The following is a 48,489-nucleotide window of genomic DNA, read 5'->3' as shown; positions in this document are numbered from 1 at the left end:
ATATTTCTCCAATCTCATAAAAAAAATTTGTCATTTCAGCCATAATTATTTCCGAACAGGGAGCAAGGTGAAGACTACGAAATCTTGCAAATGTAGAATGATCTGGTACCGGCGATCCTTCTAGGAGATACATAAAATTAACATCCCTTTTGCAAGAGTTTTCCATTTCTCTAGAAGAATACCTACGGTTCATATAAGAATAAAATACAATCTTCAGCATCTGACGAGGCGTAGCCTGATTTTCCCTTAATCGGGAATAAGTCGAATATAAATCTGTTAAATCCATCTCCTCTACAAATTGACTTAGCAAACGCACCGAATCATTATTTGGAATCATGTATTCAATATTTAGTGGAAGTTTTAATTGATAATTTCCACGATTTGAAGTATAATTTTTATGTAAATTAATATGTTTTGGCATATATTAATTTTACTATAAATCTTTCACTCTTTCGAGTGGGAGATTTATTTTTTACGCAAAAAGCTGTCGCACTATTTTTTAGTGCGACAGCCCCTTTTTCTTGATTAAAAACTTATAATAGTGTTTACATTCCAGACATTTCCTAGGTCTCTTATTTAATAAATTTTCTATAATATCAACTTCTTCTCGTGTAATTGTTTAAAAATTAAAAATTTTATGAACTTTTTCTAATTAATCCATCGGTATTTTCATTAGTTCCTTATTGCCACTAACTATAAAGATCATCCAAAAACACAGCTAAAGACTTTTCTAAAGCTAAATACCTAGCAAATTATTTTGATTTATCTGTGATAAAAATTTTTAATTCCAAGTTTTTAAATTCTTTAAGGGCTTTAATGCAATAATAATTAAATGTTAATGCTTTTCTATTAGGCATCAATTTATCTTTTACTATTAATATCTCCTAATGGAAAATTAGAATCAATAAGCAAGTTTACTTTATCTATTTAAAGAAACTTAAAATGCATCCGTATACTAGAAAAAATATATTATACGGATGCATTTGTTTTGATGAATATAAACTCTAACATATTATATAATTGTGTATTTTTTTATTAATCTACTATTAACAGAAATCCCGTTACTTTAAATATTCCATCTTGAAATTTTAAATTACAGTAAACACCATATTGTTTACCTGGTAAAACTTTATTAATTCTTCTTGGTATATTTTCTGCTATAAATTTATTAATATTCATATTCGGATGATATGGAACTTGAAATTCTATACCTCGAACTTTTGATGCACCTTCTGGTATATATCTATAATCACTAGACAGATTACCATTGTAAGCCATTCTCGCTCCATTATCTAGTTGTGAATTATGAGTTAAATTATAATGTCCATTAACATAATTTACGAATGCAACATTAGAAAATGTGCCACATTGATCTTGTAAAGTGTTATATTGTGAACGTGTTAATCTATATGGTATACATGGAGAACCTATTAAAATTACATCAAGAACATATTCCTCATCAGTAGTAGTTTTGGGTTTACTACTATTTGAAGGTTTCTTAACAGTATTTGTAGGCTTTTTAGTAGTATTATTTATATGTTTTGTGCTATTAAGTGTATTTTTAGGTACTATATCTGGATTTATGCCTAAAGCAGGAACTGAGAAAGTTTTTGTTGCCCAATACCTACCAGCATTGTAGGATTTATCTTTATCAGCTTTTATATTTTTTAAATACCCAATAACTCTATCTTCACTTTCACAACCATTAAGATTCTCAATATCATTTTTATTTAAGTATTTTGATATTTCATTTCTATATTTAGTATTCAAGATTTGCAATCCATAAACATCTTTAACAATTTCATTATTATAATTTTTAACCCAATTTATAATACCCTTATTATATTTAACTTTAAAAATATCTTCAAAATCTTTGTAAACCTGTTTTAAATCTAATTCTGAATAACTTATAAATTCACAATGCTCTACATCACTAACAAGCATATTAATTTTTTTCTGTTGTGCTTTATCTAATTCACTAGACCATGTTAATCTATATTCATCTTCTATAACATCATTAATCATGACTCTACATTCATTAATATCTTCTTGTCTATAATACTTATTACTTTCTTTTAAAGAGTTTAATATTTTTACAAAAATCACTTGTTGAGTAGTATCTATTTGCTTAGAAAACTCTCCAATTGCCCAATTTAAACTTGATGGAAGTTTACTTACAGCTTTTCTTGCATTTTCTATGGATTTTTGATCTTTATTTTTTAGACAATTCATAGTAGCCTTATAAGCAATTTTATAAAGTTCATCTACATTACTTTGAGTTTTATCACAATATGTATTGTTTTTAGGTACTATAAATTTATCTTCTTTAGTTTTAAAATTCCAATTGTAATTGTTAATATCTTTTTCATCTTTTACTTCAATATTGGAAGCTATATAATTTTCATCCATTACCTTACTTGATATATACTCTCCAGTACTATCTATTTTATGTTTTAACTTATTCTCAAATAAGTTATGTTTATTTTGTGCAAATACACTGGTAGTAGCCAAATTTAAAACTAAACTACAACTAATTATTATACTTAAAATTTTTCTTTTCATAAGTTCTCCCTTGTTTTATCATACTAAATTTTAAATTTACATATAAAACTATTTTAACCTAATATTAAAATAAGTTATTTTATTAGTTGAAATATCTACTTGTACATCAAACATTGCTTCAAGTTTAACCTTTTTATAATTTTCAACTATAATTATACTTTCGAAAGAATAAACTTTATCAGTTATTTTTTCAACTTTTATATTTTTTATTTCTTTTAGTTTTTCTTGAGTTTTATCTTTTGTATAATATTTTTTATAATAATCATAATTCTCGTGTTTTATTTGCGCCTCTCTTTTTATTTGTTCACTACAAATTTCAATTTTTTTATTATAATCTTCTTTAGAATAAGTTTTATAATCTACATTTACATATAAGTTTATATATTCTTTTGCTATTCTCTTTACTTTTTCTTCTGCAGTTTCATTTTTTACCTCCTTTTTAGTTACTTCTGTTTTTATTGCTGGTTTACTTATTTTTGGTTTATGACCACAACCTACTAAACCTCCACACATTAATGTTAAAAATAATAAACTAGAATATAATTTTCTATTTTTAAACATATAAATCCCCCTATTTATATAACAGTAGCCGCTTAGAAAATACCTAAATCTGTTAGGATGGAAAAACTTTTAATTTTTATGAAAAAGATTTTTCACCACAAAACATAGAAGATATACTAATCACAAGATATACACTATTGACGTTATCCTATAATAATAATTAGCTATAAAATTAATAAAAGAAAAAAATACTTTTAATTAAATCATTAATCTCCTAGGCCTTTATCTATTTTAAAAATATTATTTAACTATTTTTTACCTAACTTACCTACATATAACACATGAAATAATTCACTTCTATTTTATCATAATTAAACAATTAACCCAATAAATTTACAAAATATATTTTATATATTGAAATATCATATTTTTGAATAAATTTTATACATTGCAAACATCAGTTTGATTTTTTAAATACACTGTGATATAATTTACCATAATAGTGAGGTGAAATTTCATGACTACTAAACAAGGTGACAAGCAAATGCAAATTTATGAATATATAAAGGCTCAAATACAGGAAAAAGGTTATCCACCTTCTGTTAGGGAAATTTGTGCAGCTGTAGGCTTAAGTTCTACATCTACAGTTCATGGACATCTTTCTAGGTTAGAAAAAAAAGGTTACATAAGAAGAGACCCTACTAAACCTAGAGCTATAGAATTATTAAAGGATTCCTTGATAAAAAAGGAAATGATAGATATTCCTGTAGTAGGAAAAATCACTGCTGGAGAGCCAATTCTTGCAGTAGAAAATCTTGAAGAAACCTTTACTATACCTATTAACTTTGTAAAAAGTAATAACGAGCTGTTTATGCTTAAAGTTTCAGGTGAAAGCATGATTAATGCTGGTATACTTGATGGTGACTTTGCTATTATAGAAAAATCTAGCACTGCCCAAAATGGTGATATTATAGTAGCCTTAATAGATAATGAAGCTACTTTAAAGAGATTTTTTAAAGAAAGTGATCATTATAGATTGCAACCTGAAAATCCTAACATGGAACCAATTATAGTAGATTCATGTTCTATAGTTGGTAAATTAGTCGGCCTTTATAGAAAATATTAAATTTAGAATTTTTAAAAGATCTATCTCAAATAGAAATTTTCTATATTGAGATAGATCTTTTTTGTCTAATAATATTTAGTTTTCTTTAAATTCCTTAATTTGTTTTGATAAAGAATAAGGGATTATATCATCTGCATTTGTCTTAACATATGCTACCTCATCATGCATATATTCTACTATTTCCTTTGTCTTAAAGTCTTTAAAAAATAAAGTTACTTTTTCTAGTACAGACAATTCTTCTAAAGTAAAATCTGAAATAGCAATTTGTTCTTTAGAACAAATTTTATATGCTACATAATCTTCAAAAAATTCTTCTACTACTTTTATTGAAGGTAATGTTAATATTTCATTATACGCAATTGGTACAGCTCCTAATGGTAAATGCTGATAAACAAGTCCTGTCATAGCTCTTCCATGTTTTTTATAAAAAAGTGCATCTGTATACCATAACAATTTCATTAATTTAACCTTATATAATGGCTTTATATAATTTGCAAAATACCCCATTACTGAATTAACTTTTTTAAGATCTAGCATTTTATATCCATTTAAATCTGATTGTTCATCAAAATCAATATAACAATTCTTTATTTCCTTTGTTTTTAAATATAAATTTCCTTTTGATTTTATTACTTGTTTAATTTTATTTTTAATTTGTATAAATCGATCATTAGAAAATTTGTCTTTATGCTTTTCCAACATTGATAAACAATATGCTGGATCAACTAAAGTCAATCTTAACATATCATCATAGGTAGAATCTTGAATTAACTTTTTTTCATATCTTTGGACAGTTACATCTCCCCACCCCAATAAATTAGAAAATTCTTTTTGTGTTAACTCATAAAGTTCTCTGATTTTCTTAATTTCTTCTGATGTTAATAATCCCTCACTTCTCTTATATTGATCCCTAGCCTTTAATAAATTTTCATCCATTAACTTGCTTGAAACAAAGGATTCATCTTCAATTGGACAATAATAAATTGTTTTTTCATATTCAATCTGTTTATCTTTAATTATTACTTTTGATTTTTCTGTTTTTATTTGTATTACATGTTCCTCATCACAAAAAGGACAATCATAATAAATTTCATTTTCTTTTAGAATCATATTAATCACCTTCTTTATATTTTAATCCAGTAATTACTTAAAAGGTCTGTATTATGACTCCCTTCTATTAAATTATACTATATTTTGATTAATAACTCAATTTTAATTATCAATTGATTGTTTATATTTTAATTAAAGTTATACTGATGTTAAGCGAAAATATTTTTCAAACTCATTAACAAGGTTATTATAAAACTTAATAAAAATAAAAAAGGACTTAGTAATTTACTAAATCCTTTTTAGTGTGAAATTAACTATTTTATTTTTAAGATTCTTTGAATAGCTATAAGTATACCTAGTTTAGCATGATCAAAAGTTAAGCCACCTTGTAGGTATCCTATATAAGGAGCTCTTATAGGTGCATCAGCAGAAAGTTCTATAGATGATCCTTGAATAAATGCTCCAGCTGCCATAATTACTTGATCTTCATATCCTGGCATTTCCCATGGTTCACATTCCACAAAAGAATCAATTGGTGAACCTTGTTGAATTCCTTTACAGAATTGAACTAATTTTTCTTTATCATTAAATTTAATAGCTTGAATTATATCACTTCTTCTTTCATTGTATTTAGGTAATACTTCAAAGCCTAATAGTTCCATAATTCTAGCACATAAAATAGCACCTTTAACAGCTTCCATAGCAACATGAGGTGCTAAGAATAATCCTTGGAATAAACTTCTCATAACACCGAAAGTTGATCCACATTCTCCACCTATTCCTGGAATAGTTAATCTATAAGATGCTTGTTCTACACATTCCTTAGTACCAGCTATGTATCCACCAGTTGGTGCTATACCACCACCTATGTTCTTAATTAAAGAACCTGCAACTAAATCTGCTCCAACTTCTGTTGGTTCTATAGTTTGAATGAATTCTCCATAGCAGTTATCTACGAAACAAATTATATCTTTTCTTACAGACTTAACATTCTTTATGATTTCACCTATTTCATCTACTTGAAGAGAATGTCTCCATCCATAACCTGTAGAACGTTGAATATGTACTAATTTGATTGTTTCATCTTCTTTTAAAACTTCAATCATTTTGTCTATATCAACTTTATTGTCTTTAAGTTCTACTAATTTATAATTAACTCCGTATTCCTTTAAAGAACCCATATTAGAACCTGTTATACCGATTATTCCATGAAGTGTATCATATGGAAGACCACATACTGATAACATTGTATTTCCAGGTCTTAAGTTTCCAAATAAAGCTGCTCCTATAGCATGAGTTCCATTAACAAAATGAGGTCTTACTAATGCACTTTCACAGTTAAATATCTTTGCGAATACTACATCTAAAGTATCTCTTCCAATATCCCCATATCCATAACCTGTGGAATTAGTAAAGTGCATTTCGCTTATTCTCTCTTCTTGGAAAGCCTTTAACACTTTTAATTGATTAAATTCTCTAATTTCATCTAAAGACTTAAAAATATCTTTTGTATCTTCTATAGCCTTATCATATACATCAATAACTTCTTTATCAATTCCATAAAATTGATTTAATGTTTTTACTGTATTCTGTAACATAAAAAACTCCTTCTTATCCATAAAATTTTACTTAGTATTTATATTTATTTTTATCAATAATAAAGAATAGGATTTATCCTATTCTTTAGAATTTACTATTTTACATTATTATATAATATAGGTTTTTGTGGAGTAATAGTAGATATTGAATGTTTATAAATTAAAATCTGTTCCCCATTATAATCTAATATAACTGAAAAACTATCAAATCCCGTAACAAGACCTTTTAATTGGTGCCCGTTAAAAAGACGAACATTAACTGGTATCTTACTTTTTCTTGCATTGTTTAAAAAAATATCTTGTAAGTTATTGTTTACTTTATTCATTCTATAACCTCCATCTTTGTACATTTATACCCTAAATTAAATATTCTATAGAATTAACTAAAATCCTCTATTTTTTTAATTATTTTTATTTTTAAGAAAGTCCTCTTGTATGTATTTAATTATTTCTTCTTCACATACAAACTTGTCTTTATCTATCCAATTAACTCTTTTATCTTTTCTAAACCAAGTTAATTGTCTTTTAGCATAATTACGACTTCCTTTTTTAATTAGATATATAGCATCTTCTAAAGTAATTTCTCCATTTAGATACTTTATTAGTTCCTTATATCCTATACCTTTCATGGATTGCATATCATCTGTAAGACCCATTTGAATTAAAGATTCTACTTCTTTTATAAGGCCCTTTTCCATCATTATATCTACTCTTTTATTTATTCTATTATACAATTTTTCTCTATCCATAGTTAAAACATAATAATGAACATTATAAGGTACATCATAAATATCAATTTCTTCATTAACTTCTCTTATGGTTTTTCCTGTAGTTTTAAAAACTTCTAAGGCTCTTATAACCCTTTTTAAATCTTTAATACTAAGACGTTCATAAGACTCTGGATCTCTATCCTTTAAAAGCGAATGTACATATTCTTTTCCTTTTTCTTCTGCAAGACTCTTTAAATACTCTCTATATTCTTCATCTCTATTACTTTCAGCAAAATTATAATTAAAAATTAAAGAATCTATATAAAGTCCAGTACCTCCAACAATCATAGGAGTCTTTCCTCTACTTGTAATATCCTCAATAAGTTCTTTGGCTAAAGTAGAAAATTCTGACACAGAAAATTCATCTGTAGGCTCCACAAAGTCAATTAAATGATGTTTTACGCCTTGCATTTCTTTTTCAGTTATTTTAGCAGAACCTATATCCATATGTTTATATATTTGCATGGAATCTGCTGATATTATCTCTCCATTTAATAGCTTAGCTAGTTTAATTGAAATATCAGTTTTTCCTACTGCTGTTGGTCCTGAAAGAATAAATAAATCTTTTTTCATAATAACCCCTCTACTGTTTCTTATCTTTTCTATTGAATTCTCTTAAATTTTTTCTCTATTTCTTTTAAAGTATATTTTAAAATAGTTGGTCTACCATGAGGACAAGTAAATGGTTCATCTATAAATCTAAGTTCATCTAAAAGATATCTCATTTCCTCTAATGTAAGATTATTTTTAGCTTTAACCGCAGCCTTACATGCCAAAGTTGCTATTTTATTATATCTTACTTTAGTAGTATTGCCTTCCCCCATGTTTTTTAAATCCTCTATCATATCTACAAATAAATTATTCGGATCTAATTCTCCTAATAAAAGAGGTATTTCCCTTATATTTATAGTATTTTCTCCAAAATATTCTATATTGAAACCTGCATCTTTGAAAATTTCTTTATTTTCCTCATAGGCACAAAAATCCTTAGGAGTTAATTCCTTTATTACAGGGATAGCTAGAATTTGACTAACTACGTCCTTTTCACTAATTTCTTTCATATACTTTTCAAATAAAATCTTTTCATGTGCTGCATGCTGATCTATTAAATATAAAGTGGAAAAAGCTTCTGCCAGTATATACGTATTATCAAACTGTCCTATAATTCTTAGTTCTGGAAATTTGGCTTCCTTTAGTTTTATAGGCATCATATTTTCAACTTTATAATTATCCTGTGATTCCATAGCTTTAGGCTCTTTAAATTTATTCTCTATGGAAAAATCTATGTTTTTATTATTTTCTTCAAATTGCTCTTTATAAGCTAAATCATTAGTAACTTTTACTTCATTCCTATTTGGAACATGATCTAAATTTTCATTTTTCTTCTGTTCCAAAATTTTATTTAATAATTCCTCTTCCTTAGCTACATTAGACATAGTTTCTAAATCAAAGCTTTGAACTAAGAATTTTTTATTCTCATTAAGGTCTTCTTTTGGTTTTTCATCATTATTTTTATCTATAAAAGGAGAGTTATTTTTATCTTCCTCATTATCAAAGGTAATTTGGAAACTATCCTTTAAACTTTCTCTTAAGGCATGATGTACTGAATCAAATATAAATTTAAAAATAAATCTATCATCTTTAAACTTAATTTCTGCCTTGGAAGGATGCACATTTACATCAATTAATTCAGGATAAATCTCTAAAAATAGCACAAAGAAAGGATACTTATTAATGGTTAAAAATGATTTAAAAGCATTTTCAACTGCTGTAGTTATAAGCTTACTTTTTATAAGCCTTTTATTTATAAAGATACTTTGCCTATTTCTACTTCCTCTACTTATCTCCTGATTTCCTATATATCCATACACTGTTGCTACATCACTATGTCCTTCAAACATAGTAACATTTTTAAATACTTCTTTTCCATATAAAGTTCTAATACATTCTAATAAATCTCCATTACCAGAAGTATTAAAAACCTGTCTTCCATTATTTATATACTTAAAATTTATATTATCATGGGATAGAGCCATTCTCATCATTAAATCTGATATTATAGCCCCTTCTCTTTGTGTTGATTTTAAAAACTTCTGTCTTGCTGGAACATTATAAAATAAATCTTTAACTTCTATGGTAGTTCCTTTAGAACACCCGGTTTCCTTAAATGAAACTACATTTCCACCTTCTAATATAATTTCTGTTCCTTCAATATTGTCTTCTGTACGACTTTTTAAATTAACTTTAGAAATAGATGCTATACTGGGTAGAGCTTCTCCCCTAAATCCTAAAGTGGTTATGTTATAAATATCATCTATAGCACTTATTTTACTAGTAGCATGAGGCATAAAGGCAAGTTTTATATCTTCTTTATGTATGCCTATTCCATCATCCTTTACTAAAATGGATTTTTGTCCACCATCTTCTATACTAATAGTTATATTTTTTGCTTCAGCATCTATACAATTTTCTACTATTTCTTTAACTACAGAGGAAGGACGTTCTACAACTTCCCCTGCAGCTATTTTATTTGAAGTGTCCTCAGATAGTAAATTTATTCTTTTCATAATTAGCTTTTAAAAGCCTTTGTCACCTATCTTTCACTTATATTTTTAGCCTTTTTTACAAGTTCATAAAGCTTATTAAATCCTTCCATTGGATTTAAATTTAAAATATCAATTGAAGAAATTTCTTTTATAAAGTTCTCGTCTTCTAAAGTATCTAAACTTATTTGTTCAATTACATCATAACTTTGTTTAGTTTCTTTTTTCACTTCCACATATTCTTCTTTGGCTTCAGCTACAATTTCTACTTTTTCTATTTCATGTGCTATTTTTTCTTCTACTTTTATCTCTTCTATTTTTTCAGGCTCTACAGCTGATTGTTCTTTTTCAAAAGAAGTTACCTCTTCTATTACTATAGTAGGTTGTTCTCCTTTTAAACTATCTAATATATCATTAGCTCTATTAATAACCTCTAGTGGTATACCTGCAAGTTTAGCAACTTCTATACCATAAGATTCATCTGTGCCACCTTTAATTATCTTTCTTAAAAATACTACTTCATTATTAACCTTTTTAACTGCTATAGAATAATTCTTAACCCCAGGTATTTTACCTTCTAATTGTATCAATTCATGATAGTGAGTTGCAAATAAAGTTTTACACTTTAATGCTCTATTAGAACTTATATATTCTATTACAGCCCAAGCAATGCTTAAACCATCATGGGTACTAGTTCCTCTTCCTACCTCATCTAAAATAACTAAACTTCTATGAGTAGCATTTTTTAGTATATTAGATACTTCCCACATTTCCACCATGAAGGTACTTTTACCAGAGGCTAAATCATCAGATGCACCAATTCTAGTAAATATTCTATCACAAACTGAAATATTAGCACTTTTAGCTGGAACAAAACTACCTACTTGGGCCATTAAAGTAATTAAAGCAACCTGTCTCATATAAGTAGATTTACCTGCCATATTAGGACCTGTAATTAAAAGTACTCTATTATCATCCTCATTTAAGAAAGTATCGTTCTCCACAAAAGAAGTTTCCTTTATAGTTCTTTCAACTACAGGGTGTCTTCCCTCTTTTATATCAATAGCTCCATCTTCATTAATTTCTGGTTTAATATAAGAGTTTTCCTTTGCTACTATTGCAAGTGAACTTAGGCAATCTAATTCAGATATAATTAAAGCTGTTTCTTTCATTCTGCTTATGTTTTCTTCAATAGCATCTCTTATTTCTATAAATAAATCATACTCAATAGCTGTTAATTTTTCTTCTGCACCTAATACCTGTGCTTCCATTTCCTTAAGTTCTGGAGTTATATATCTTTCTCCGTTACTTAAAGTTTGTTTTCTTATATATCTATCTTCTGGAACTAAGTTTAAATTAGTTCTTGTAACCTCTATATAATACCCAAAGACCTTGTTATATCCTACCTTAAGAGATTTTATTCCGGTTTTAATTTTTTCTTCTGCTTCTAAGTTTGCAATCCATTCTTTACCATGTGATCTTGCATATTTTAATTTATCAACATTCTCATTATATCCATCTTTAATAATATTACCATCTTTTAAAACCATAGGGGCATCTTCATTTATAGACTTATCTATTAATGAATATACATCATCTAAAGTGTCTAAATTATTACCTAAAGTATTTAAAACCTTAGAATTAAAGTTTTTAAGTAATTCTTTTATATTAGGAAGTTTACCTATAGAGTTTTTAAGCGAAATAAGTTCCTTAGGATTTACGCTTTTAGAGCTTATTTTACCTACTAATCTTTCTATATCATATATTCCTGTAAGAGCTTCTTTTAAATCCTCATGAGAGAACATATCATTAATTAATGCTTCAATTCCCTCTTGTCTTTTTAAAATAAGATCTTTACTTATTAATGGCTGTTCAATCCACTTTCTAAGTCTTCTAGCACCCATAGCCGTAGCAGTTTTATCTAAAACCCATAAAAGAGTGCCTTTTTTATGACCTTCCTTCATATTTTCAGTTAATTCTAAGTTTCTTCTTGAATTATTATCTATTAATAGAAAATCTACAATCTCATAAAACTGAATAGAGTTTATATTAGAAAGTAAAGTTTTTTGAGTATAGTTTATATATTTTAATAAACATTTTATAGAAGTCGTTAAAGTATAGTTTAACTCTCCTTGGTAGTTTTCTATATTTTGATTTATATCAGTACTTAAAGCATCTTCCAAATATTCCTTATCAAATAATGTAATAGTTGAAGAATATCTTTCTTTTATATTTTTTACAAGCTCTTCATCTATATAATCTGGTAATAATATTTCTGATGGTTTGAATTTAGATATTTCATCTAAAACTTGAGACACTCCTAGTTCACCAAAGGTACAATAAAATTCACCAGTGGATATGTCCGTTGCACTTATACTAATATTTAATGAGTCTGTATCTTTATACAGACTCATTAAAAAGTTATTTTTTCCTTCCTCTAAAAATGAAGGATCAGTATAAGTACCAGGAGTTATAATCTTTATAATATCTCTTTTGACTATTCCTTTAGCTTTAGCTGGATCTTCTACTTGCTCACAAATAGCTACCTTATGTCCTCTTGATATAAGCCTGCTTATATAGTTATTTGCAGCATGATATGGGATACCACACATAGGGGCTCTCTCTTCAAGACCACAATCTCTACCAGTTAAAACAAGCTCTAGTTCCTTTGAAGCTTTAATAGCATCTTCAAAAAACATTTCATAAAAGTCACCTAATCTAAAGAAAAGGATACAATCTTTACATTTATCTTTAATCTCTTTATATTGTTTCATCATGGGAGTTAAAGCCAAATTAAACCCTCCTTTGTACTTTTTAACTGTTAATTACTAGATTTACTATTAAATCTCTTCTCCTAAAAGTGAGAAAGATCTAGCTTCTGTAATTTTTACATTTACTACTTTACCAATGCTATCTTTGCTTCCAGTAAAGTTTACAAGTTTAGAAGTTGAAGTTCTTCCCATAAGTTTAGAATCATCTGTTTTACTTACACCTTCCACAAGAACTTTTACTTCTCTTCCTAAATACTCTTTATTAAGCTCTTCACATATTTCATTAACTTCTGCAACTAATCTATCAAATCTTTCATGCTTAACTTTTTCAGTAATTTGCTCTTCATACTCATATGCAGGAGTTCCTTTTCTCTTTGAATATAGGAAAGTAAATGCAGAATCATATCTAACTTCTTTAATTAATTCTAATGTGTCATTAAAGTCATCTTCAGTTTCACCAGGGAATCCAACTATAATATCTGTAGTTAATGATGCACTTGGAATTCTTTCTTTTATCTTTTTAACTAATTCTAAATATTGTTCCTTTGTGTAATGTCTATTCATTTTCTTTAGAATGTTACTAGAACCTGATTGAACTGGAAGATGGATATGGTCACATACTTTATCACATTCAGCTATAACATCTATAACATCATCTGATAAATCCTTAGGATGAGAAGTCATAAATCTAATTCTTTCTAAACCTTCTATATTATTTAATCTTCTTAAAAGATCTGCAAAAGTTATATTAGGCTCTAAACCTTTACCATATGAATTAACATTTTGACCTAAAAGAGTTACCTCTTTATATCCACTTTCAACTAAGCACTTAACTTCCTTTTCAATATCTTCTGGAGTTCTGCTTCTTTCTCTTCCTCTAACATGTGGAACAATACAATATGTACAGAAATTATTGCAACCATACATTATAGTTACAAAAGCTTTTATGCTGCTTAATCTATCTACTGGTACATCTTCAACTATGTCTCCCTCTTTATCCCAAACATCTATAATAGGTCTTTCTCCACCTAATACCCTATTTAGGTATTCAGAGAATTTATATGAATTATGAGTACCTATAAGTATATCTACAAAAGGAAATTTCTTTGCAATTTCTTGAGCCATTCCTTTTTGTTGAACCATACATCCACAAACTGCAATTACAAGTGATGGCTTTTTCTCTTTAAGCTTTTTTAGTATTCCTAAATGACCAAATACTTTTTGCTCTGCATTTTCTCTTACACAACAAGTATTAAATACAATTAAATCTGCTTCTTCTCTATCTTTAACTATTTCATATTTTTTTAATTTAAGCATACCAGAAATTTTTTCTGAATCCTCTTCATTCATCTGACAGCCCCAAGTTTCTATATAATATTTAAGAATTTTCTCCATTATTGCTCTCCTTTTAATAAAATATTTATACTAATACTTAATTATATATAAAAAGCCACTTTTTTTAAAGTATTTTATACTATATTCTTTTATTTATGAATAATACACAGTAATTTTTCGAAAAATCTGATTAATAACTTTTAAAATTTTAGTATATAGCTATATATATTACATTTATTACTTTTTATTTTTTATGTAAGTTGAATCAAATAATATAAATAAGTTATAATAACATAATACAAATCATTTAAGAGGAGGACTTTACTTAATGGAGTTAAATTTTGCAACAAGAACAGAATCTATGAAAGCTTCTGAAATAAGAGAGCTTTTGAAACTAGCTGAAAACCCAAATATAATTTCTTTTTCTGGTGGTTTTCCTGCCCCAGAGTTTTTCCCAACAGAAGAATTGAAAAAAATTACTAATTTAGTTTTAGATAAATATTCAAGTGTTTCACTACAATACGGAGCATCAGAAGGTTACACACCTCTTAGACAAGTTATTGCTAAAGAAAGAATGTCTAAAGTAAATGTAGATTGTAGTGGAGATAATATACTAATAACTAGTGGATCTCAACAAGGGCTAGATTTTACTGCAAAAATATTTATAAATAAGGGTGATAAAATCGTAGTAGAAAGACCTACGTATTTAGGTGCTGTTACTGCATTTAAAGCTTATGAACCTGAATTTGTAGAGGTTGATACTGAAGAAGATGGAATGAATGTTGTTCAATTAGAAGAAGTTTTAAAAAATAATAAGGATATCAAATTTATTTACACTATTCCAGATTTCCAAAACCCTAGTGGAATTACAATGTCTCTTGAAAAAAGAAAACAACTTTGCATTTTAAGTGAAAAATATAAGGTTATTATTTTAGAAGATAGTCCTTATGGTGAACTTATATATGAAGGAAAATGTCTACCAAGTATAAAAAGTTTTGATAAGGCAGGATACGTTATTTATTTAGGTACTTTCTCAAAAATCTTCTGCCCAGGACTTAGAATTGGATGGATATGTGCAGATGAAGCTATATTAAATAAATTCCTACTTTGCAAACAAGGTGCGGATTTACAAGTAAGTACATTTAATCAGCTTATTACATATGAATATTTAAATAATTATGATATAGATTCACATATAGAAAAACTAAGGAATGTTTACAAAAGTAGAAAAGAAAATATGATAGAATGTATAAAGAAATATTTTCCAAGTAATATTAAATACACAACTCCTATAGGTGGATTATTTATTTGGCTAGAATTACCTGAGCATTTAAACTCTAGAGAAATTTTTAAAGTTGCCTTAGAAAACGGAATAGCCTTTGTACCTGGTGATCCTTTCTATGCTTTAGGTGGAGATTTTAGACATCTTAGATTAAATTATTCTTGTATGGATGAAGCAAAAGCTGAAGAAGGAATGAAAAAACTAGGAGAAGTGTTAAAAAGATTTTAATAAATACTAGAATTTTATCTTCTTTTATGGAAAAACTATTTCATAAAAGAGGTGATATTTCATGTATGATGCTAAAGATCTAGAATATAAGGATAAAACTAATGAAAACAACTTAAAATATAGTTGTATTTGCGAAAAGTCTTATTTTGTATCTCAAGCTAAAAGAAATGATCTTTTTAATTGCAAATCTTCTCATGTTCCTTATGAACATCTTTTTTAAAAGAAAAACCCTGTGCAATTTTGAACAGGGTTTTTTACTATATTTTATCCATTAAAAGTTTACTCTTTGTTAAAATCCAAGTACTTATTTTTTTATTCTCTATAAAGCCCATAGATTTATATAAATTTATAGCAGCATCATTGTTATCATATACCTTTATTTTAATTATAGTTTCCTTTGGATATGACTTATTACAGAGTTTAATTATCCTATCTATTAGAATTTTTCCATATCCCTTTCTTCTATGCTGCGGTATGATTCCGAAATTCACAATTGTTAAAAATCCACTTTCTCTAATCACTTGAGTATATCCTATATATTCACCCTTATACTTTAAAAAGATTCCTCCACCCTTAATATAATAACTTTGCTTTTCATCTTCTATTATATCTGCATGAGTTAAAGGAACTCTACTATTACTTTGAAAAATATTATTTTGAACTGAACATCTTATTTTCTCATGTAATCCCTCTTGTATTGTTTCAAAAGATAAATATTCATTGACTTGTGCATCATCCATAAACCTATAATCCTTAATATCTAACTTCATTTCAATAATACTATTTTTTCTTTTAAACTTTAACTGTGTTAATACACTTTGATTTAGAGGGTTATCTTCACATATATAAGCAATTCTACATTCAGATGGAAAAATCTCTTCAAAAACATTTAAATCCATTTTATCTAACTCTAAATTAGGCAACATATAAAATTCATTTATAAAACATCTATCACTTTTTAATGAATCACCCCATAAAAAACCTACTAAAGAATTGGACATTCTTAAAATCTTACACTTTTTTCTTAAAAAAAACTTTTTTAAAAAATTACTATAATAATATTCTGTAAGAAAATCCCTATTTAAAACATTAAAATTTTTACTATAGATATTATAATTCTCTAATTCTTTTTCATTATCCTCATTTAAATTTTCCCAAGTTAACATCTCTATATTACCTCATTGTGTCATTAATTTGTTCTAAATAATTTATATACTCTTTAAAAAAACATATTTTACTTTCTTTATATAATAATATTTTATCCAATCTTCTATTATACTTTTCTTCAGTCCAATTTTTATGTTTAATATATCTTTTCTTTCCAATTTTCCAAAACTTATAAGGAAAATAAATAAGAGATAGCATTATTTGAAGTTCCTCTTTACTTAATGGATTATATACACTATATTCCTCTATTAACTTCTGTGCCTTTTTAAAATCCCAAGCGTATTCCGTTTTATACATTAATCTTCGTATAAATTTACCTAGGTCATTTACTCTTAAATCTATAATAACACTATTTAAATCTATTAAATAATAATCATCAAAGGTTTTTAAAATATTTTGGTAATAAAAACTATCATGACATATGGTCTTATTATTTTCTGCATCTTTACTGATTTTATAATATGGGGTAATGTTTAAAAGATTAAGAGAAGTTAAAGCTATACCAACAAATTTATCTATTTCATTATAATATCTATAATCAAACTCTGTCTTTAAAATTTTTTTATTTATTTTATGTTTAAAAACTTCTAAGTCTTTTATGGATTCTTTATATAATCTAGGCCAATTTTTTAAGTTATTGGTAATCTTATAATTCCTATGATCCATTCTAGAAGTGGCTACATGAAACTTAGCTAAAAGTTTTACACTTTCAATAGCCTCATTAAAATTTTTAAAATCACACTCTCTACCATTTACCCACTCTGTAACTGAAAATATGTCATTCTTATGTTTAACATATACATTACCCTTAGTTGTTTTAAGATATCTAGGCGTGTTTAAAAAACCTTCAAAATATAAATCTTCTGTTAACCTATAAGAATTTAATACTTTTCTTCTACCATTTTTACTTCTCTTTACACAATAACTTTTATTAGAATAATCTATAACCTTATAGGCACTTCTAACTTTATAAACTCTTTTTATAGTAATATCAAATTTTTTACATACGCTTTCTAACTGTTCAAGTTCTTTTTTATTTATAATTTCCATTAATAGCCTATTTTCAGTATCCAAATGAATTCCTCCAATAATAGTGCTATTAAATTATATTAGTTATTTTTAAATTTATTCCTTATAAAAAGATAAAACGCGATATACTCGCGTTTTACATATCCATTAAATCTTTAGTACTAAGTGAAATTCTTCTTTTTTCACCTTGAACTTCTATTATTCTAGCTTTTATGCTTTGATTAATTTTTAATACATCATTTAAGTTTTCTACTCTATCATGACTTATTTGAGATATATGAAGTAATGCATCTACTCCTGGTTCTAATTCTACGAAAGCTCCGAACTGTGAGAATCTTACCACTTTACCAAGAACTATACTTCCAACAGGATATTTTTCCTCTATATTATTCCATGGATTTTCTGATAATTTCTTAATACTTAAAGATAATTTCTTATTTTCCTTATCTGCCTCTAATACACATACTTTTATTTTTTCACCGATTTTTAATTCATCTTTTATTGATTCAACTTTACCCCAAGAAATTTCTGAAATATGTAGTAATCCATCTACACCTTGTACATCAACAAAAGCACCAAAATCATTTATTCTTCTTACTATGCCTTCTACAACTTCACCTTTTTTTATGTTATTCCAAGCAATTTCTTCATTTTTTATTTTTTCTTCTGCTAAAATAGCACGTCTTGAAACTACTATTTTAGTATTGTTTTTTTGTTTATTGAATTCAATTACTCTAACTTCAATTTCTGTATTAAGAATATTACTTACATCTTCTGAATTATCAAATTTAACTAAGGAACCTGGTAAAAATACTTTTATACCTTTGAAGTTACAAATAAATCCGCCTTTTACTTCTTGTTTAACTTTAACTGTAAGAATCTTTTTATCTTCAAAAGATTCTTTTAGGATCTTATATGCTTCAGCTCTTTCTACTTCAATCCTAGATAGTACTACATTTCCATCAGAATTTTTAACTTTTATAACTTTTCCTTCTACAATGTCCCCTACCTTAAATAAATCATTCATTGTCACATTGTTTTCAGTTGTTACTTCGTCTAAAGGTAAAACTGCATCACTTTTATAATTTAAATCTATAAACGCTTCTTTTTCATTTAAAGAAACAATTTCCCCTTTAACAATTTTGCCTATATAAATTTCAGTTTCATTTTGTTCCATAAATTCTAATTGTTCATTCATATTTACTTCATTGTTATCTATATTAGACATTTTCTTCATTGCCTCCTCTATTATCCAATTAGGTGTTGATGCTCCTGCTGTAACACCTATTTTTTTCAAGTCTTTATTTTTTATTAATTCATCTGGTATTTCAGAAGAATTTTCAATATGATAGGTATTTTTACAATTTTTCTTACAAATCTCATATAATTTAGCTGTATTAGAGCTATTTTTTCCACCAATTACAATCATAAGATCTACCTCTTTTGATAGTTCTTCAGCTGATTTTTGTCTTGTTTCAGTAGCACTACATATAGTATTCATAGCAACAAATTCCTTGCAATTATCTACTAAAACATTTAAAACCTTCTTCCAGTTAGATTGTTTTTCTGTGGTTTGAGATACTATACATACCTTTCCCTTTATACCTTTTAACTCGGTACCATCTTTTGAAATAATAGCTTCATCATTACACCATCCATTTATACCTATAACCTCTGGATGTTGTTTATCCCCAACGATTACTATTTTATAGCCCTCGGCGTAATATTTAGCTACTTTTCTATGTATTGTCGCTACATATGGACAAGTAGCATCTATAACATTTAAGTTCCTATTTTTTAATGTATTCATTATTGAAGGTTTTATACCATGAGATCTTATAATTATGGTATCTCCTTCTGTTAAATTTTCTATTTCTTCTAATTCAATGGAATATATATTGTTTTCTTTTAAATTTTCAACTACATCATTATTATGAATTAATGGTCCAAAAGTATAGATATTTTTATTAACACTTTGTTCTTTGGATGTAATAGCAGTATCTACAGCCCTTTTTACGCCAAAACAAAATCCTGCCTTATCAGCAAGTTTTATTTCCCTCATTTTAAGCCTCCTTTGCTATATGTTGTTCCATTTCATTAATTACTTCTTCTATAGTTTTTCCAGTAGAATTAATTTCTATAGCATCTTCTGCCATTCTCAATGGATCAACTTCTCTTGTAGTATCATAATTGTCTCTTTCAATTATATCTTTTAGGATTTCATCGAAAGAAACTTCTATATTTTTACTTAGAAACTCTTTATATCTTCTATTAGCTCTTTCTTCTGCAGATGCTGTTAAGAAGAATTTATAAGGAGCATCCTTTAAAACTACAGTACCAATGTCTCTTCCATCCATTATTACATTATAATTTTCAGCAATTTTTTGTTGTAACTTAACCAATCTTTCACGAACACATTTATTAGCAGCATACTTTGATACATTATTACTTATGTATGGTGTTGTTATTTTATCTTGAACATTTTCCCCATTTAATATTAAATGATCGCCTTCAAAACTAATATCGGTCTTATCTATTAATTCTTTTAAGTTTTCATCATCAGTTTCACTAATATTATTTTCTAATGCTCTCATAGCTATAGCTCTATACATAGCTCCTGTGTTTATATACATTAAATCTAATCTTTTACCTAAAAGTTTAGCAATGGTGCTCTTTCCTGCTCCTGCTGGTCCATCTATTGCAACATTATATTTCAATATTTTTCACGCCTTTCCTTATAGTATATATTTATATTCTATATTATTAATAAAATTCCTCCAATATAAATTATATACTGCTACCTGCTACATATCCTGTTGAAAATGCTATTTGAAGATTATATCCCCCAGTAAAACCATGTATATCAATTAGTTCTCCTGCAAAAGATAAGTTTTCTATTACTTTTGACTTCATAGTAGAAGGATCTATTTCTTTTGTTTTTACTCCTCCTGAAGTTATAATAGCTTCTGCAATAGGTCTATACCCTGTAATATTTAATTCAAAATTACTAATTAATTCTCCTAATCTTTTTCTCTCTTCTTTTGTAATTAGGTTTACTTTTTTATGTGAATCTATATTAGATAATTCAATTATAATGTCTATAAGTTTACTTGGCAGTAAATCTCCTAAACAATTTTTAAAATCCTTATTAGTGTATTTTTTAAAGTCTTTTTGAAGACGTTTATCTAATTCTTCCTCACTTAAAGCAGGTTTTAAATTTATAAAGGCTTTCATGTCCTTAATCTTTCCTTCTGGTATCTTAGCACTGGCACTTAAAACTACAGGACCTGAAATTCCAAAGTGAGTAAAGAGCATTTCTCCAAATTCTTTATAAACCACTTTCTTATTTTGCATAAATTTAATCTCTATGTTTTTAAGAGATAAGCCTTGTAATTCTTTTATCCATTCTTCTTTAGCAACCATAGGTACTAAGGAAGGTTTAATATTAGTTACAGTATGCCCAAGTTCCTTTGAAAAATCATAACCATCACCTGTAGAACCTGTTTGAGGATATGAAGCTCCTCCTGTACAAATAATATAATGATCTCCTTTAATTATGGAACCATCCTCTAATTTTAATCCTGTAATTACATCGCCTTCTCTTATAATGTCACTTACTTTAGTGTTTAACATGACCTTTACTTTGTTTTCGTATAATTTATTTTGTAGAGCTTTTATGATGTCGGAAGATTTATCACTTTCTGGGAAAATTCTATCTCCTCTTTCAACCTTTAGTTTAACTCCACACCCCTCAAAGAATTCCTTAACATTCTCATTAGTAAAAGTATAAAATGAGCTATATAAGAAATTAGGGTTACAAGGTATATAATCAAAAAACTCTGATATATCTTTATTATTTGTTACATTACATCTACCTTTTCCTGTAATAAATAATTTTTTACCTAGTTTTTCATTCTTTTCAATTAAAATTACAGAATTGCTTTTACTAGCAGCAATAGCAGCCATCATTCCAGCTGGTCCACCACCAATAATTATTACTTTTTTGTCCAAATCTAAGCACCTACCTTTTTTTAAGCAAAATTTCCAAAAAAAATTTCACATAAACCTAGTATATTTGTATTTAACTTTTTTGTCTACATTATTATTCGTATTATATGTTAACTTTTCTTTATATTTTGTAAATCCATGTAAAAGTATGTTTAAAACCTAGTTTTAATTAAATTCATGTCGCAATTGACTATTTTGTTCTTAATAATTAGACCTTAAAAATACTGCTTATTAATTTCTAAATAATACAGTTCTTTATAAATTATTCTATTTTAATTCTAAATTACTTAAATATAGAAATTAGTCTATATATTAGTTTGTATAACTTTATTTTTAATTGAAATAATAATAGTAAATATAATTTTAGGAGGTTTAATATGACAAACTTAAGTCAATTAGAATTACAAAATCTTCGTCATCTTATTGGCTCACATGAAACAATAGCTAATAAATTAGACGATTATGCAAAACAATGTACTGATACAGAATTATGTAATGTTTTTAAATGTGATGCTCAAGAAGCAAGAAATAGTAAAGAAAAATTAATGAATTTCTTAAAATAGGAGGTATTATAATGCAAGAAAAAAGTATGTTAAACGACTATTTAAGTACTATTAATAGTAGTTTATCAGGTTATGCTAGTGTTATAGCACAAACTGATAATCAAGAACTTCGTCAACAATTTCAATTAATGAGAGATCAAGATGAAAATAGACAATATAAAATTTATCAAATGGCTAAACAAAAAGGATTCTATAAACCTGCAGAAGCAGCAACTCAAACTCAAATAAGTACAGTTAAATCTGAATTAACTACAAATAAATAGCTTAATAAATAAAAAAATAAAAGGTAGCTATATATAAATGTAACTACCTTTTATTTCTGTCATAATTCTTATTATCTCTTTTCTAACCATTTCATAGCTGATCTCCAGTCACTTTCACTTAATTCTTCGAACTTATTACATTTTCTAAATTTACATATAATTATTTACAACATTTTTGTAACCTTTGCATCAATAGCAAAACTTTTATAATTTATTTTTTTAAAATTAAGAGGCTTAAATCCACATGTTATTAAAAGATCTTTAATTTCTTGTTCCGAATACACTCTATAATCCCCGCCATTGCTTATTTTGCAAAATAAATTTAATATTTGTCTTAAAACTAATGGTACAGTAGGGTCACCAAGAATTAATATTCCATTTTGTTTTAATACCCTTTTTATTTCTAATAACACTTTCTCTGGATTAGGATAATGATGGAATGATGCATTACATACAACAACCTCAAAACTATTACTTTCCCATGGTATAAATTCTGAATCACCAACTTTTAATTCTGCTTTACCATTAAGATTATCATTAGCCACCTTAATCATTTTTTCTGAAATATCTAATCCATATAACTTCATATTTTTATTTTGAGATAATTTTAATAGTATATTACCTGTGCCACAACCAAGATCTAATAAAGATTTTGGATTAATATTATTTATCCTATTAAGAATTTCATCGTACATAACTTTTACAAACTTTCCATCATGACTGTTATCATAATATGAGGCTTCTTTATCAAAATATTTTTTTGAGTTTTCTTTAAAAATATCTTTATTTTCTTTCATATATTCCCCCTCTTAATACTACTTTCATTGTTATAACACAAACATTAAAAATATCAATACATAAGCACTATAAATATTCTTCTTCATAGTAATATATGCAATACCATATAATACACTCATTATGCATAACATTAAACCGATCATTAAATTACCTTTTGTTAACATATGCACTAAACCCCATGTTAAGCCTAAAAGAAAACCACCCCAAGGAAGTTTGCTATTTTTAAATTGTAATTCTCCTGCTCTTTGTCCAAATACTATAATCAACAAAACAAGCATAGCTTCAAAAAAATAATAAATATATTGAAATATAAATTTCAACCAACTATTATTTCTAAATTCAATTAAAATCTTAAATCCATTCCACTCCCAATTACTAACTATTATAGAAATGCCCAAAATAATTAAAGCAATAACCCAATTTATTTTTTCTATTTTATCTTTATTTGTAAAAATATCAAATTCATATTTCGTCTTTGATATACAAACTAGGACTTTTGCCATGATGCCCCATATAGCACAGGTAATTATCCAATGTAATATATTTTGTAAAGTTGTAAATTGAGTTATGTTTTTTCCATATAATACTGGTTCAATAAAATTATATAATACCAATTCTAAGCCTAATCCCGCAAAGGCATATAGTCCTAGATATAGAAAATCTAAACCCTTAGTATGTTTCCCTTCCACCTCTATATTCTCCCCTTTAATATTGATAATGACCTTTTTTGTAAATTTGTTACTATTATAAACTGATTATATCATATTTTCTAAATATAACCATACATATATATACTTATCTATCATTGAATGGTTTATTATAGCTTTTTTAAGATCTTATCAAATATAAATAAATCATTATATAGCACATTCGTTAATCTTAAAAAATCCATATTAACTTTAATTACCTAACGACTCTCTAATTATCGTAAAAAAACACCGTATATTCTTTTGAATAATACGATGTTTTTAATATTAAGAATAGTTTGAAATAAATTAATACTATTTTCACAACAAAAAAACGCTACAACCTAAGTGATTGCAACGTTTTAAAAGTTTTGGTGACTCCTAGGGGATTCGAACCCCTGATACTACCGTGAGAGGGTAATGTCTTAACCGCTTGACCAAGGAGCCATATTTTTTATTATTTGGAACATTTATTATTATATTACTATTTCCTCAAAAAGTCTAATTGAAAAAATAAATACATTTTTGGTTAATTATTGGTTTATGCTATATTCACTTTAACTTAATGGTTTTAATTTCCGATAAATTTTTGTGATATTTTATTTATACTAACAAGTAAAACTTCCGATATAATATATAACTTAGTTATGTTATTAAAAATGTAGAAAAAATAAATAAGCGGAAAGGAACATACTTATGAAACTATATTGCAAATTAAAAGTAAATGACAAATCATTAAATATAGATTGCTTAGACTATGAAATTATTTATCGTAAATACTCAAAGCTTAATCCTATATATCATACTATTACCTTAATGTTTATAAACTTTAACTACGATATTAACAACGCAAAAAATAAATTAAAATACCTATGTAACTTATCTGATGAAGAATTAAAGAATATGGTTATTGCTAAAATTATTACGGATTTAGATAAAAAAAGTGAAACAAGTTTATTTAAGAAAAAATATCAGAAACAAATTCAAGAGCTAAATAGTAAAAAAATAACTATTGAACTAGATAAAAGTAAAATGGAATTATGTTAACTTTTTTATATTTATAAATAATAAAAGAGCTGTGACAAAAGAAAAATATTTTGACACAACTCTTTTTTACTATAAAAATCGATTAATTGTATTTTTACACTTATACATACACATTTTTTCTTATTTATTTTTTATATGTATCATACTCTTTAATTTATTTATTTTGCTTATTTTTGTATTTTACAACATCTGTATAGTTTTCAATCATATCATCTGTTATATTCCAAAATATTTCTTGATTACCTAATAATTTTTCAGAAATAACATTAAAAACACCGTGCCCATAAGAAGCTTTATTTTTACATTTATTACATTGTAAATTTTCTCATAATTTTTATTTACATAAAAAACATATAAGTAGATCTTGAATCTTTTTCATTGAATATTTACCTCCTGTTAACTACATGTTTTATTTTAAAATTAACTCAATAATATCATATTTTGTAAACAGCATATTATTTCATTTAAGTTAATATTGAAGTAATGTTCAGCAAAGAAATTTATAAAAATATTAGATTTAAATAAACTCTTGTTGGTATTTAAAATTTATATTCCACATAGTTAATATAAAAGGATATTTATTTAAATACATATCTTGTTAATATTCAACATTTACATTCCACATAGTTATAATATAAAAGCTTTTAACTTATTTTTTATTTTTTATTATTTCTCTATTTGTATATTTATATTCCTCATATTTAATATAAAACTTATGCTCTAACATATAAGTATGAATATCCATTTCGTATTTACATTCCACATAGTTAATATAAAACAGAATATTGCTTTATACTGCTATAGCAAAAGCTATGAATTTACATTCCACATAGTTAATATAAAACGGTGAAGAGAATGAGTGATATAGAATTTAAATTTAAATTTACATTCCACATAGTTAATATAAAACAATAATAACTGATGATGGTGATGTTGTAGTTGATTAATTTACATTCCACACAGTTAATATAAAACTTAAATTTATATCCCTCAAACGCACTCATAGCTTCAATTTACATTCCACATAGTTAATATAAAACTAGATAACTCATATATAAGCAAGAACTATTCTTCTATATTTACATTCCACATAGTTAATATAAAACCCGCCCTGAACAATAGAGAACTATATCAAGATAATAAAATTTACATTCCACATAGTTAATATAAAACACATAAGACAGTATTCGACATACAATTAATAGAAACTATTTACATTCCACATAGTTAATATAAAACGATTATCCGAGAGTAGAGTTGCAACTTCAAGATTTAAATTTACATTCCACATAGTTAATATAAAACCAGTACCTGTAGTCACAGATGGAGAAACAATTATTATATTTACATTCCACATAGTTAATATAAAACAATCTGCAGCATACCAGGTGTTTCCTGTCCAACAGTAATTTACATTCCACATAGTTAATATAAAACTAGTAAAAGAAAGATTGCTTGAATATGCACAAAAAAAATTTACATTCCACATAGTTAATATAAAACGCATGAGTTATAGGTCCACTTCTTACTTCTTGTAAATTTACATTCCACATAGTTAATATAAAACCTAAATCATTATTTATTTCAAGATCATTATTTATTAGATTTACATTCCACATAGTTAATATAAAACTTATAAGTCTTTTTTTATTGCCTATTTTTATAAATAATTTACATTCCACATAGTTAATATAAAACTTGGTTCTAAATAACTTAGAGAATTAGGACTTTCCATATTTACATTCCACATAGTTAATATAAAACGCAAATCTAGTAATAAATCTACTCTTGGATTATCTTTATTTACATTCCACATAGTTAATATAAAACCTTAATAGCATATTCTCCAACTATTAGTTCATAAGCTATTTACATTCCACATAGTTAATATAAAACTTTAATAAATGCAATTTACCCAGATAAATTTAAACCAATTTACATTCCACATAGTTAATATAAAACTAAGAAATAAATGTATTATAATTTTACTTTTAAATACATTTACATTCCACATAGTTAATATAAAACGTTGAAGAATTTCATAATAGAGTAGAAAGATACTAATTTACATTCCACATAGTTAATATAAAACTAGAATATCCTACTTTACAAGAGTATCTGTTATCTAAATTTACATTCCACATAGTTAATATAAAACTATAGAAAGCGTTATAAATGCAAGTATAGAAGAAGAATTTACATTCCACATAGTTAATATAAAACAGAAGAAGAAAAATTCAAAAATCATTACAGAGTGTAAAATTTACATTCCACATAGTTAATATAAAACTTACCTAATAATCAAGAATATTTTTCGACTCATGCAGATTTACATTCCACATAGTTAATATAAAACATGATGTAAAACGATTGATTTAGGGTAATTGTTATGATTTACATTCCACATAGTTAATATAAAACCTATTTTTATATAATATAGTCTTAATATCAATTTTGATTTACATTCCACATAGTTAATATAAAACAAAACGTAACAATAACTATAGATGCTTTAGCAGCAAGATTTACATTCCACATAGTTAATATAAAACAAGTTAACTGAATATTGTAATGAATATTATGAAAAAATTTACATTCCACATAGTTAATATAAAACATTTCAACAAATAAAGTAAGATTAGAAAGAAAAAATAATTTACATTCCACATAGTTAATATAAAACAGAGTTATTTAAAACTTCCTTTACTTCCTGTTGCATATTTACATTCCACATAGTTAATATAAAACTTGGCATTTCTTATTCTCCCTTCTAATCTTGTTTAATATTTACATTCCACATAGTTAATATAAAACCTACAAAACATACTTCGATTAACATACTTTTAGCTTATTTACATTCCACATAGTTAATATAAAACGAGTACCACATTTTACATCAGAAGATGAAGAAGCACAAATTTACATTCCACATAGTTAATATAAAACCTAATCTACATAGCCTGTTCCTCTTACCCACATACGTATTTACATTCCACATAGTTAATATAAAACCTTTCCAAAACCTAAAACCCAAGGATTTGTAAACGTAAATTTACATTCCACATAGTTAATATAAAACAGGTGATAAGGTAGGTCTTTATAGAAAAGAAGGGGATATTTACATTCCACATAGTTAATATAAAACCCTTCTTTTAAAGACTTAGTAAATTTAATATTACTTCCATTTACATTCCACATAGTTAATATAAAACGAACAATTCAAAGATATATTTCAGAACTTAAAGAAAAATTTACATTCCACATAGTTAATATAAAACAATAATAGAATTTTTTATACATCTTATCCATTTAATATTTACATTCCACATAGTTAATATAAAACGATAGGTTTATGCAACTTAGAATTACTCATTATACAAATTTACATTCCACATAGTTAATATAAAACTTATTGTTTTTAATATATAAAATCATTTAAAATCAATATTTACATTCCACATAGTTAATATAAAACAATATCTTCTGCTTCTTCTTTTGAAGGAATGTTACAAATTTACATTCCACATAGTTAATATAAAACAATTTTTAAAAATTAACAGATTTGCTTGAAAAATTAATTTACATTCCACATAGTTAATATAAAACGTGATTCTATGTGATAGATAGAGTTACCAAATATGCTAATTTACATTCCACATAGTTAATATAAAACTTTTTAAGAGTTTATTTTTTTATATTTATTTTTAAAAATTTACATTCCACATAGTTAATATAAAACGAAAAATAGTACCATACAGTTATCAAATTAAAAAATATTTACATTCCACATAGTTAATATAAAACTACTAAATATAAGATAAAGAGAACTAATTTTTAATATATTTACATTCCACATAGTTAATATAAAACTAGAAAATATTGCTTTAAAATTTCATGTGCCTTCTAAATTTACATTCCACATAGTTAATATAAAACAAGATGAAGAAGTTTAAAATTTTTTAATTGTTATTAAATTTACATTCCACATAGTTAATATAAAACTTTTCTTATTATTCTATAAGCAGTTGCTCTGTGAATATTTACATTCCACATAGTTAATATAAAACGAACAATTTAATATAGACAAAGATATAACATTAAGCAATTTACATTCCACATAGTTAATATAAAACAGAAGAATTAGTTGTTTCAGAAATATATAATTTAGAATTTACATTCCACATAGTTAATATAAAACTTACTTAAATTAATAAATTAAAGAAGTATCTTATTATATTTACATTCCACATAGTTAATATAAAACATATTTGTAGATTGGATTGGTTATTCAATGTTTGTAAATTTACATTCCACATAGTTAATATAAAACGAAATGCTTTTGAAATTGCTATTCTACTATTCTTATTATTTACATTCCACATAGTTAATATAAAACGAGACGTCCATGTACGCTAGATAGTTTCTCTAAATTATTTACATTCCACATAGTTAATATAAAACGAGTACCAAGAGAAGTTAATAGCTAACAATACTAGCATTTACATTCCACATAGTTAATATAAAACCATAGAATACACAGATAGACCACCTATTGTAATACGATTTACATTCCACATAGTTAATATAAAACGTGTAAATCTTATTTCTACTAACTGAAAATTTCATATTTACATTCCACATAGTTAATATAAAACAATGTTTGATGCAGAGAAAGCAATTATTATTAATACATTTACATTCCACATAGTTAATATAAAACGGTATTATGTTTTATGTAAGTTTTACAATTACAAAATATTTACATTCCACATAGTTAATATAAAACTATAAAAGTATGTAAAGGTAGTAATAAGTATAAACAATTTACATTCCACATAGTTAATATAAAACCAAGTCCCCATACCCCAACTACTATATACATATACCACATTTACATTCCACATAGTTAATATAAAACCAATGCACAATAAGGAAGAAGGGAGGTGTGTTGGATTTACATTCCACATAGTTAATATAAAACGTTTTTTTTATACTACTAGATGCATATTTTGTTTGTTATTTACATTCCACATAGTTAATATAAAACTGACATGATATAAAATTGTTTTTCTTTATTTATCTGTATTTACATTCCACATAGTTAATATAAAACTAAGAAAAAAGTAAAAAAGAAAGCAAACAAAAAAGAATTTACATTCCACATAGTTAATATAAAACATTATGCTTTGAAAAATCGTAGACTTGTCGCATTTGGATTTACATTCCACATAGTTAATATAAAACGAAAACAGTTTAATACATCTATAAAAGGATTCTTTAGATTTACATTCCACATAGTTAATATAAAACTATAATGTAGGTGAATTACTGCGTCATACTCAACATGATTTACATTCCACATAGTTAATATAAAACTATCCGGCACTAAAGGGATATCCATTCTGTACCTTTTATTTACATTCCACATAGTTAATATAAAACAATATTGTTGGAAATAACTGGTAGTAGTCTACCTAAGATTTACATTCCACATAGTTAATATAAAACAGTATGCAATGAAGATACATACTACTATGATGTAATAGATTTACATTCCACATAGTTAATATAAAACGGGTATCATATATAGTAAAATCCCACCTCCAAAAGAGATTTACATTCCACATAGTTAATATAAAACTCTCCTCTAAAGGCTTAAGCATTGCTACATGAGCAAATTTACATTCCACATAGTTAATATAAAACCAAAATTATCCCAATTTAGTGGGTTAATTATGATGTATTTACATTCCACATAGTTAATATAAAACCTTGAATACAAACAATAACTAATAAAGTGTAGTGTCAATTTACATTCCACATAGTTAATATAAAACATATCAAAAAACAGATAATTAAGTTGGAATTTTATAAATTTACATTCCACATAGTTAATATAAAACTAGCGTTGAATGAGCAACTTGGCACACTTGACATACGTATTTACATTCCACATAGTTAATATAAAACGATTAACTAAATATATCTTCGATTTCCTACATATTCATTTACATTCCACATAGTTAATATAAAACATACTCCAATGACTCTATATTACATACTATATCTACATTTACATTCCACATAGTTAATATAAAACTTTGGATAAATGGGGCTTGGGTGGTGCTTATATAGAATTTACATTCCACATAGTTAATATAAAACGCTACATGACTAATACCTTGTGTTGCCCCCACCTCAATTTACATTCCACATAGTTAATATAAAACCAAAACTCAAATAGAGATGTTAGAGATGGAAATAGAATTTACATTCCACATAGTTAATATAAAACAGTAGTTACTGCAAATAATATGGTTTGTTCTACATAATTTACATTCCACATAGTTAATATAAAACACGATTATGATATATTTCAACGTTGTCAAAATACAAGATTTACATTCCACATAGTTAATATAAAACGTATATAACAGTAGCCTAACTGTAAAAGAATGGAATAATTTACATTCCACATAGTTAATATAAAACACTTAAGTTTATATTGACTTGGCATTTTGAATAATGATTTACATTCCACATAGTTAATATAAAACTAACCATTTGTCGACAATCACATCCCCTTTAAGAAAGATTTACATTCCACATAGTTAATATAAAACGGATTATAATAACTGCCATAATTCCTCCTAAAGATGGATTTACATTCCACATAGTTAATATAAAACATACTATATAAAGAGGTATGTGGGAACTCTTATTAATATTTACATTCCACATAGTTAATATAAAACGGTTAATAACTATTACTGAAATAGAAGTTCTACAAAAATTTACATTCCACATAGTTAATATAAAACCTTCTCCAATAGTGCTTGTGCTTTATCAAAAGCTTCTATTTACATTCCACATAGTTAATATAAAACTTTTAAATTTAGCTGAATTTATAATATCTTCATTCCCATTTACATTCCACATAGTTAATATAAAACTTTGAAACATTATTTCATCTACTAAGCCTTTTTCCTATTTACATTCCACATAGTTAATATAAAACTGTCAACACTTTAAAATGTTATTTAGTATTAAAAAAATTTACATTCCACATAGTTAATATAAAACGGGAATATTTTTTTATTGCTACATATTTTTATTCTAAATTTACATTCCACATAGTTAATATAAAACCTTCATCCGTAAACCCTGTTATTCTCCAACATTCCAAATTTACATTCCACATAGTTAATATAAAACTGTCGTACCAACATGATTTCTCCCCACCTGTTCTTATATTTACATTCCACATAGTTAATATAAAACGTAGATGAACTAAATGACAAATAGTGACAAAAAATATGATTTACATTCCACATAGTTAATATAAAACTAGACCGTCAACATTTGACAAAATATGCCAAAAATAATTTACATTCCACATAGTTAATATAAAACACCGTCCGTAACTGCCATACAAACAGCAAGGGAAAAATTTACATTCCACATAGTTAATATAAAACGTATAACGTAACAATAAACGGCATGAAGCAGTACACAGATTTACATTCCACATAGTTAATATAAAACCTACTAAAGATGTAATCATTACCATGTACCAAAAAGATTTACATTCCACATAGTTAATATAAAACGCACATGCACAACGTCCCAGTCAACTAATTCAGTTATATTTACATTCCACATAGTTAATATAAAACTAATTGATGCCATACAAAATAAAAGCACTTAACTATAATTTACATTCCACATAGTTAATATAAAACATATGTTAAGAAATTATATAAAGATTATAACAACGATATTTACATTCCACATAGTTAATATAAAACTGGATAGAATTGATTTTTGCAATAAATTTTGGGTTAATTTACATTCCACATAGTTAATATAAAACGTATCTAAAAAGTAACAAGGAGAATCTACGAAGATTATTATTTACATTCCACATAGTTAATATAAAACCAGACTATAAAAATAGCGGTATTTGCGATATTCCTAAATTTACATTCCACATAGTTAATATAAAACACTGTAAACCAGTCTACTCTAACTGTCAAGTCGACAATTTACATTCCACATAGTTAATATAAAACGTATAGACGTTGTAGATAAATTAGAAAACGAAAACCGATTTACATTCCACATAGTTAATATAAAACTACTGCTATTAGTGAATTTTTTATTTCTTCATATCTATTTACATTCCACATAGTTAATATAAAACTGTAGTACAATTCGTGTAGATATCAAGTCCAAAAAAGATTTACATTCCACATAGTTAATATAAAACTATTGAGGAAACTGTCAGAGAGTTCTATGAAGATTGATTTACATTCCACATAGTTAATATAAAACTGTAATGAGCATGTATGCCCCCAACTCCTTGAACTCTATTTACATTCCACATAGTTAATATAAAACAAGCTGACAGAATTGTAGGCTTTCCAATAACCAAATTTACATTCCACATAGTTAATATAAAACAGAAAATTCATTTAATCCGTAATAATATATTCTAACATTTACATTCCACATAGTTAATATAAAACGGGTCGTTATCTTGGTTGATATCCCCCGTCCATTGAAATTTACATTCCACATAGTTAATATAAAACGATAGTCTGCGATTTCTTGCTAGCAATATGAACTTGATTTACATTCCACATAGTTAATATAAAACTAGACCATCAACATTTGACAAAATATGCCAAAAATAATTTACATTCCACATAGTTAATATAAAACAAGTGTAGTGCATAGCAAACCTATGTGGGTCTACAAATTTACATTCCACATAGTTAATATAAAACTCTCCTCTAAAGGCTTAAGCATTGCTACATGAGCAAATTTACATTCCACATAGTTAATATAAAACCTTCATCTGTAAACCCTGTTATTCTCCAACATTCCAGATTTACATTCCACATAGTTAATATAAAACCATATTTACCAAAAGTGGTAAATTATTGGAATTTATATTTACATTCCACATAGTTAATATAAAACCCTAAAATTAGAAAGTACTTAACCCATTGATATACCGTACTTTTTAAGTATAATTGATTTTACTTAAATAAGCAATTTTGCAGTAAACCTTCAATAGTGTTTTTTGTACTTTAAAATAATTCTTCTCTACGCTTGATATATCAACGTATAGAATATAGTTTTAATTTTTTTAGCTTTACTGCAAATCACAAAAATAAGTCATCAAAACTTTTTTCTACACCTAATACATTTTTCGTTATATTTCTGCTATTCTTAACCCTATAAATATAGACTGAATCTGTTTTTTTATTTATACATTTTCCTATTTCTGATAGACACTTATGAAGTTTTCCTTCTGTAATTTCACCTTCAAAAACAGAATTTTGAGTCCAAGTTAAATATTTTTTTAGAATTTTTCTTACTCTATTTATCCTCTTTTCTTCTATATCATATGTTAAAATAATAAACATTGAATTACCACCAAGCTTTCAAAGGTTTATATGTTTCATCCCCAATAAAGTGTTTTATAAGTTTATAACATTCTAGTCTTATAAACATTCTATAGGATACTTTTCTATTTAATTTTCTATGCTTTATTGTTGTATTAAACTTTTTTTCTAATTCTGAAACAAATTTTTTCTTTCCCTCTTCATTTAAAAAACAAATTCCCTCTTCAATTTCAAAATCTTTATTAGTTATCCTTCTATTATTTATTAGACTAAAAATAATAGGATCTATTATTAATGGTTTAAAAATTTCTGCTATATCTAAACTTAAAGAGAATCTTTTGCTAGAAGGTTCATGTAGAAAACTTATTGTAGGATCCAATTGTGTCTTATATAATTCACCTAAAACTGCTGTATACATAAGACTGTTACCAAAAGAAATTACAGCATTTATCGGTGTTGTAGGAGGTCTTTTTTCTCTTCTTTCAAATTGAAATCCATTTTTTAGTATAGCATTAAAAGCTTCATAATATATTTTTCTCATTCTACCTTCAGCACCCATTAATTCTTGGATAGTATTTGCATTTAATATATTTCCTCTTTCCGTTTCTATTCTCATAACATACTCTTTTGTATCTTCCTTATATTTCCTTAAATTTCTTAAAATATGATGTGCCGCACTATCAATAAAACATTTAGCCATATATAACCTTTTATCATATAAATTATAATACATTGCTTGATTTACTACAGTAAATCCTGATACATTTTTCTTTCTTGGATAATATGTTCCTGAATAATATCCATAATAATTATAAAAATTAAGCATTAATCCATATTGAGCTAAATAATTAAGCAATTTTGTATTTAAATCAACTTCTCCAAATATATGAAGTTTATCTACTTGTTCTATGGGTAACGGCCTTTTTATCCCTTCATCAGTTATAAAATAAATAGTATTATCTTTTCTTTTTAATCTTCCATTATTAAAAATATAATAATCTTTACTCATTATTCTTCCTCCTCCCCTGCAAAACAAAATTCATAATAAGCACATTTAGTGCAGTATGGTAATTTTTTTAACTTAGGAGGTTTGCTATCATTAATTATTCTATCTATATCTATTAGTGTATTCTTTATTTCTTTTTCCATTTCATAATTTAATTCTATCTCTTCTGTCCTCTTCTCTTTTACATAATTAATGCAACCTTTTTTGTTTATACCTATTTCCTTTAAGTAAAAAATATAATACATAAGTTGCATTTTATCTGGTACTGGCATTTTACTAGTTATTTTAACTTCTCTTACATAATCCTTATCCAAAATATCTATTCTTAAAATGTCATCTATTAAAACTTCCTTATTCTTCTTTCTCATATAAGAATTTTCATGAATGATTTTCCCACTCATTACTCTATCATTATTATCTTCAAGAGAAATTCCTTTTGAATATAACCAAAGTTTTCTCTTACACACATAATAATAATTTACTTTAACACCTTGTGTTTTAAATCTTTCTAACTTAAATTCCATAATTATCACCTTATAATTTTAAAGAAATTGGTTATCTATTTTCTCATTAAAATCCGGTCTTTTAAGACCACTTTCAAAAGTATAATCATAATCTATAAGTGGAATTTGTAAATATTTATTTACTTCTATATTCCTTAATACACATGCATTTTTATTTGCAATTTCAAATTCATAAGTTGGTATACTTACCATAAAATTTCTGATTTCATTTTTAGCTAGTAATCTTTCGTTAAAATCCTTAGACTCCTTTACTATATTTAATTGCTCTTCAATCTCATTTCTATATTCTTCATAAATACAGTATGGTATAATATCAGTATTTTGTATGTCTCTTAAACTAATATTCTTTTTATCGGTTTCATAAGCTAACACATTTTTGGTTTTATTAATAACTTCTTTTATTTTATTAAAATAATTTTTATCTTTTAAATTTTCTACGGAATAAACATGTTCTACTAGTTTCATTTTATCTTCTTCATCTATTTCTTTGCCATTGCAGTTATGATCCACATATTTTAAAAGCGCATTTTTAGATAAATCAAATATATCTTTATCTATAATTGAATTATCACTATTACTTATACCTGAAGGATATTTATTTTTTCCAGTATATACATAAATATTAGTATAATTTTTAATTAGCTCACGATTTCTATAAACTCTTCCCATCCTTTGTAAAAGGCCAGATATATCAGAAAGCTCTGTATACAAAACATCGAAATCAATATCTAAGCTAGCCTCTACTACTTGAGTTGTAACCCAAATTCCTGTATCCTTTGTTTCTAAATTACCTATTCTTAAAATTTCTTCTTCTTTATCCATTCTATGCATTTTTATAAATCTACTATGAAATAAATTTATATTTGTACCATCTTTAATATTTTGTTTAAGTTCATTATAAATTCTTTGTGCTTGTTTCACTGTATTTACAATTACAAGAACTTTTTTATTTTTGTAATTTTCTAAAATGTGGTTAGTATTAATATCCTCTTCTATTACTTGCATCTTATGTCTTAATTGACTCTTTTCTTTATTCTCTTTATAGAATGGTTCTGGTTTATTATATTTAATTTTTAACATATCCAAAAAATATAGAAATACTGGTGGAAGTGTAGCTGTTACTATAGTAAATTTTCCTCCCATATCAGTAATATGTTTTAATGCTACTATTAGAAAGGCTACCATTTCTGGGGAATACATTTGTATCTCATCAATAACAAGTTTTGAATAAGAAAGAGTTGCTAATTTTAATTCATATCCTTCATACTTAAATATAAAGTCTACTAGTTGATCTAAAGTGCATACTGTAATAGGAAGCGATAATTGTTTTGTTCTATCTAAATGGTCTCGATCAATCTCATTATTATTCCTTTTCAAATATTCTGAAGAAGTATCCGAATGAAGCATTCCTGTTTTTTCCTTAGAAAATTGAATTTTTTCTATAATTCTATCAAAAATAGCATTTATAGATACTCTTAATGGTAGTGTAAAAAAACCTTTATTATTACCTATCCAAAATAAAGCTGCTTCTGTTTTTCCTATTCCAGTAGATGCTCTAATTATATTATTATCATCTTGATGGTTAATCATATACTCCTGTAACTTATTAGGTTTAAAACCTTTATTTTTAAAAAATTGCTCTGTTTTTTCAAATAAATCTTCATTTTTTAGTTCTATATCAATATCTGCACTAGCTGAATAATCAATTTTATTTAGCAATCCTTTTGTCATAATATATTTTTTAATAGTTTCTTCTGAATCTTTATCAACATCTGGTATTCGTCTTTTAATATATCTAATAAAAGAATCATTTAAATTTTCTATTTTTCCTATATCTTCATATTCAAAATCATTAAGATACTTAGATAAATCTTTATCTACTATAACTTGCAATTCATCATGATTATCTAACTTTTCTCTATTATGATGAAAATATATACTTTGATACAAAATTTTCATTTCATCTTTGGAATACTTTTTTCTTAGTTTATCCTCATCTAAAAAAGCTGGACTTAAATATCCGTGTGGTATTTCTTCTATTTCACTGAATTCATCTTGCAATTCTTCTAAAAACTCTCTATCTTTCTCTTCTTTTTTCATTTCTTCTTCATTAAGTCTTTTTATTATTTTATTTTGAAATTTAGTATTAATTTTTCCTAGGTCATGATAGAGACAAGCTGTTTCAAGTATGTCCCAATCCAAATTTTGAATATCTCCATATAGATTCTTTAATTTTTTAAAATTCTTATGAAGTTTATCTGTATGTTCTATTATAGTTTCTCTATTCTTAGTTTTAGCTAAAAACAAATTTTTCAAAAAATCACCCCTAAAATTTTAAAATAAAAGATAGAGGCATAATCCCCTATCCTTTGTAAGCTAAGCAAGAAATAAAATATTGTTAAATTCATCTATAAATGTATTTGTTCCTTTATAAATCGAATCTCTATTAGCTATACCATGAATAACCTTGACCTTTTCCCAATCTCTTATTTCCGTACCTTTTTTTATTGTAATCTTAGTATACTTTTTATTTAAATTATAAATAGTAGCTTTAGATTCAAAATCTTCTTCATCAAAACATGTAATTGGTATATATGCATCATACTTTAAAGATGTATCTATCTTTAATTCATCTTGTCTAATTTCAACAATCTTTACTTTCTCAATCCTTGCGATATCCTCTCTTCTCCCTAAAGATATATATTCTTGTGGATTTTTTAAATTTTCATATATAATAGGTATTAAACTTTCATCTTTAGGTCTTATATGCAGCAATAGTTCTACATCTACTAAAAGTTCACAAGTAGAAACTCCCCTCATAGCCCCATAAAATTTGTCTTTTTTTTCATCGTCTCTTAATTTAATATTATGTCTTCCATTTTCAAAACTAGCTCCTGCAAATTCATATCTTGTATATAGATCATTTATCCTTGAATGATGCTTTCCTTGAATACTAATATCCATTTCTTTGTATTCCTCAAATCCACATGCCGAATGTATCATTCCTATAACTGTAGAATATGGTGGTAAAGGATATGTTTCTTTAAGTTGAAAGCTTGTAGGTTTTTTGTAATTAACTAAATTTTGAGTTAATTTAAGCATTATAGCCTTCATTTTATCACCTACTTATTTTGCTTATAATATTCTTCTACTTTATCTTCAAGCTTTTTAAAGAAATCACTCATAGTACAAGACTCTAATTCTTCCTTAATCTTAGTATCATTTTGAAAAATACCTTCTATTAAACCACAAAATGTATTTTCTTTAATAGATTCATCAAGTTCTAATACATTCTTTATTGTTTCTACAACTATTTTATTGTCTTTTACTTTTAATTTATTTTCAAAGAAAGGATTTTTAATATCATATACCCCACCTATTGCAAAAATAGGTGATAAATTTTCACGTCTTCCTTTTATATCTCTATACAAGAATTTTAAGGTCTTAAGAAAATTTTTTATTCTTTCTGTTTTTTCTTCATTTGAAATTTCTATATTATCATTTTTATCAATTCCAACTTTGTCCAAATCTATAGCTATTGTATATGCATAATAAGATTTATGAATTTCACTTTGTGCTATATTACCACCATCTTTAATATCTTTACCTTGTTCATTATATCTATCTAAAAGTCCTTTATTAGTTAAAAAATCCAAATCAGCATTAAAGCTTTCAAGAGAAATTGCATTAGACAACCTAACTACAGCTGAACGTGTTTTAGCAGGTTTTTTTGTTTTCATATAGCCAAATAAATCAACTTCTGCATAATCTTTAATTGTAGCTTCTGGTGCGAATTGAATAACTGAGCCATCAACATCTAATGGAGTATTATTAGTTCCCATTTGCTCTATTATGTTATATCTAATAGCTTGCCTTGATATATAAGAATAACTTTCCCCACTACCTCTTGAAACTTTTTTTAGAGCTGTAACATTCCCTACTCCTTCTCCGTAGTTTCCACTTTCTGCTTCAAAAATAAAACTTGCTGTTAATCCTTTTCTATTCACCTATAATATCCTCCTTATTTTCATTTTTACTCTTTCCATCTCCACTTTGAATTCCCAATAAAAATGCATACCCTATAGTTTGAAAATCTTCTTTATCCTTTAAAGCTTCTACAAAAGTTGAAGGGATTGATTTATTCAAATACATATAGGAATTAAATAAAGTATCCATAAATCTAGCTACATTTTTAGTTTTTAATGCATTCAATAATCTATAAGAAATACCACCTAATTTATTTTCAGCTTTCTTTTCTTCATAAGCTTTTCTTAGATAATATCCATAACTTCTACAATTATCTATTAATTTATCTTCAATTTTAATATTACTCATTTCTCCTCCTCCTCTTAATAAATCTTTATTCATTTTAAGAATCATATCTACATATCTCATATTTTTAAAACTACCATTTAAATTTAAATAACTTAACTTATATATAAGATCAAATAAGTTATGTCCATTATATAATCTATTTAAAACCTCAGTATATAAATTTAAATATTCATCTTTAGAAATTTTTATATGAACTTTTATCATAGATTTTAATTTTTCTTTATGTTTGTTTATAACCTTTAACTTATCTTTTGATAAAATATTAAAAGTATATGGTCTTCTTTCATTTTGTGAATCTAATTTAACAACCTGAATATTATCTACCTCTTTTTTCGTTTGCTCTATGGCCCCTTGCTCCATATTATCAACTAATGAAAAATAGCTAATATCCTCTAATTGTTCTATGGTAGAAACATTATCTAAAGATTGATTGTTTATGTTTATTAAAGTATTTACACCTGAATTTTCATTAATAAATAAACCTTTTCCCTTTAAAACTGTAAATCCAGCTGGAATACAAGAGTATACTAAATTACAAATGGGACATATATAAGAATCTCCATTAAAGTTCCAAAAGTGAGAAGACTTTCTTGACATATCCACTCCCATTTTATTTATCCAAGCAAGTTCATATGCAATTGGTTTAGATAACTTAGAAAGTGTATTTTCACAAGTAAAACAATGATATTTATCCTTACTTTTATCTAAATTTAAGTAATTCATTACACTATTAATGAAATATTCTTTATATTCGCAATACATATCGCTATTACTTTTAGAAGTATGTAAGAAACTTACCCCTTCCCAAAAATTATCTATAATATCATATATAACGTTTTTTGTTAATATATATCGTTTTACTTTGTCTCTTTCTAAATATTCTATTATATCTTTTATTACATTAATTGTTAGTTTTACTTTTTCATTAACTTCAGTATCCTCTAAAGTTTGCTTTTTAGTTAAGTTAATTTTCTTTAATTCTTTTTCCATCTTTAAAACATCTAGTGAATCATCTTCTGACAATTTATATGCACTTTTATAACTATTAAGCTTTAATTTATATTTTATATACTCTATATATTTATTTATCTTCTCTATCTGTTCTTTAGACAAATTTTCTATATCTAAATTTTCTATATAACCCTGAAATTCTACTATTTTATACCAAGATGTAAATTTTAAATACTTATCTATAAAATAGTTAAAATATTTTTCTTCAAAATTTTCTAACTGGCTAGAGTCAATTTCTATACACTGATTATTAATTTTTTGAAACTCCCCATCACTATGCTGAATAATATTAACTAGTCCTACTATACCAGCATTATAAAGCCAATCTGATAATTCTAATTTTATGCTGCTCATATTTATTTTTCACCTCCCTACTCTATAAATTCAAGCATACCAAATCCTTGTCCACGCTTAAATCCAATTCCAAGCATATAAATATCTTGTAAATCACTCACATCTCCACATAGTTCAAATATTCCTGAGTAACTATTAACGTAACAATAAATTTTATTTGTTTTTTCTCTAAATCCTCTTATATTCTCCTTAACAACCTTCTTTTTCATCTTTATAGGCTTAAATTTAAGAGACTCTTTTAATCCAGTACCTCTATACCCCTTTAAACTTTCATTTGTTATATAATTTAATTCTTTTTCATAGTTTTCGTCTTCAATAGACACTGGATTATTATTTTTATCTTTTATATACATAGGTGATAAAGTATTAAAAACTACTCTATTTTTATTAATATTCTTTTCCTTAATTAAATTTATTTTCACTTTATTAATAGAAAAATCTTTATACTTAAATTCTTTTAAACTTAGTAATCCATTATATACTTTAAGTATAAATTCATAATCTGGCGAACTTATATTTAAAATAACTTTATCTTGTATTTTAAAGATACTTCCTTCTTTTTCAAAACCTTTCATGTAGACTGAAAAGCAAAAATTTTTAGGCTTTTTATTATTTTTTTCATTATTATATTTATATACTTTCTCATAATATTCTTTATCTGTTTTATTTAAGCATTCCTTAATAAGACTTACAAACATCATTTGATACGCTTCTGGAATTTGTTTTGTTCTATATATACAACTCAATCTCATTGCTTTCACCTCCTTATATTTATAATTATACCCTCTAATGTGGAAGTATGTTGTCACATTTAAAAATTATTTGTATAATTTTTGTGTATTTTCAATTTCCTCTTGTATCCATTCTCTTAATTCTTTAGGCTCTATAACATAAGCACTACTACCCATTGATAGAATCCAACTTCTTACTTCTGTTATTCCTTTAACTTTAGCTTTAAAAATTATATAAGAATTATTTTTCTCGTTCACCTTCTCTATTATTTGGTTATCAACCCACTTTCTTTCTTGAACTGCTTTAGCTATTGGATATTTTATCTTTATCTTAATTTCCATCTCTTTATCACTAAAAATTCCAAATCTATTACTCATATATTTTTTATAATCAAATTCTTTATCTTCATCAAACTTTTCTTTTAAAATTTCGTATTCTTCTACCCTTGATAACTTAAATTGCCTAATTTCTTTTCTATATTCACAATAGGCTAAAATATAAGTAGCCCCTTCATATTGAAAAATTTCATATGGTCGTATAACTCTTTCTTTTGCAATATTATTCGCATTAATATATTTTATCTTAATTTTATTTTTAGAAACTATAGCAGAATTTAAATTTATACATAAATTCTTTTCTTTCATAAAATCATAATTCAATGTATTGCCTTTAACAAAATAAGTGTTTTCAGTATCTGATTTTTCATATTCTTTCTTAGCTACTCTAATTTTATCTAATATTAATTCATATTCTTTATTGAATACAAAATTATTCTTTTTTAAACATTCCCTTGCCATAAATAAAATTTTATATTCTTGCTCATTTAAATCTAAACCTAATAAATACTCCTTAGAAAGCAACTTATAACCACCATATTTACCTTTAGTAGATTCTATAAAAATACGAGCTTTTTCTAATTCCTCTCTGTAAGTTCTTATACTTCTCTCATCTACTTCTAAAAGATCTGCAAGTTCTCTAATCTTCATTTTACCCCTACTGTTAAGTAAAATAAGCATATTTATAGCATTAGAAACTTTACTCATAAAAACTATTCTCCTTTCTGTCTAATAATAACTTTATAAAGTAACTTAAATCCTTAAGTTACTTTATTTTAACAAATTATTTCTGTATTCCTTAACTATTTTACTAACATAACTAGGACTTACTCCAAATTTTCTAGCTACATAAGAAAAATTATCACACTTTAAGGCATAATTTAAAATTTGTTTTCTTTTTTCATCACTTATTTTTTTAGGCATTATATATCATCCTTTTGCATTTAAATTATTAATGGTACTATATAATACAATAATATCATCTTATATAGTTTTATCAACTTTTAATTACTTTTGATAAACTTTGACTAAAGATAATATTATATGTTTTTTCTTTATATCTAGCTTTTTCTCATTTTTCCACATAGTTAATATAAAAAAGTTTCTTTATTTTTTTTGCATTTAAATAATTAAATTTACATACCACTTAGTTAATATAATTTCCTGTTAAAAGTATACCATAATAATTAATTCTTAAACATAATTATATTTTGTAGAGCCAACATTTTCATTATTTATTTTTCACTCATCTCTACCTTATAATTATTTTTATTTCATCACTTTCATAAAAGACATCCTAAAAAAACAGGATGTCTTCTACTTTTACCTTAGATCAAATTACTTATTTTGTTTTAGAAGTTCATCGTATTCATTAAGTAATTGATCTAATTCTTGACTTAATGAAACAACTTCTTCATTTACAAGTTGATTTTCTTCATTTATTAACTTGTTTAATTTACTTCTAGTTTGTTCTATTTTATCTAATAATATCTGTTCTTTTAACATAATATCCCTCCTTTCTACTTTTACTTTATAGAAATTTGAGGAATATTACCTATAAAATTCATAAAAAAAAGAAATCACAATAAATGATTTCTTTTTTTACATATTATTCAATTTAAGTTAATGATTTTCATTATATAACTTATTCTAATTACAATAAATTGTTTTAATACTTATAAAACTATATTTATATTACTTTCTAAAATAAATATTATATAAAATTACCCTTACTCTTCTCTGTCCTTACCAGTTTTGTACACTATAAAATCTACTATGCTTATTCCTATAAAAAGCCCTACTATTCCTAAGAAAAATACCATATCGAAAAAAGGAGCTTTTGTTACTAAACTATAAATAAAACGGATAAATACTATGCCTAAAAAAACAATCAAATATTTCTTCATATACTTTTGCATTAGACAATCCCCCATATATTTTTGTTTTATGTATAAAAATTTTTCTGCTTAAACCGCCGCGTTTATCAATATTTAATCGTCAATTTATAATGTGTAATCATAGTAACTAAGTTATATTTCAATTATAACATTATATTCTAAATATAAGAATAAATTATTTTTATTTAGACCTATCCTTTTATTTACAAAGAAATGTTTATTGCCATCCTAACAACCTATTTTCTATTTCAGATAAGGTATATCCTCCATCACTTCCATCATAGGTCCTTTGAGGATAATTATTAAAATTAGCTTTTCTTGTATATAAAGAATTACTTATATAATCATTTAATTCCATATTTATTTCTTTTTGATTTAGATAAGATTCAAACTTATGTCCAAAAAGAGTTTCTGGTCTTAAGTATTTAACCATATGGGCATTATTCTCCCACTCCCCAACTTTTTTATCTATAACAACTTTAAAATCCTCTTCACTAAATCCCTCTTCTAACCTTTTTTTAATCAAAACTTGAGTATTTTTAGTGCTTACTTTATACTTAGTTCCTGCCATTTTATTTAGATAATCCACAATATTTATTATTATATCTTTTAGTAGATTATTATCTCTTAAAGATGAGTCTTTTAAAGAGTAATTCTTTGCTCCGTTATTTTCACCATAAGGGTATGGTGTTTTTACCTTAGGGGCTACGGTATTTTCAACGGACCCCTCAGGTATTTTTACCATATGATCATTTAATCCGTCTTGAATATTCTCTATACTACAACTTGTCTTTTCTTCATCTTCAGTACGGATTTCTTTACATTTAATATTATCATTTATACCCACATTTTCATCACTATTATCCTGTTCTTCATATGACACTGTTTCTTCTTTACCTTCAATATTATTATCATCTACATTTTCTTCTATTAATTCTGCATATCTCTCTCCTAAAGTATAAAATGAATAAGTACCTTTTTTTCTAATAGTCTTATGTTTTAAAATTCCACAATCAACCAAATTTCTAAGTTTTCTATAAATCCTATCTTTACTTATATTTAAAATAGGCAAACTTTCCTTTAAGCCCTCATATTTAATCCAGTAATAATTTTCCCCTTTTACTTCTTCCTTTTTCATCTTTCCAGTATCCTTAAAATCCACAAAATATCTTAGTATAAGTGCATCATGTAAAGAAAGTCCTAATTCTACTAATTTTCTTTGATTAAACCCTAAAATAGAATTTTTCATTTTAAATTCCTCCTAATTTAACTAATTATTTTATCTCCTACCTGTATATATGCAATTGAACAAGAAATTTTAAAATTTTTTTAAAGTTTTTCTAAAATACTTAGTTGTAAAAAGTCCGATTTAATCTTACTATATAAAATATAGGGTAAATATGAATATAGAAAACATAAAGGATGGTAAATATAATGGATAATGCTAACTTAAAAACTTCAATTTTAAATGCACATAACTTTAGATATGCTTGTAAGGAATTTGATTCTTCTAAAAAAATCTCTAAGGAAGATTTTAACTTTATTTTAGAAGTAGCTAGGTTGTCTCCTGCATCTTTCGGCTTTGAGCCTTGGAAATTCCTAGTTGTTGAAAATGAAATGTTAAAAGAAGAACTTCAACCTTTATGCTGGGGAGCTCAAAAACAACTATCTACATGTAGTCATTATGTAATAATACTTGCTAGAACTATAAATGACATGAAATACGATTCTGAATTTGTATTAGACTTTATGAAATCAGTTCAAAAACTTCCTGATAAAATCATTTCTATAAAGAGCAAATTTTATAAGAATTTTCAAGAAAATGATCTAAACTTACTAGAAAGTGATAGAGCTATGTTTGATTGGGCTTGTAAACAAACTTATATTGTTCTTGGAAATATGATGACTGCCGCTGCAGAAATAGGAATAGATTCATGTGCTATAGAGGGTTTCGACAAAACAAAAGTAGAAAAACTTTTAATAGATAAGGGAATTTTAGATACAAAGCATTTTGGAGTTTCTTGTATGGTTGCTTTAGGATATAGAAAAGATGATCCTAAACATGCCAAAACAAGACAATCTATGAATGATATAGTAGAATGGATATAATTTAGTCATAAAAAATATTATACTTTAAAATATAAAAACCTCTTTTAAGCAGAATAACAATGTCTTTATTTGTTATTCATTAACTTAAAGAGGTTTTAATCTTATAATCCCTACTAAAACTTATTTTATTATAAAAATTAACTTCTTAATTAACGAAAATATCAGGTGTGAATTCATCTAAATCACAATTTCCGTTAATCCCAGGTACTGTTCCCTTAGAGGAATATTGGAAACCAGCCCAATCCCTCCATATATTATTTCTACCAGGTGCTTGTACTCCATAATGAGCTATCCATAATGAATATTTTGAAAGACGAGAATCTAAGTTATTTAATGCAAAGTTTGTATAAGTATATACTACTCCATCATTACCTGAAAGTCTATTTAATTCTTGCATAAAAATTAAACATTGATTTGTTAATTCATTTTTACTCATTCCATTAGCTGATTCTACATCTAAAGCTAGTTTACAATTATATGACTTATTTTTAATTGTATTATAAAAATATCTTGCTTCTTCTATTCCTTTTCCTCTAAAGAAGTGGTAAAATCCTACGTTTAATCCATTTTCTTTAGCTTGTCTATAGTTTTGCTCCATATACTTATCTTTATAAGTACAGCCTTCTGTAGCTTTCATATAAACTACTTGTACCCCATTTTCTTTAACTTTCTTAAAGTCTATATTACTTTGCCAGTTAGAAACATCTATTCCTTTTAAATTATTAGGATTTCTACTTGGCATATCCCAACTTTCCTTAACTTTAAGAGCCTTTTCTACATCTTTAGAATAGTTTTTTATCCAATTTGCTACTGCATCATTGTATTGAACTGTTTTTATATCATTAAATTCGTTTTTAATAGCATTAACAGTATTATCATCCTTTTTATTACTATTTACTAAAGTAACTAACTTATTTATTTTTTCCTGTTGAACTTTATCTAGTTCTGAGGACCAAGTTCTTTTATACTGTGTTTCTATTACATCATTGATCATTTTCTTTGTTACATTAATATCTGCTTGTTTTTTAGTATTTTTAGCTTTGCTTAAGCAATTAAGTAGTTTTACGAAAATTGGTTGTTGTACTGAATCAACTTGTTTTGAAAATTCACCTATAGCCCATGTGATATTTTTAGGTAATTTACTTATAGCTTGTCTAGCATTTTTAACTGATTGTTGAGTTCTGACCTTTAGACATGTATTTGTTGCATCATACGCCTCTTTATAAAGGGTATTTATGTCTTTTGTGGCAGCAAAAGTTGAAATGCTAAATAAATTGATACTTAGTGTAAAAGCGACAAGGCTTCCTAATACTTTTTTTTTCATATAATTTCTCCCCCGTTTTCCTTCGTCGTTCTGTTAAGTTATATGAACATTGAACTATCTCATCCCTAGAGTTACAATAGTTTCACCACAAAATCATTATCCCCCTCGGAAAGGAGATTAG

General features: G+C 25.9%; 38 protein-coding genes, 1 tRNA gene and 1 CRISPR repeat array. Of the genes, 7 read left to right on the top strand and 32 right to left on the bottom strand.

The window, feature by feature from the left end; translation table 11 throughout:
• From QOZ93_RS11790 to QOZ93_RS11780, 3 genes are all read right to left on the bottom strand, one after another.
• Positions 1–421: transposase (locus QOZ93_RS11790; protein WP_307356691.1), on the bottom strand; the 421-nt coding region annotated here is incomplete at its 3' end.
• Between the two features lie 614 nt (positions 422–1,035).
• Positions 1,036–2,562 carry a hypothetical protein gene (locus QOZ93_RS11785; protein WP_307356689.1) on the bottom strand — a complete coding sequence of 509 codons (1,527 nt, stop codon included), beginning with the start codon at positions 2,560–2,562 and terminating at the stop codon, positions 1,036–1,038.
• A 48-nt stretch (positions 2,563–2,610) separates the two neighbouring features.
• Positions 2,611–3,123 carry a hypothetical protein gene (locus QOZ93_RS11780; RefSeq protein WP_307356688.1) on the bottom strand — a complete coding sequence of 171 codons (513 nt, stop codon included), beginning with the start codon at positions 3,121–3,123 and terminating at the stop codon, positions 2,611–2,613.
• A gap of 457 nt (positions 3,124–3,580) precedes the next feature.
• Between QOZ93_RS11780 and lexA the strand changes: the two genes are divergently transcribed.
• Positions 3,581–4,189 carry a transcriptional repressor LexA gene (lexA, locus tag QOZ93_RS11775; protein ID WP_111942318.1) on the top strand — a complete coding sequence of 203 codons (609 nt, stop codon included), beginning with the start codon at positions 3,581–3,583 and terminating at the stop codon, positions 4,187–4,189.
• Between the two features lie 75 nt (positions 4,190–4,264).
• On the opposite strand, the gene QOZ93_RS11770 is transcribed toward lexA, so the two are convergent.
• The 7 genes from QOZ93_RS11770 to miaB form a co-directional block, all read right to left on the bottom strand.
• Entirely contained in the window at positions 4,265–5,299 is a 1,035-nt protein-coding gene (locus tag QOZ93_RS11770; protein ID WP_307356686.1) for a type II TA system antitoxin MqsA family protein, read from the bottom strand.
• Positions 5,300–5,553: 254 nt separating this feature from the next.
• Complete coding sequence (locus QOZ93_RS11765; protein WP_307356684.1) at positions 5,554–6,837, bottom strand: methionine gamma-lyase family protein; 1,284 nt, start codon at positions 6,835–6,837, stop codon at positions 5,554–5,556.
• A 95-nt stretch (positions 6,838–6,932) separates the two neighbouring features.
• Positions 6,933–7,163 carry an RNA chaperone Hfq gene (gene hfq / locus QOZ93_RS11760; RefSeq protein WP_111942314.1) on the bottom strand — a complete coding sequence of 77 codons (231 nt, stop codon included), beginning with the start codon at positions 7,161–7,163 and terminating at the stop codon, positions 6,933–6,935.
• Positions 7,164–7,238: 75 nt separating this feature from the next.
• Positions 7,239–8,180 (bottom strand): tRNA (adenosine(37)-N6)-dimethylallyltransferase MiaA, encoded by a 942-nt coding sequence (gene miaA, locus QOZ93_RS11755; protein ID WP_307356683.1) that lies wholly within the window; start codon positions 8,178–8,180, stop codon positions 7,239–7,241.
• Between the two features lie 29 nt (positions 8,181–8,209).
• Positions 8,210–10,174 (bottom strand): DNA mismatch repair endonuclease MutL, encoded by a 1,965-nt coding sequence (mutL, locus tag QOZ93_RS11750; RefSeq protein ID WP_307356682.1) that lies wholly within the window; start codon positions 10,172–10,174, stop codon positions 8,210–8,212.
• 26 nt (positions 10,175–10,200) lie between these two features.
• A complete protein-coding gene (mutS, locus tag QOZ93_RS11745) occupies positions 10,201–12,942 on the bottom strand; it encodes a DNA mismatch repair protein MutS (RefSeq protein ID WP_307356681.1) in 2,742 nt (913 codons plus the stop codon).
• Between the two features lie 48 nt (positions 12,943–12,990).
• A complete protein-coding gene (gene miaB / locus QOZ93_RS11740; RefSeq protein WP_307356679.1) occupies positions 12,991–14,316 on the bottom strand; it encodes a tRNA (N6-isopentenyl adenosine(37)-C2)-methylthiotransferase MiaB in 1,326 nt (441 codons plus the stop codon).
• 268 nt (positions 14,317–14,584) lie between these two features.
• Between miaB and QOZ93_RS11735 the strand changes: the two genes are divergently transcribed.
• Both QOZ93_RS11735 and QOZ93_RS11730 read left to right on the top strand, forming a co-directional pair.
• Positions 14,585–15,766 carry an aminotransferase-like domain-containing protein gene (locus tag QOZ93_RS11735; protein ID WP_307356678.1) on the top strand — a complete coding sequence of 394 codons (1,182 nt, stop codon included), beginning with the start codon at positions 14,585–14,587 and terminating at the stop codon, positions 15,764–15,766.
• 61 nt (positions 15,767–15,827) lie between these two features.
• A complete protein-coding gene (locus QOZ93_RS11730; RefSeq protein WP_162630379.1) occupies positions 15,828–15,986 on the top strand; it encodes a hypothetical protein in 159 nt (52 codons plus the stop codon).
• Positions 15,987–16,023: 37 nt separating this feature from the next.
• Here QOZ93_RS11730 and QOZ93_RS11725 read toward each other — a convergent pair whose 3' ends face one another.
• The 5 genes from QOZ93_RS11725 to QOZ93_RS11705 form a co-directional block, all read right to left on the bottom strand.
• Positions 16,024–16,932 (bottom strand): GNAT family N-acetyltransferase, encoded by a 909-nt coding sequence (locus QOZ93_RS11725; protein ID WP_111942300.1) that lies wholly within the window; start codon positions 16,930–16,932, stop codon positions 16,024–16,026.
• A 7-nt stretch (positions 16,933–16,939) separates the two neighbouring features.
• On the bottom strand, positions 16,940–18,007 hold the full coding sequence (locus QOZ93_RS11720) for a CotS family spore coat protein (protein ID WP_307356677.1): 1,068 nt from the start codon (positions 18,005–18,007) through the stop codon (positions 16,940–16,942).
• A 91-nt stretch (positions 18,008–18,098) separates the two neighbouring features.
• Positions 18,099–20,024: a bifunctional 4-hydroxy-3-methylbut-2-enyl diphosphate reductase/30S ribosomal protein S1 gene (locus QOZ93_RS11715; RefSeq protein ID WP_307356674.1), complete on the bottom strand. Its 1,926-nt coding sequence runs from the start codon at positions 20,022–20,024 to the stop codon at positions 18,099–18,101.
• 1 nt (position 20,025) lies between these two features.
• Positions 20,026–20,679: a (d)CMP kinase gene (gene cmk, locus QOZ93_RS11710; RefSeq protein ID WP_111942294.1), complete on the bottom strand. Its 654-nt coding sequence runs from the start codon at positions 20,677–20,679 to the stop codon at positions 20,026–20,028.
• Between the two features lie 70 nt (positions 20,680–20,749).
• Positions 20,750–21,973, bottom strand: coding sequence for a BaiN/RdsA family NAD(P)/FAD-dependent oxidoreductase (locus QOZ93_RS11705; RefSeq protein ID WP_307356673.1), 1,224 nt, complete (start codon positions 21,971–21,973; stop codon positions 20,750–20,752).
• A gap of 374 nt (positions 21,974–22,347) precedes the next feature.
• Between QOZ93_RS11705 and QOZ93_RS11700 the strand changes: the two genes are divergently transcribed.
• On the top strand, positions 22,348–22,533 hold the full coding sequence (locus QOZ93_RS11700; RefSeq protein WP_307356671.1) for a hypothetical protein: 186 nt from the start codon (positions 22,348–22,350) through the stop codon (positions 22,531–22,533).
• Between the two features lie 11 nt (positions 22,534–22,544).
• Entirely contained in the window at positions 22,545–22,796 is a 252-nt protein-coding gene (locus tag QOZ93_RS11695) for a spore coat protein (RefSeq protein WP_307356669.1), read from the top strand.
• A 164-nt stretch (positions 22,797–22,960) separates the two neighbouring features.
• On the opposite strand, the gene QOZ93_RS11690 is transcribed toward QOZ93_RS11695, so the two are convergent.
• From QOZ93_RS11690 to QOZ93_RS11680, 3 genes are all read right to left on the bottom strand, one after another.
• Positions 22,961–23,593, bottom strand: coding sequence for a class I SAM-dependent methyltransferase (locus tag QOZ93_RS11690; protein WP_307356667.1), 633 nt, complete (start codon positions 23,591–23,593; stop codon positions 22,961–22,963).
• Positions 23,594–23,623: 30 nt separating this feature from the next.
• Positions 23,624–24,283 (bottom strand): hypothetical protein, encoded by a 660-nt coding sequence (locus QOZ93_RS11685; protein WP_307356665.1) that lies wholly within the window; start codon positions 24,281–24,283, stop codon positions 23,624–23,626.
• A 369-nt stretch (positions 24,284–24,652) separates the two neighbouring features.
• A tRNA-Glu gene (locus QOZ93_RS11680) sits at positions 24,653–24,727 on the bottom strand.
• A 249-nt stretch (positions 24,728–24,976) separates the two neighbouring features.
• On the opposite strand from QOZ93_RS11680, the gene QOZ93_RS11675 reads away from it, so the two are divergent.
• Positions 24,977–25,327 (top strand): hypothetical protein, encoded by a 351-nt coding sequence (locus QOZ93_RS11675; protein ID WP_307356664.1) that lies wholly within the window; start codon positions 24,977–24,979, stop codon positions 25,325–25,327.
• Positions 25,328–25,871: 544 nt separating this feature from the next.
• A CRISPR array of direct repeats spans positions 25,872–34,312; the repeat unit is 29 nt; unit sequence ATTTACATTCCACATAGTTAATATAAAAC.
• A 185-nt stretch (positions 34,313–34,497) separates the two neighbouring features.
• Here the strand turns inward: QOZ93_RS11675 and cas2 are convergent.
• From cas2 to QOZ93_RS11610, 13 genes are all read right to left on the bottom strand, one after another.
• On the bottom strand, positions 34,498–34,761 hold the full coding sequence (gene cas2 / locus QOZ93_RS11670; protein WP_307356662.1) for a CRISPR-associated endonuclease Cas2: 264 nt from the start codon (positions 34,759–34,761) through the stop codon (positions 34,498–34,500).
• Between the two features lie 4 nt (positions 34,762–34,765).
• A complete protein-coding gene (gene cas1b, locus QOZ93_RS11665; protein ID WP_307356660.1) occupies positions 34,766–35,749 on the bottom strand; it encodes a type I-B CRISPR-associated endonuclease Cas1b in 984 nt (327 codons plus the stop codon).
• On the bottom strand, positions 35,749–36,270 hold the full coding sequence (gene cas4, locus QOZ93_RS11660; protein WP_307356658.1) for a CRISPR-associated protein Cas4: 522 nt from the start codon (positions 36,268–36,270) through the stop codon (positions 35,749–35,751). The genes cas1b and cas4 overlap by 1 nt, the downstream gene beginning before the upstream one ends.
• 18 nt (positions 36,271–36,288) lie before the next feature.
• Positions 36,289–38,586 carry a CRISPR-associated helicase Cas3' gene (cas3, locus tag QOZ93_RS11655; RefSeq protein WP_307356656.1) on the bottom strand — a complete coding sequence of 766 codons (2,298 nt, stop codon included), beginning with the start codon at positions 38,584–38,586 and terminating at the stop codon, positions 36,289–36,291.
• Positions 38,587–38,646: 60 nt separating this feature from the next.
• Positions 38,647–39,384, bottom strand: coding sequence for a type I-B CRISPR-associated protein Cas5b (gene cas5b, locus QOZ93_RS11650; protein ID WP_307356654.1), 738 nt, complete (start codon positions 39,382–39,384; stop codon positions 38,647–38,649).
• Positions 39,385–39,392: 8 nt separating this feature from the next.
• A complete protein-coding gene (gene cas7i, locus QOZ93_RS11645) occupies positions 39,393–40,277 on the bottom strand; it encodes a type I-B CRISPR-associated protein Cas7/Cst2/DevR (RefSeq protein ID WP_307356652.1) in 885 nt (294 codons plus the stop codon).
• Positions 40,270–41,970, bottom strand: coding sequence for a type I-B CRISPR-associated protein Cas8b1/Cst1 (gene cas8a1, locus QOZ93_RS11640; protein ID WP_307356650.1), 1,701 nt, complete (start codon positions 41,968–41,970; stop codon positions 40,270–40,272). Before cas8a1 ends, cas7i begins: the two co-directional genes overlap by 8 nt.
• Positions 41,971–41,987: 17 nt before the next feature.
• Positions 41,988–42,722: a CRISPR-associated endoribonuclease Cas6 gene (gene cas6, locus QOZ93_RS11635; RefSeq protein ID WP_307356648.1), complete on the bottom strand. Its 735-nt coding sequence runs from the start codon at positions 42,720–42,722 to the stop codon at positions 41,988–41,990.
• A 66-nt stretch (positions 42,723–42,788) separates the two neighbouring features.
• Positions 42,789–43,745 (bottom strand): helix-turn-helix transcriptional regulator, encoded by a 957-nt coding sequence (locus QOZ93_RS11630; RefSeq protein WP_307356647.1) that lies wholly within the window; start codon positions 43,743–43,745, stop codon positions 42,789–42,791.
• A 63-nt stretch (positions 43,746–43,808) separates the two neighbouring features.
• Entirely contained in the window at positions 43,809–43,961 is a 153-nt protein-coding gene (locus tag QOZ93_RS11625) for a helix-turn-helix domain-containing protein (protein ID WP_307356645.1), read from the bottom strand.
• A gap of 414 nt (positions 43,962–44,375) precedes the next feature.
• Positions 44,376–44,543: an aspartyl-phosphate phosphatase Spo0E family protein gene (locus tag QOZ93_RS11620; protein ID WP_111942168.1), complete on the bottom strand. Its 168-nt coding sequence runs from the start codon at positions 44,541–44,543 to the stop codon at positions 44,376–44,378.
• A 224-nt stretch (positions 44,544–44,767) separates the two neighbouring features.
• Entirely contained in the window at positions 44,768–44,956 is a 189-nt protein-coding gene (locus QOZ93_RS11615; protein ID WP_111942166.1) for a hypothetical protein, read from the bottom strand.
• A gap of 196 nt (positions 44,957–45,152) precedes the next feature.
• The gene (locus QOZ93_RS11610; protein ID WP_307356643.1) at positions 45,153–46,184 is read right to left on the bottom strand and encodes a conserved phage C-terminal domain-containing protein; all 1,032 of its coding nucleotides are present in this window, start codon (positions 46,182–46,184) and stop codon (positions 45,153–45,155) included.
• Between the two features lie 185 nt (positions 46,185–46,369).
• Between QOZ93_RS11610 and QOZ93_RS11605 the strand changes: the two genes are divergently transcribed.
• Complete coding sequence (locus QOZ93_RS11605; protein ID WP_307356642.1) at positions 46,370–47,044, top strand: NAD(P)H-dependent oxidoreductase; 675 nt, start codon at positions 46,370–46,372, stop codon at positions 47,042–47,044.
• 145 nt (positions 47,045–47,189) lie between these two features.
• On the opposite strand, the gene QOZ93_RS11600 is transcribed toward QOZ93_RS11605, so the two are convergent.
• Positions 47,190–48,368 (bottom strand): GH25 family lysozyme, encoded by a 1,179-nt coding sequence (locus QOZ93_RS11600; RefSeq protein ID WP_307356640.1) that lies wholly within the window; start codon positions 48,366–48,368, stop codon positions 47,190–47,192.
• Between the last annotated feature and the right edge of the window lie 121 nt (positions 48,369–48,489).

This window comes from Hathewaya limosa (assembly GCF_030815255.1).
In the GTDB taxonomy this organism is placed as follows: Bacteria; Bacillota; Clostridia; order Clostridiales; family Clostridiaceae; genus Hathewaya; species Hathewaya limosa.
This window is presented reverse-complemented; position numbering and strand designations above follow the sequence as displayed.

Coding starts and splice junctions, on each gene's coding strand:
- QOZ93_RS11785 (WP_307356689.1), bottom strand. CDS start 2,562: ATGAAAAGAAAAATTTTAAGTATAATAATTAGTTGTAGTTTAGTTTTA.
- QOZ93_RS11780 (WP_307356688.1), bottom strand. CDS start 3,123: ATGTTTAAAAATAGAAAATTATATTCTAGTTTATTATTTTTAACATTA.
- lexA (WP_111942318.1), top strand. CDS start 3,581: ATGACTACTAAACAAGGTGACAAGCAAATGCAAATTTATGAATATATA.
- QOZ93_RS11770 (WP_307356686.1), bottom strand. CDS start 5,299: ATGATTCTAAAAGAAAATGAAATTTATTATGATTGTCCTTTTTGTGAT.
- QOZ93_RS11765 (WP_307356684.1), bottom strand. CDS start 6,837: ATGTTACAGAATACAGTAAAAACATTAAATCAATTTTATGGAATTGAT.
- hfq (WP_111942314.1), bottom strand. CDS start 7,163: ATGAATAAAGTAAACAATAACTTACAAGATATTTTTTTAAACAATGCA.
- miaA (WP_307356683.1), bottom strand. CDS start 8,180: ATGAAAAAAGATTTATTTATTCTTTCAGGACCAACAGCAGTAGGAAAA.
- mutL (WP_307356682.1), bottom strand. CDS start 10,174: ATGAAAAGAATAAATTTACTATCTGAGGACACTTCAAATAAAATAGCT.
- miaB (WP_307356679.1), bottom strand. CDS start 14,316: ATGGAGAAAATTCTTAAATATTATATAGAAACTTGGGGCTGTCAGATG.
- QOZ93_RS11735 (WP_307356678.1), top strand. CDS start 14,585: ATGGAGTTAAATTTTGCAACAAGAACAGAATCTATGAAAGCTTCTGAA.
- QOZ93_RS11730 (WP_162630379.1), top strand. CDS start 15,828: ATGTATGATGCTAAAGATCTAGAATATAAGGATAAAACTAATGAAAAC.
- QOZ93_RS11725 (WP_111942300.1), bottom strand. CDS start 16,932: ATGTTAACTTGGGAAAATTTAAATGAGGATAATGAAAAAGAATTAGAG.
- QOZ93_RS11715 (WP_307356674.1), bottom strand. CDS start 20,024: ATGAGGGAAATAAAACTTGCTGATAAGGCAGGATTTTGTTTTGGCGTA.
- QOZ93_RS11700 (WP_307356671.1), top strand. CDS start 22,348: ATGACAAACTTAAGTCAATTAGAATTACAAAATCTTCGTCATCTTATT.
- QOZ93_RS11695 (WP_307356669.1), top strand. CDS start 22,545: ATGCAAGAAAAAAGTATGTTAAACGACTATTTAAGTACTATTAATAGT.
- QOZ93_RS11690 (WP_307356667.1), bottom strand. CDS start 23,593: ATGAAAGAAAATAAAGATATTTTTAAAGAAAACTCAAAAAAATATTTT.
- QOZ93_RS11675 (WP_307356664.1), top strand. CDS start 24,977: ATGAAACTATATTGCAAATTAAAAGTAAATGACAAATCATTAAATATA.
- cas2 (WP_307356662.1), bottom strand. CDS start 34,761: ATGTTTATTATTTTAACATATGATATAGAAGAAAAGAGGATAAATAGA.
- cas1b (WP_307356660.1), bottom strand. CDS start 35,749: ATGAGTAAAGATTATTATATTTTTAATAATGGAAGATTAAAAAGAAAA.
- cas4 (WP_307356658.1), bottom strand. CDS start 36,270: ATGGAATTTAAGTTAGAAAGATTTAAAACACAAGGTGTTAAAGTAAAT.
- cas5b (WP_307356654.1), bottom strand. CDS start 39,384: ATGAAGGCTATAATGCTTAAATTAACTCAAAATTTAGTTAATTACAAA.
- cas8a1 (WP_307356650.1), bottom strand. CDS start 41,970: ATGAGCAGCATAAAATTAGAATTATCAGATTGGCTTTATAATGCTGGT.
- cas6 (WP_307356648.1), bottom strand. CDS start 42,722: ATGAGATTGAGTTGTATATATAGAACAAAACAAATTCCAGAAGCGTAT.
- QOZ93_RS11630 (WP_307356647.1), bottom strand. CDS start 43,745: ATGAGTAAAGTTTCTAATGCTATAAATATGCTTATTTTACTTAACAGT.
- QOZ93_RS11625 (WP_307356645.1), bottom strand. CDS start 43,961: ATGCCTAAAAAAATAAGTGATGAAAAAAGAAAACAAATTTTAAATTAT.
- QOZ93_RS11620 (WP_111942168.1), bottom strand. CDS start 44,543: ATGTTAAAAGAACAGATATTATTAGATAAAATAGAACAAACTAGAAGT.
- QOZ93_RS11615 (WP_111942166.1), bottom strand. CDS start 44,956: ATGCAAAAGTATATGAAGAAATATTTGATTGTTTTTTTAGGCATAGTA.
- QOZ93_RS11610 (WP_307356643.1), bottom strand. CDS start 46,184: ATGAAAAATTCTATTTTAGGGTTTAATCAAAGAAAATTAGTAGAATTA.
- QOZ93_RS11605 (WP_307356642.1), top strand. CDS start 46,370: ATGGATAATGCTAACTTAAAAACTTCAATTTTAAATGCACATAACTTT.
- QOZ93_RS11600 (WP_307356640.1), bottom strand. CDS start 48,368: ATGAAAAAAAAAGTATTAGGAAGCCTTGTCGCTTTTACACTAAGTATC.